We start from the raw sequence: 57,671 nt of genomic DNA, 5'->3' as shown, positions 1-57,671 counted from the left end.
TTTATCAGATTAAAAGGTGGCGCTATGGCTAAAAATATCATGACAAAAATCGCAAATGCTTATCAGCGTTCATTCACTGAGTTATACAAACGCGATAACAAATAATACGAATTTAGTATTAACAAATACAAAAAAGGAGCTCATCGGCTCCTTTTTTATTTTCCAGCTTTTACAATATTTTCAATGCTAACTGGGCCAAATTATACGCATCAACATACCCTGAATGTTGACGACCTTCCCATTCGATATTCAATTCTTCCATTGCTCTACGTTGTCCCATTCGTTCATTTTTCTTACGAGAACGAATTCGATAAATAGTAGCAAGATTCAAAAACTCATTAAATGGAACTTCAATTCCTTTAGCTTTACATTCCGCTTCAAGGATTTGCTCGTCATGTCCCCATGCAGCATAAATTTTATTTGTCCCACCAAAGTTTTTAACCATTGACTTCAATACATCAGCTAATGGACGACCTTGTTTTTCAATTTTACGTGGAGAGATGCCTGTGAGATCGACACAAAATAGAGAGATTTCATCTTTCTCTGGTTTTACATAATATTGTGCACGCTTAACCACTTCACCTTTTGTAAGATCAATCTCAGCTAAACCAACCTCAATGATCTCCCCTGTTCTACCTTTGCCATTTTCATTCCAACAGCACATTTCTAAATCAAAACAGACGATACGATTAAAGTTCATGAAGATCCTTGGTACACAATAAAAGGCGAAGTGCTATTCTACCTAAACTCAGCGCTAAGCGCGACACTATGAGATTTGATTGCTGAAAATTCAGCCTCGAATGGTAACTTGGTTACGCCCCATCGCTTTACTTTGATATAACGCTTGGTCGGCAGCCTTCAATAAACCTTCAAGACTCTCACCTTTCCAAAGTACAGCACCAAGACTGATAGTTTGAGCGATATCGAAATCATTAAGTACCGTTGGAGATGTGGCAACAAGATCATGAATTTGTTCTGAAATTAACGTTAGTTCATCGATACTATTCAGCTTCATCACAATAGAAAACTCATCACCTCCAAGGCGTGATACGTAGGCATTATTTCCCAATGTTTCAGACATTAAGTGACCAATATGTCGCAAAACTGCATCCCCTTCAGGATGACCATATGTGTCATTGATTTGTTTAAATTTATCAATATCAAAACACAACAAAGCAAAGGATTTTTTTGTTTCAATATAGCGACTAATCACATCACGTATAGCACGACGATTTAATAAGCCAGTAAGATCATCATGCATTGCCATATAACGTAATTCTTTGGTTCTAATTTCGAGCAGATTTTCAATCCGTTGTTTATCTCGAGTGACAACAGAAGTTAGTGCCGCAATCAGCATTGAAATCGTTAAAATACCAAAAAATAACCAGATCAACGTGAGTCTTTGATAATCGCTTAATTTATTATCTACTTTATATTCAATTTTCCAAAGGCGATTTTCGATTTTTACACTAGTTGTATAATCGACTCCTTTAAAATTATTCCATGTACTGCTTTGGTACATGATAGGATCATCACCTGCATCAAATCCCGTATCAATAATACGTACAACCAATCCCGCACCTAATGAGGTAGAATTAACCAAGCGATCAAAGTAACCAGTGATCCTAACCACTCCAACCATTACCCCTTTTAACGATGTTTTATCTGAAGTAAATACGGGATGATAAACTAGCATGCCTGTTTTTTGAGCACTCTGATCAAGACTATCTTGCAGTAAGCGAATTTTATCTGAGACACTCGGACGACCCGTTGTTAAAAACTCTTCAACGACGAGATTAAAACGCTCTCTTGATGAATAAAATCCAATTAAAGGTGTGTTTTTCTCATCTCTTGGGTAAATATCGGTTGCGATATAAATGGGCTCATGATTTTTCATCACATAGCCATAGGTTTTAGGTTGATCTTTTGGGACGGTATATAATTGAGCTAAGGGATAATTTTTATGTATTTGTTTAAAATGCTCATTAATATCTTTTTCTTCCACTTTCTCCATCCATTGAAGTGAAATAAGACTATTAGAACGATGCAATAATGAATCCGCAAACAAAGGAAACTGAGACCAATCCTTTTTACTGCCTACTTGATAGAAATTTGCCCCTGCACCTATAAAATCAATATCTTTCTCTATTAACATCGAAAGCAGCGCTGACTGTCTATCTGCTTCTTTATAGAAGTTCTTTTGATTATTATCCAAATCAGATAGATAAACGAACCTCATACTTAATAGACCTAGAGATAGAGCTAACAAAAAACTGGTCATTACATAAAAGTAATTACTCTTAAACACTCTGCTCTCCAACGGTTGATAACCCTTTAATTCTAATAAAATTTTGAAATTTTCGAAACCAAAAGCCTATATTTAATTTTTATTACTCAGATTTGATTCATTCTGTTCAAAATTACATCATTCAGCATATATTAGTCGCTTTGATTGCCCTTCTTTTTATCTCTTATCCCTTGAATATGCTACTATTAGCCACAATTTAGTTAGAAACGTTTGGTGCTAAGCACCCTAGAATATAGAGAATGAATTATGAATTTTGACTTGAATGCTATTCCTTCTACCTTTGATTTAGGACACATTGTCCTGTTCGGTACATCTGCTCTATTTGCATTATTGTACATAACGAAGAAAGGTAAAGCAGTAGAGATCGAAAAAACGGTTGAAGTCGAAAAAATCGTCGAAATTGAGAAACCTGTAGAAAAAATCGTCGAAATCGAAAAAGTCGTTGAAGTTGAAAAGATCATTGAGAAAATCATCGAAGTTGAGCCAAAAGTAAAAGCATCAACGCCTGAATCTGCTTTACAACTATTGGCTTTATTACAAAAAGAAGCACGTTTTATCGACTTTATGCAAGAAGACCTAAAAGGCTTCGCAGATGCAGAAGTTGGTGCTGCAGCTCGTGTTATTCATGAAGGTGGCCAAAAAGTATTATCTGACTACTTTACTCTTACTCCAGTTCGTACTGAGGAAGAAGAGTCTCGTTTATCTATTCCTGCTGGTTTTAACCCATCGGAAATTCGTCTAACAGGTAATGTAGTTGGTGAAGCTCCATTTAATGGGACATTAATTCACCGTGGTTGGAAAGTTGCGGAAGTGAAGCTACCAAAGCTGGCTGAAGGTTATGACGCAACAATCGTTGCTCCAGCAGAGGTTGAACTGTAATGGAACAAGCTAAATACAGCATTGGTATCGATTTAGGTACAACTCACTGTGTTCTTTCTTATGTGGATTTACATGATGAAGACGCAAGCGTTCAAGTAATGCCAATCCCACAACTAACCGCCCCAGGTCAAGTTGAAGAAAAATCGCAGCTGCCTTCTTTCATGTATCAAGCACATGAAGCTGAACTATTAGAAGGTGATACAAGTCTTCCTTGGACAACCAAGCCAAACGCAATTGTTGGTAGCATAGCTCGTAACCTTGGAAGCAAAACGCCAATTCGTTTAATTGCGAGTGCGAAAAGTTGGTTATGTCACGGTGGCGTAAACCGTCGTGAAGCCTTCTTACCACTAAACAGCCCTGAAGAAGTGATCAAAGCGTCACCTCTTGAAGTAACAAAGCGTTATTTAGAGCATTTACAAAACGCTTGGGATCACCAAAACCCAGAGCACCCTCTAAATGAACAAGACATTACAATTACAGTACCTGCATCATTTGACCCTGCTGCGCGTGATTTAACAGCAGAAGCTGCAAATAATCTTGGTTTCCGTAACTTAACGCTTTTAGAAGAACCACAAGCAGCGGTATACAGCTGGATCAAAAATAACGATGATTCATGGCGTGACCAAGTATCGGTTGGCGATGTGATTTTAGTTGTCGATATCGGTGGTGGTACAACGGATTTATCATTAGTTGCTGTTACTGAAGAAGAAGGTAATTTAAGCCTAAACCGTGTTGCGGTAGGTGATCATATCCTCCTTGGTGGTGACAACATGGATTTAGCCCTAGCTTATCGCTTAAAAATGAAGCTAGCGCAAGAAGGTAAGCAGCTGCAACCTTGGCAAATTCAAGTGATGACTCACGCTTGTCGTGATGCTAAAGAAGCCCTTCTTAATGATGCTGAATTACGCGCAGTGCCAATTGTGGTTCCTAGCCGTGGTTCTAAATTGTTAGGTGGCACGCTACAAACTGAATTAACTCAAGAAGAAGTTCAACAAACATTAGTTGAAGGCTTCTTCCCAGTGGTTCCTGTAACTGAGCACCCTGTTCAATCTGCTCGTGGTGCATTGACACAAATGGGTCTACCTTACGCACAAGATGCAGCGGTAACTCGTCACCTTGCTAGCTTCTTGACTCGTCAACAAGCAGCAACTGATGAAGTATTTGGTCAACAAAACGAATCTGATTTTATTAAACCAACAGCCATACTTTTAAATGGTGGTGTTCTAAAATCAAACCTACTTGCAGAACGTCTACTTGGTATTATTAATCAGTGGTTAATCGATGGCGAAGCGGAAGATGCAAAACTTCTTGAAGGTCTGGATCTTGATTTAGCTGTTGCGGCTGGTGCTTCTTACTACGGCTCTGTTCGTACCGGTAAAGGTGTTCGTATCCGCGGTGGCATTGCATCAAGCTACTATGTTGGTATCGAAAGCTCTATGCCTGCAATTCCTGGAATGGAACCACCAATGGAAGCTTTATGTGTTGCGCCATTTGGTATGGAAGAAGGCTCGCACGCCGATGTACCTAGTCAACAATTTGGTTTAGTGATTGGCCAACCTGTACAATTTAAGTTCTATGGTTCAACGACTCGTCGTGACGACCAAGCTGGTACACACTTGGATTTCTGGATGCCAGAAGAGCTAGAAGAGTTACCTGCAATTCAAGTGACGTTACCTGTAACTGAAGGCCGCACAGCAGGTGAAGTGGTGCCTGTTCGTTTAGCGTCTAAAGTGACAGAACTTGGTACTCTTTATCTTGAAGCCATTGCTGCTGATAGCGGTGAGAAATGGCACGTTGAGTTTGATGTTCGTGAAGCGTAATTTGGATATTATTCTTCGCTAGTTGCGCATCTTAAGAGTTCAGTCACCGTTATGGAGGCTGAACTCTTTTACTATATATCCTTTGTATTTTTTGCTGTTGCCTTCTTATACCAATGTAACTAATTAGATGATCATTATTGAAATTGGTATTACTAACAGCCACAAGACTAACATCACGTTGGGGTTTTTATGAGTTCTTCTAATCGCTATTTAATTGGTATCGATCTTGGTACTACTCACACCGTTGTTGCTTATACTGATATTTCTCTTGGTATTGAAACTAGCCCAATCGAAATCTTTAATATCGATCAATTGGTTGGACCGGGTGAAGTGGCTCGTAAACCCCTACTTCCATCATTTCGTTACCACGCATCAAAAAGTCAGATCACTGAAAATGATCTAACCCTACCATGGAATGTAAAGGCGATTGAGGGTGAGATAAAAAACGCCATCATTGGTGAATGGGCCCGTGAATTAGGCTCAAAAGTAGAAGGCCGCCAAGTTGTGAGTGCTAAAAGTTGGTTATCTCATACCAAAGTTGATCGCACCTCTGATATTCTTCCTTGGGCAGGCGCTGATGATGTCGAAAAAGTGTCACCTATTGTTGCTAGTGCAAGCTATTTAAATCATGTACGCCAATCGTGGAATTATCATCACCCAGACGCTCCAATGGAGCTTCAAGAAGTCGTTGTTACTGTACCAGCCTCTTTTGATGAAAGTGCTCGCTCATTTACTATCGAAGCAGCAAAACTGGCAGGTCTTGATAAGATCATTCTATTGGAAGAACCACAAGCCGTTTGTTATGACTGGTACCACCATCATCAAGATACTGCAAAAGACATTTTAAAGAACATCCCGTTAATGGTGGTGTGCGATGTAGGCGGCGGTACTACCGATTTAAGTTTAATCCAAGCACGTTTTAATAAAGACGAATTAGCTCTTGATCGTATCGGTGTGGGTGATCACCTAATGCTAGGCGGCGACAACATCGATTTAGCCTTAGCGCATTTAGCTGAACAGCGTTTAGATAGCGGTAAGAAAATGACGGCAGCCGCGTTAACCAAACTTATCCAACAAACTCGCAAAACCAAAGAACGTTTGCTATCTGCTAACGCCCCTGAATCTGGTCACATTACTCTTCTGGGGTCAGGCTCTAAACTATTAGGTGGCAGCCGCAAAGTTGAGTTAACCAAAGAAGAAGTACATCAGATCGCACTGGATGGATTCTTACCACTGACCGACTTTAGTGACCGTCCAAATCAGCGTCAAACTGCTGTTGTTGAATTTGGCTTACCTTACGCATCAGATCCTGCGATCAGTAAACACCTAGCTCAATTCTTAGATAACCATAAAGAAGTCTCTGCAAAAGCATTAGGTTGGGATGATGCTGACTTAACCAAACATCATGATCGTGCTATCCCTGTTGGTCTACTACTTAACGGCGGCGTATTTAATAGCCCACTTTTAACTGAACGCTCTCTTGAGTTATTGAACAACTGGAAAGGTGACACTGTCACCCAACTATCTAACCCTCACCCTGATTTAGCTGTTGCTTATGGTGCCGTTGCTTACGGTAAAGCACGTCATGGTGCACAGTTAAAGATTGGCGGTGGTTCGGCTCGTTCATTCTATTTGCAATTAGAAGAGAAAAATAAACAGCCTCAAGGTTTATGTTTATTGGCAAAAGGCAGTGAAGAAGGCGAAGAAATTCGTATGACAAGTCGTCGTTTCTCACTAACTTTAGGCGAACCTGTTCGATTTAATTTGCTTTCAACAACAAAAGATCAACTTGCGACCTCAGGAATGATCACTGAGTTAGCCGACCCTAGCTTTGTTAGCTTACCTCCTTACGTAGTAACACTTGAATCAAGTAAATCAAAAGATGAACTGCACGCAAACCAGAAAGACCGCGTTGAAGTAACTCTCGCTTGTCAATTTACAGAAGTCGGAACCATTAAAATTGAATGCGTTTCTGTTGAAGACGATTCGCTGCGTTGGTTAGTTGAATTTGAAGTACGTAACCAAGCGTCTAATAAAAGCGCTAACCTTGCGGATCAAATTAGCCTTCCCCCTCGCCTACCTAATGCTATAGCAAGCATTAAAGAGGCTTATGGCGGCAGCAAACAAAACCCAAATGCCATTAAAGCCTTTAATAAAAATATTGAAAAGCTAATCGGTAAACGTGAATCATGGGATCTTATTACGTCTCGTGAACTTGCTGCTGCATTACTGGATAGTAAAAAACGTCGCCGCCGCTCTGACAAGCACGAACAAAACTGGTTAAAAATGACGGGATTCGCTTTACGCCCCGGTTTTGGTTACCCAGCTGATGAATGGAAGATATCTCAGGCATGGGAAACCTATCAACAAGGCATTCAATTTGAATCGAAACAATCTTGGAATGATTGGTGGACATTCTGGCGTCGAATTTCTGGAGGTCTAAACCAAGAGCAACAAGAAACGATTTTAGCTGATATGGCAAAATACCTACATCCAGGTTCTTTGCGCAACCCAAAAACATTAGAAGAAGCCAGTAACAAAAGTTATGAGGCAATGGTTCGCCTAGCTGCAGCACTAGAACACCTCGATGTAGAAGATAAAATGTTAATTGCTTCTTGGGTACTAGGCCATGCAAAAAATGGTAACCAACCGCAGGTGCATTGGTGGGCTTTAGGTCGAATTTGTTCACGTTCACCATTTTATGGTAGCCAACATAATTTAGTGCCTCCAAGTCAAATCTCTCAATGGCTACCAACATTATTAGAACAAGACTGGAAAGAACAACCAATGGCTGGTTTTGCTGCTGTCATGATGGCTCGCTTAACTGGAGATAGAACCCTAGATGTATCGGATGATTATCGAGAAAAGATCATTGATAAATTGAAAAAGGAACGCTGCCCACAAAGTTGGATTGAACTAGTATCAAGTCAACAAGCATTAACAGAAGCGGATTCTAAACGCTTATTTGGTGATGCATTACCTGCAGGCTTACGTCTAATTAATTAGATGAATTCTCATTAATGCTTTAATTTGTTATATGAGAAATGAATATCTTTGGTGAAAAATTGCACACCACTGTCAAAGGTGTGCAAACATCATCTTATTCTTCTTCTAATTGCATTTGATTCAAGTATACTGAATTCATCACATTTTGAAGGTAACTTTTATGATTGAAAGCGCCATATTGGCGATCATAGTGTTACTTTATTTTGTTGGTTGGTCCCGTTTCGGTACTCGAGAATTACGCAATGCAGCTAAGAGGTTAAGTGATATCGCCTCTGTTCCACAAGAGCTGATTATTGAATGGATTATGTATAATAAACAGATATTGGATATCAATGAGTTTCAACGTTTTATCATCCATTTAAATAAAGCCGACACCGAAAACTTAAAACATGAATTGGATAGCTTTTCTCATTATCTTGAAATTCATGCGCCCGAACATACTATTTCAATTAATCGGGTATAATATACAAAAAAGCTCATTGCCTTCACAATGAGCTTTTCTTTTAAATAAAATGGCGAATCTAGCCTAACTTCTTGTTCCTAACTTCACTTTGCCCTTAGAATTAAACCATAAGACTTGTGATTTTTTCTTACCAATTAATAATGGTAAGTCATCATAAAATAAGAAGTTCTTCCACGTTTTCTTAAACGTTCCCCATGAGGTTTCAATTAAGTTATATTTCTCATAACAAAAATAGATAGTTACTTCATCTGACCAATCAATAAACTCTAGCACTTCTTCAGGTAATGATTCATTATCGCTGTCCCAGCGGTGTTGCCAATCAATTTCATTTGTCCACGAGCTTTTCTTCATTGGCCACTCTTTTGAGCCAAAATGATCTGCCGTAGGGCTATTACTACTAATAAAGTCATTCCAAACTTGAGCTGATTTTGCTTGAGTGAATGGTTTAATTAAAGGCAGCAAGGCATCATCAACAGGCATTGATTGATGAGTAAAAATCCACTTGCGATTGTATTCATCTAAAGGTAAATAGCTCATAAACTCTTTCTATAGTAAGGCATGTGCCTCTATTCTATCGTCTTTTTTTATTAAGCCCAAATAAGAATATCTAACAATAGCTTGATTTTTATCATCCTCCCCCTCATAACAGTAGTATTGAATAGTCAAAATTATTCAAAACCATAAATATAACGAAAGATTACACATGCCTTCTTGCTTCCATTTATGTGTAATCGCCATTACAAGGATTATTAAATGATTACGCATGTTGGCATTTTAGATCAAGACCCCGTACGTCTAATCACCCCACTTTTAGATTTATCGGTGAAAGGCGAACACATAGTGTTCATTGGCGATGAAACTCAAAAAGAGATGTTCCATCGACTGGAGTCAATTCTAAAATATAAAGGGATCAGTTCTGATTTTTTTGAAATCCCTAATATTGTTGATACCCACGCAATCAAGCAATCATTGCAAGCACTTGCTGCTGAAATGAAACTTCACTTTAGTGACATCAAATTAAATGCAAGTTGTGGTCTTCGTCACCGTCTTCTTTCTGCCTATGAAGTGTTCCGTTCATATCATTGGCCAATCTTTGTTGTAGAGCCATACAGTGACAAATTATGTTGGTTATACCCAGATGGTCGCAAACAAAAACACGTTGCTGATAATATTCGCTTGAGTGATTATCTTGCTATTTTTGGGGCTCGCTGTGAGTTTTCAGAAACTGAATTACCAGAAAGTATCGATAAGCGCTTAAGAGAACTATGCCAACGCTGGGCAAGCAACGCATTAGAGTTAGGCCCGGGCTTAGCAACATTAAACTATTTAGCCACCACTTGTCGCAAAGAACAACGTTTAGATGTTGAAGTAACAGAGAAACAACAGAGCTATAAAGAACTTAATATGCTACTAACTGATCTTGTTGAAACAGGGTTAGCTACGTATGAAAATGGCATACTCACTTTTGATTGCGAAGAAGCTCGTCGTTTAGCCAATGGTGAATGGCTTGAAATATTGGTTCACAACACGGTTGTCGATATTCAGCAATATTTACCAACTCTGCAAGACCACTCGTTAAATGTTCAAGTGCATCGGGAAATTGGTGAAAAAGACGTTCGTAATGAACTTGATGTGGTTAGTATCGTAAATAACAAACTGCATATCATTGAATGTAAAACCAAAGGCATGCGTGATGATGGTGATGATACGCTATACAAATTAGAATCATTACGTGATTTACTTGGTGGACTGCAAGCTCGTGCAATGCTTGTTAGCTTCCGTCCTCTACGTAATAACGACATTATGCGCGCACAAGACTTAGGCTTGGCGATTATCGGCCCTGATGAATTAGGCGATCTTAAAAAACACCTTCTTAACTGGTTCTTAGCGGCCGGTGGTCATTAATATTTTCGATTAAGATCCTCTCTGATACTAAAAAGGCCCTGTTGTGGGCCTTTTTACTGCTTTTCAATTCATATAAAAATGCCGGTGATTCACTATGAACCACCGGCACTCTATATTTCTTTGTGCTCTTCCTATTATAGAAGATTTCGAGCAGCTTCAATTACCACTTTAATTGAACGCGCTTCTGTTTCTTTTAGCGTTGCGTGATCTGGGATTTCTTTTTGAGTACGGTTGATAATTACACCCGCAACACAACCTGCACGTAAACCAGAGCTTGCACACATAGTTAATAACGTCGCTGATTCCATTTCAAAGTTCAATACGCCCATGTCTTGCCATTCTTGCATTGAGCCTTGGAAGCGCTTAACAACACGACCAGAGAACGTGTCGTAACGCTCTTGACCCGGGTAGAAGGTATCACTTGATGCTGTTACACCTGTGTGTACATTTGCACCTTGGTCAACTACCGCTTTACGCATTGCAGTTGCAACGTCAAAGTCAGCAACTGCAGGGAATTCCATTGGAGCAAAGTGAAGACTCGCACCATCTAAACGAACTGAACCTGTAGTAACAATCATATCACCTACATTCACATGAGGTTGAATTGCACCAGTTGTACCTACACGTAGGAAAGTACGAACACCTAGTTGAGCAAGTTCTTCAACCGCAATCGATGTTGATGGACCACCAATACCTGTAGAACATACCACAATCTTCTTGCCATCTAGCTCAGCTAGGTACACTGTGTATTCACGGTGGCTTGCTAAAAACTTAGGGTTTTCCATTTGTTCTGCGATTTTCTGAACGCGTGCTGGATCACCTGGGATGATCGCCATTTCTGCACCTTGAAGATCTTCTTTTGTTACGCCTAAATGGAATACTGCTGCTGTCATGGTTAGCTCCTTGCGGTTTTGTAGGGCCGCGTTAATTAAATTAGTTATATTTGATTTGATGAAGTTACTTTACCCAATTAAATGACGGCTTTATGTGACAAAGACCTCAAATGACATGCTTTCATATTACATTCTTGCAAAGAAAATCGATTGGCATCACATAAAAATAGAAAAGCGCTCATAATACGAGCGCTTTAATTTGAGTTACTTCACTAAATTCATTTGTATATTATTACTCTTTCTCTTTAAAGCGTAATAAACGAAGTGCATTTAAAGTAACGAGAGCTGTTGCGCCGCTATCTGCTAATACCGCAACCCATAAACCGGTAATACCAAACAAGCTAGTCACTAAGAAGACAGCTTTTAAACCAAGCGCTAAGGTAATGTTCTGACGAATATTGCTTAGTGTTGCTTTTGATAGTGCCACCATTGGTGCAAGCTCTTCTAAGCGGTTATGCGTTAACGCAGCATCTGCTGTTTCAAGAGCAACATCGGTTCCCCCTCCCATCGCTATACCAATAGATGCGGTTTTCATTGCTGGTGCATCGTTAATGCCATCACCTACCATTGCCGTTTTCGCATTAGCGGTTAATTGCTCAACATACTTCACTTTATCTGAAGGTAATAAACCTGCTTTATAGTCAATATTTAACTCCGCAGCGATGGCTTTTGCTGCTCGCTCATTATCACCAGTAAGCATGATTGGTTTAATTCCTAATTTAACCAACTTTTCCACAGCCATTTTAGCATCAGGGCGGAGTTCATCACGCCATGCTAATAATCCAGAGATCTGCTCATTAATCAGAACCAGAACAACTGTTTTACCTTGCTGCTCTAAGAAGGCGATTTGGCTTTCAATTTCAGGAATAACTTCACCATCAAATTGTTGAGGTGCATACAATTCAATATGTTGATCGTTAACCGTTCCTTTAATACCTTTACCAACAACCGTCTCACGATTATCTGCTTCAATAACCGTTAGCCCCTGCTCTTGCGCTCTAACTACAACAGCTCTTGCTAGCGGATGCGATGAGCCCATCTCTACCGCAGCTGATTGAAGTAAAATACTTTCTTCCGTTTCGGTTTCAGTTAATACTCGGATATCGGTTAAAACTGGTTTTCCTTGTGTTAATGTGCCTGTTTTATCAAATGCGATATTTTGGATATGACCTAACTCTTCTAGAGCTGCGCCACCTTTAATTAATGCACCACGTTTTGCCGCCGTTGCTAAACCAGAAGTAATCGCTGCAGGCGTAGAAATCACTAACGCACAGGGACAGGCAATCAATAGCATAGCTAAACCACGATAAATCCATGTATCCCATGACTGACCAAACATCAGTGGTGGAATAATGATAACCAATAACGACAGCACCATCATTGCCGGAGTATACCAACGGCTAAATTTATCAAGGAAACGCTCTAGTGGTGCTTTACGTGATTCTGCTTCTTCTATTAGGTGAAGGATACGGTCAATGGCATTTTCACCTTGAGCTGAAGTAATCTGAATTTCAATAACGCGATCATTAACAATAGAACCAGCCATCAATGGGTCATTTGCCTTTTTATCAACAGGTACTGATTCACCTGTTAAGGCACTTTCATCAAACGAAGCAAACTCTGAAAGTAAAATTGCATCCGCAGCTAATCGGTCACCAGGACTCACCTGCACACGATCACCCACATTTAATTCTGATGCTGGTACTTCTTCTTTGGTTCCATCACTATTAATTCGTAATGCCGTATCTGGCACTAAATCCATTAATGCTTTAACACCACTTCTTGCTTTCGCTGATGCGTAGCCTTCTAATTGTTCACCTAACATAAACAATAAAATGACCATTGCTGCTTCAACGGTTTCACCTAGATATACTGCCCCAATAGCAGCAACCGTCATTAAGGTTTCAATTGAAAATGGTGAACCATTTTTTGCCAAGCGAATGGCTTTACGGCCAATAGGAATCAACCCAAACAGACCGGCAACAGTAAATGCAATAGTACCAAGCTCTTTGTTTACTATATTAATGCCTGTAGCAATCACTAAAAAAGCAACCAATAGCAATAACAATGCGTTCTTTTTCCAAAATGGTTGAGCCACATTTTCTGATACATTTTTTGTATTCATATCCGTTAGTGGAAAGCCTGTTGTTCTAGCAACACTTTCAACCACATCAAATACTGATTCATCTTTTGTTCTTACTGTAAGTTTTTCTGTTGCAAAAACAACATTCGCATCAACTACATCTGGAATGGCAAGAATGGCTTTTTTTAGTTTTGCCGCGCAACTTGGGCAATCCATCTCAGAAATTAACCAGCTACGAGATAACGTACCTTTCTCGGATACTTGAGGAATGACAACTAAGGGGTCTGATTCTCCAGGATCTGAGCCGCAACATGAATCAGAACTCGTTGGTTTATCAACGCCGCTGCAACAATCCGTAGTAGCACTTTCTGCTTTGATAGTTGATATTTTTGGCGTTGCACAACATGAGCTTGATGGGTTGTGCTTATGATCATGGCTGTGTGTCGATTTATGAGTAGTACACATGAGATATTCCTTTGTTAAATGTTAGGTTTGAATTCACTCTCACCATTAACTATAAACCTTAGAGTTAACTCCAAGGTCAAGGATATTTTTTCTATCAGAAACAAAAAAGACACCGAAGTGTCTTTTTGTAAGAAGAGATGAAACTAAAGATTAAACGGGGTGTTTAAAACAGTGACCTATTGATTCACTAATAGCCTGAAGAACATTGCGACGAGTAATAATTCCAACTAACTTACCACCTTCAACCACAGGGTAAATCTTTGGTTTGTTTTCTGTCATCGTCTGAGCCAAATCAACAATCGCATCATCAGGTGTAACGGTTAACACTTCGGTCTTCATTACATCTGCAACAACATGTGTATCTTGACAGTGATAACTCACACCTAATAATGACTTAATTAAATCTTGCTCAGAAATAAACCCAATAACCTCACGTTGCTCGTTAACAACTGGACCACCAATATGTTGTGAAGTAATAAATTGATCTAACGCCGCTGCTAATGACATATCCGCTGTCAAATATAGAGGTCGTACACTCATGTATTGTTTTACTTTTTTATTTTCCATTATAGCCCCCTAACGTGCTATCGCTTACTTCGATAACTTAAGTGTGGACTATTTTTGGAAAATTGCTAAATCGCTCTTTCCTATCTCTGTGATGGATAAAACCTATTGAGCAAAAAAGAAGTAGAAAATTATGCACTACCTAACAAAACATCGATCAATATTTTCTTGTTTTGTTCAACAGAAGACATTACGTTTTCATACCCAGCAGTGTTATTTGTACGCTCCATTCTATGAATAATAGCTAGACACTGTTTGATATTTTCAGGGTTTCTCATTAAGTTCTTACCCTTCAACGTTAAAGTAAGAAGCATATAGTTCAAATCTGATGAATACGGATACGTTTGTCCTATTTTGATCAATTGAAGTCTATTCTCATCTGCGGATTTTTGTGCTCTGAGCCACTGATACACTTTATTTAATTTTTGGAAATGTACCATTGATTGTTGCAGTAATTGTGGTGAGTTCTTTTTTAGATTCGCTTGATCAAACACTTTATATAAAGCGACACACAGCTTCACTTCACCAGCCATAGCTAAAACGCCAAATGTAGCCACACGAAATTCATCTGATGCGACTTTACGCTCGGATAAAAAACGATGATAACAAGTTGCTGCAATTGCTTTTGCTTTATAACGCTTACCTTGTTTAAACAATTGTCGCGCTATAAAAATATTAATATAACCTTGCAATTCATCACGCTTATCCATGGATACTCGTTTTTTCAACGTTATAACTAATTGACCAAAAAATCGTCGATATTTTTCTTTATTAAACTGATGATTCGATTTATATACTGTATCGGCAATATCCAATATCATTTTGTTTAATGTTACTGGTGTAATACCAATATGATAAAAACGTTTCATTATCATGTTATGAATAAGAGTATGCTCATTATTCTCGATGATAAAAGTTAAATAAGAATAGAAAGCACTGTCACTTTTTGGGTTATTTTCAAACGCTTTTGATAGAGATGCTTGCTGCTTACTTTTTTGTTTTGCTTCTTCATATATTTCAGCCAACATTAAATTAGCTTTAAATAAGTATTTTTTAGAACGCAATAACAATTCTAAAACGGGTATCGCTTTTGGTTTTTCAACCATTTGGCAATACGCCATTAAATTTTGTGGCATGATTTCGCTTTTATCATGACGTTGATATACCTTTTTGAACGTCATAAAGTCTTTCGCTTTATAAAGTTCTTCTAAGGTCATGTTCAACAGCATTCTATTTTTGTACATACCTGTAAACGTCTGCGCTCTTTTTATAAAAGCCGCTTGTGATCCTTTAACTTCTGCGATTAACTTTTCTATTAATAACGTTAAGTTAAATGATTTCTTTATTAGTTCATCAATATAACCGTAATTGATAGGACTATTAACAATAAAATCAGGGAACAATTCTCTCGCATTTAAATCATCGACTTGAGAATCTTCATTCTCAATATCAACGATAAAAATAGGACGCTTACCAAACTTAGCTTTCGCTCGAGCATTATCAACAATTTCAGCAATAACTTCATGCGATGAGTAATGATACTCAATGAAATAATAATCATAGACAGGTAGATCTGATGCTTTCATGCCAAGATTAAAATTATCCGCACTTTTAAAACCCGCTTTTTGAAAAAATTGACGAATTTGAGTGCTGCGTTCACGTTTTTCAGTAAACACCAAAACATTCATTTGCGGAATACGTCTAATTAATTCGGCACTGCTCATTTATATTACAACTCTAATGAAAACAACAAACACAATATACCAACCTGTAAAAATCAACTTATATTAGTTTTAACAAACACAACACAGTTCGTTTGCATTTAACTCATTACAGGAATTTCGCGCTACTTTACCACAAAATAGCGCGAAATTAGATCATTATATGTTAGTCAGTAGCGCTTGTAATGGATGCTTTAATTGCTGCCCTTCAAATCGCTTAACCTGACTACGGCATGAATAACCTGTAATCAAGCAACGTTCCTTATCCAAACTAGCTAGATTTCCTTTCCAACTTAATTCATAGATTGCTTTGGATGAAGCCAATTTGTCAGCCTCGTGTCCATAAGTTCCTGCCATGCCACAACAGCCAACAGGAACCGTATTTAATCGTAAACCAAAATGACCAAAAATTGCCCCCCACTCCTTTTCAGCGTTCGGCAATTTTGTTTTTTCAGTACAATGGGCAAATAATTGCCAAGCTCTGGTATCAAATACCGTAGCCTTCTCAAACGAGGATAAGCGAGGGTGCAACCACTCATGTACAGTTAATACCGTAAAATCACCGCGTTTATCGGCCAATATCTCATTATATTCATCTCGATAACAAAGAACTAAAGCAGGATCCACGCCAACCATTGGAATATTAAGCTTAGCAACTTGATTTAAAAACTCACTGCTTGTTTTTGCGGTAGAAGAAAACTGTTTTAAAAAGCCTTTTATATGTTGTGCTTTACCATTCGGTTTAAATGGCAAAAGTACCGGTTTTAATCCTAGTCGTTGTATTAATTCAATAAAATCACTAACCACTTCTGCATCGTAATAACTGGTGAATGGGTCTTGAACAATTAATACATACTTCTGGCGTTCTTTATCAGTTAGCTCACTTAACCTCTTAAGATTAAACTCAGTCATATCATTTCTTTTACAACGCTCTTTTAATGTAGGAACAGATAAAAGAGGCATGTCGACATAGCCTAGTGTTTTCTTTGTGATATTTTGTGTTATTGATTGCTTTAAAACACCATTAATTAGTTTTGGCGCTTTAGCCATTAACGGCAACATGGTTTCAATATTTGCAACCATATAATCTTTCATTGGACGCTGATAACGACTGTAATAGATATTTAAAAATCGCGACCTAAAACTCGGTACATCCACTTTTATTGGACATTGACTCGCACACGCTTTACAAGCTAAACAGCCCATCATCGCTTCATGAACTTCATGAGAATAATCGTATTCTCTTTCTTTATTTAAAGTGTTTTTAATTCTATCAATAATCTGTTTAATCGATGGACGTTTAGTTAATAGCTCTTTTTCTAATTCAATCGGGTCCACACCTTGCTCAGAAAGTTGGCGTAACCATTCTCGAACTAACCCAGCTCGACCTTTTGGTGAGTGACGTCGATCAGCCGTTACTTTCATTGATGGGCACATTGGCGAACTGGTTTCATAGTTAAAACAGAGACCATTCCCATTGCATTCCATTGCTTGATTAAAACTGTCTCTTACTTCTACAGGTATTTGGCGATCATAAAATCCACGCTTAGTTCCACTCACTTTAACTAGCTCATCAGAACTTTCAAGAGGCGTACAAATTTTTCCTGGATTCATCTTATTGTATGGGTCAAACGCCGTTTTTACTCGACGCAATTCCGTGAATAGTTCTTCACCAAAGAACTCTGGACCATATTCAGATCGGAAACCCTTACCGTGCTCTCCCCACATTAAACCGCCATATTTAGAGACTAAAGCCACAACTTGATCTGAAATAGTATGCATCAATGCTTCTTGTTCAGGGTCACACATATCCAATGCTGGACGCACATGCAGAACCCCTGCATCTACATGACCAAACATGCCATAATTTAATTTGTGTGAGTCGAGCAGTTCTCTAAATTCTTGGATAAAGTCGGCTAAATTTTCAGGTGGCACACAAGTATCTTCTGCGAAAGCGACTGGTTTTGCCGCTCCCTTTGTCGCCCCAAGCAGTCCTACCGCTTTTTTGCGCATCGTATATATTTTTCCGATACTTGCTACATCACTTGTTACTTGATAACCAATGATTCCTGCCGTTCCCGAATGCTGCAATGCTTCTAACTTTTCAATTAAAGTATTAACTTGCTGCTGTACCTCATCAAGATTGGCTCCAGCAAATTCCACCATATTTAGACCAAGCATTTCTTTATCTGGAACATCGGTGATCAGATCGCTCACCGTATGCCAAACAATATCCTGCTTTGCAAAATTAAGAACACGTGAATCAATGGTTTCTACAGAAAGCGCATTCGCATCTACCATAAATGGTGCATTTCTTAATGCCGCATCAAAGCTGTCATATTTAACATTAATTAACGTTCGAGCTTTAGGTATAGGGGTAATATTCACCTTCGCTTCTGTTAAAAAAGCAAGCGAGCCCTCTGCTCCACATAAAACACGAGTAATATCGAATTCATCATTAGTGGTATCTAAGGCATTTTTTAAATCATACCCAGTCAAGAATCGATTTAATGGCGGAAATTTATCTTCTATTTTCTGGCGATTATCTCTACATACTTTAGCCGTAATATCTAAAACCTTACGTATTTTCTCCGGCTGTTTATCATCATCAAGTTCCGTATTTAAGCATTCTCCGTTTGCTAAAATAGCAGTAACAGCCAGAATATGATCTGATGTTTTTCCGTATTTAAGCGAGCCTTGACCAGAAGCATCGGTATTGATCATTCCACCAATAGTTGCTCGGTTACTGGTTGATAAATCAGGAGAGAAGAAAAAGCCATGAGGTCGAAGTGCATCATTTAATTGATCTTTAATTAAACCTGTTTGGACTCTCGCCCACCCTTCCTCAATATTAATCTCTAATACCTGGTTCATATGACGAGAAAGATCAACAACAATTCCTTGCGTTAAAGATTGTCCATTTGTCCCCGTACCTCCACCACGTGGAGAAAACTGAATAGTTCGATACTCTTCTTTACTTGCCAAGGTCGTTAGACACTCGACATCTTTTGTTGTCTTTGGAAGTAAAACGGCTTGCGGCAATTGTTGGTAAACACTGTTATCTGTTGCAACAGCTAAACGACTCGAATATGTCGTTTCTATATCACCACTAAAATCAGTACGGCTTAATTGCTCTAAATAATCTACAACTTTTGGATCAATCGTAGATTGAAATTGTAACGCTGGTAACATTGCTCCATGCTCCTTAACTCGCTGATCCCTCAGCTCTATAATGTTGTTCTATACACACTTTACAACATCTCGATTGGATAAAACATCCGGTATATGCTATATCCGATAAATATTTGCCGCTTTAAAGGCACATATTTTGCTTTGATAATTATTATCTGTGACATTTTTAATAGAGAACGCTATGAAACCAGCAATAAGAAAATCAAAAATAATTACGACGGACGATATCCTATTAACCTTATGTCGCTCAATGTCAGGAGTGTTAAGTAAAGCTACTCAAAGCTCTGTGACCTATTCTGCTATGGTACAAAAGATCACTAAAACAAGTTTAAAACCAGATTTTGGCTGTTTTGTTTTATTTGATGGTGGTTTTTCTGGCCTTGTTGTAACTAACTTCACTAAAGACGCTGCATTAGAACTATATACAAAATACATGCGTAATATGGGCATGCCAGCTGAAGAATTAGCGATTTTACATACTTCTGATGAAGTGGGTGACGTACTAGGTGAGCTAATGAATCAAATCGTTGGTGATTTCACAGGTCAAATCCGTAAAACACTGCAAACAACGATTTCACAAAACCAACCTAAAATGTTGTCTTTAAACAAACAAGTAATCTTGTCTGTTGATACCAATCTAGATCGTCCTCAAGCTCGTCGAGTGACCTTCACTACTGAAAATAATCACATTTTCTATCTTGAATTAGCGATGGATAAGACTGAATTTATTCAATTAGAAGAGTTTGAACAAGAAGATGAATTCGATGCTGACGATCTATTAGATCAACATCGTTCAAGTAAAAAAGAAGAGAAGAAGCAGGAATCTAATCAGGATTTTGATGACTCTTTATTTGATGAGCTAGGCATTTGATAAATTAGGTATTTAATACCAACCTACATAAATATTTCATCCTTCCAAATAGAAAACAGCCAATAATTGATATTGGCTGTTTTTTTACTTACAAAACTAAACTACACCTAGTAATACTGAAACATCTTTTGAATTTCTTTGTAGTTTTCCGTCTCAGTTAGCGACAACATCAATAAAATTCGAGCTTTTTGAGGGTTCAATGTACCTGACGCAACAAAACCGTATTTCGCATCATCTATTTCAGCATCAAGCGTTGTTGAACCTGAACCTGTGCGAGCACTACGTACAACCACCACCCCTTCTTTGCTTGCTTTAGCTAACTCATCAAACACCGTATGATAAATATTACCGTTACCAACACCTGCACTCACGATACCATCAAACTTCGCATCAACCATTGCAGTCACAGGCAACGCTGTAGCATTGGCATAATTGTATACAATACCGACTTTAGGTAACGTCTTTAGCTTAGATACATCAAATTCAGCTTCAGTTGTATGCTTACGTTCAGGGCTACGTTGATATTGGACATCGCCATTATGAATATAACCTAGCGGACCAAAGTTCGGTGATTGAAAGGTATTTACAGACGTTGTATTGGTTTTAGTTACGTCACGAGCATCAAATACAGTATCGTTCATTGCGACTAATACACCACGCCCAGCAGAATCTTTATCCGTTGCTGCTACAACCGCATTGTATAAATTAACTGGACCATCAGCACTCATTGCCGTTGATGGACGCATTGCGCCAACCAAAATTACAGGCTTATCACTTTTAACAGTAAGGTCTAGGAAATAAGCGGTTTCTTCCATCGTATCTGTGCCATGAGTAATCACAACACCATCAACATCATCTTGAGCTAATAACTCATTTACACGCTTTGATAATGTTAGCCATACCTCATCATTCATATCTTGAGAACCGATACTTACGACTTGTTCACCACTAATATCCGCAATTTCTGTCATTTGAGGTACAGCATGAATCAAAGAATCGACTCCAACTTTACCAGATGTATAGCTAGAACCCGTTGCGGATTGACCTGCGCCAGCAATAGTACCGCCAGTCGCTAAGATTTTAATATTTGGTAAATCATCAGCAAGACTGATTGAGCTAAAGCAAAGACCAGAAAGCAACATACCTACTGCAATGGCATTCTTTTTCATGTTAGTACTCCATTATAAAAACAATTAATTACGAGAAAATAAAATTGCACATTTTGATTTAATTCATCATATTTGCTTTTAATTAATGTACCGTGATAACAATCACAACTATCATATCCACACAGAGCAATATTAGATTTAATTTTTGAAAATCAAAAATTTACAAACACAATAAACCACAAATCACACATTCGGAAACATGGTAATTACATAGTGATCTGCATCATTAAAATACACATTAACGCCTGAACTTTCCTACTTATCATTTCACTCTATTTCTTTCAAAACCTAGCAGAGAAAGGTAGAATATCGCCCCCGAAAAAAAGAAAGGTAAAGTCATGTCATCAACAAAGCAAAAGGCCCTTAAAAAGATAGCTAAATGTCTTGAGCTCGGTAATTCAGCAAATGTGAATGAAGCCGCTCAAGCCATAAAAATGGCTCATCGCCTTATGCTTAAGTATGGCCTTGAAAAAGATGACATCGAATTTATCAAGATGGGTAAGACACAAAGTATCCATCTGCTTCCTGCTAATGTAGGCAGCAATATATTAAAAATCATCCGTGGTATTAATACCCGTTTTGGTGTCGAAGCCGTATTACTTAATCATAAAGGCTTAAAGAAAGTTGAATTCATCGGCTCGGCAGATCGTGCTATTTTTGCAGCTTTCGCATTTGACATCGTTTATCGTGAAATGAATGAACAAACGGGACAATTTAAAAACAGCTTTGCAGGAACGGGCACAGGACAGTTAGAAGTCACTAAACGTGTAAATTCATTTTTAGCAGGCTGGATTGAAGGTGCATTAGAAAAATTACCTGTGATCGCCCCTGATGAAGACTCAGCAAACAAAATTAATGACTACATTGATAAAGAATTCAAAAATATAGACCGCGAAACGTTTAAACAGCAATTAAAAGAGGCGATGGCTAATATTACTGCTGATTACGAAAAAGGTTTAAAGAAAGGTCGAACTATTTCAGTTAACCGCCCTGTCGCAGGTGCGCAAGCTCCAAAACTTCTGAAGTAATACTTTGGTAGCAAATTTGTTAAAAAGTTGATGTTGCTTTGATTTAAATCAAACGAATGCTCTAGATTGCACGATACCTTTAAGTTGTTAAGCAAATGTTGCAAGGAGCAATTATGACATTACTAAGAAACCCAAAATGCTATACGGATGTGTGTATTGATGGAAAGTGGTACCACTATGATCACTGTGGTACCCAAGTTTATATGCTAAAAGGCGGAGCTGAAGCGTTTTTTGAATTAGATTCAGAGCCCGTAACTGAAAATGAATTAATTGAACAAATTAAGCAGTTTGGCTAATTTTCAAATTAATCGCATCGTGGCAACAACGAATTGTCTGTAATAGAAAAGGAGTCTGACTTTTGTTACAGGCAACTTGATTGATCGATAACAACATACTTCCAGAACTTAAATTCAATGCATCAGATTCAAGCTGAGACGCAGGAATAATCCCTACCTCGATCTCATGTTTTTCCGAATCATATTCAAAGCTATTCAATAATTGAGTTAGTACGTCCGTTTGTTCGTCATGACTTAATAATGTCGTCATTTCCTCTGGAATATATCGGTACTGAACCGCCACCCTTCTTCCATCAATATGGATAAGAGAAACTTGTTGTTTGACGTAAGAAAATGGAGACAACTTTAAAACGGTCAGCATTTCTTTTGTTGCTAACAATCGATGAGAAGAAAGCGCCTCAATTCGGCAGTTTCTTTTCTGCTCCTTACACGCCTCCGCAATATCAATACATTGCATAGGATTAAACATTAGCTTAGCCGTTGATACAAACCAGCCTCTACGCTCTTCTTTGTATATTCTACCTGATAAGGCTAAATGATTCAGGGCTTCACGTAGTGTAATGCGTGTTGTAGAAAATGTTTCAGCTAGCGTTCTTTCTGAAGGCAACTTTTGTCCAGCCTCAAACATGCCAGTATCAATTTGCTCTTCTATTGCATCTTTAATCGTTAAATACTGCATTAATAAACCTATAATGTAGGAACATATACATCATTTGCTAAATAATGCTGAATATTTGAATCACTGAATAATTGGCCTTTTTTCACTAAAATGGTCACTCGGATGTTTTCAGCGTTTGCTTTATCCAAATAATCCGCCATCTCTTTTTCAGAGCGAATATAAATACGTTCCGCATCACGACGGCAAAGCTCAATGAATTCAGCAGGACAACTTTCAAAAGCAATAACCCATTCTGCTTGCTGCATTAATCGCAGTGCTTTTAGAGTCAGCATTTCAGTATCCGAATTATACTCAATCCAATTCCGTTCAGACTTAATTTGAACATCAGTCGTTAATGCTTGTTGAAATAATTCTTCTAATTCATTTCGAGTATTTATCTTCTCGATTTCGGGCAATCGCAAAAAGGTTTCCCAAAATTTTCTTCTCTCATCAACAGTTTTAAAATGCTGTTTAATAAGATTTCGCTTATCAGCACCAAAGTCCGCTAACATGGAAACTTTTGTTGATAACTGAGTTTCAAGCTGTTCTCTAATAATTCGGATCAATACCGGAGATGCTCCACCACTTGAAATAGCGACCTGAACACGACCTCGATTGACCATTGATGGCGTTATAAAATCACAATATTCCGTATCATCAACAACATTCACCGGAACGCCAACGTCATGCGCATCAGCATGTACTTGGTGATTTAAATCTGAATTGTCTGTTGTTGCCCATACTTGTACATAATCATTACTTAATAAGTTTTTATGATAAAAACCCTTTATATATTCAAGCTTCCCTTCTTCTACGTACTTCATTAAATAAGCTTTAATTGATGGTGCGACAACGGTAATACTTGCCTCAGCTTGCAGCAACATATCTATCTTACGACAGGCTACTTCACCACCACCAACAACCAATACTGGTCGCTTTTTAATATCCATAAACATGGGAAAATATCTCATTACAATCCGCTTCCTTAATATCTCTTTGAATATACAGCTTTAATATACCTTGATTTTAAAAAATAAGGTATGCATTCAGTAAACCATGATTGTTTAGTTAACACATTCAAAATCCATAGCAATTAACAATTTTACAACAAATACACTCATTAGACCTGATCACTATGACCATATAAAATCAAAAAAGCAGTGTTTATCACCAATAAACATAAAAATAAACCGATAGATCAACTGGTTTTTACATTATCTTGAATTTCACAAATTGTTAACCTTTAGTTATCTTTAAATACAGTTGCTTAAAAAATAAAGCAATCGTTCTATCTAACGGCTAACTCAACACAATAGATTGAGATAAGCCAGCTAAATTACGCACAACAAGGAAGAACACAGATGAAATTTAAAACAAATACACTGTTTGCTGCTATTGCTACTTCTGCGGCACTTTTATCGGCTCCAGCACTCGCTGCAAGTGGAACATTAGAAAAAGTTCAAAAAAATGGATATTTACAATGTGGTGTGAGTACTGGTTTACCTGGTTTTTCAAACCCTAACTCAAAAGGTGAATGGGAAGGTATCGACGTTGAATTCTGTCAAGCCGTCGCTGCTGCCGTACTAGGTGATAAATCTAAAGTAAAATACGTACCTTTAACAGCCAAAGAGCGATTTACAGCTCTACAGTCAGGCGAGATTGATGTGCTTTCTCGTAACACTACATGGACTTTACACCGAGACACTTCTTTAGGCCTAAATTTTGTCGGTGTAAATTACTATGATGGTCAAGGCTTCATGGTGAAGAAAGAACTTGGATTAACGAGTGCAAAAGAGCTTGATGGCGCATCGGTTTGTGTTCAATCAGGTACAACTACCGAGTTAAACCTTGCTGACTACTTCCGTAATAATAATATGGAATACAAGCCTGTGGTTTTTGATACTGCAGCACAAACATCTAAAGGTTTTGATGCTGGACGTTGTGATGTCCTTACTACAGACCAATCCGGTCTCTATGCCCTACGCCTTAATTTAAAAGACCCTAAAACCGCTCAAGTTTTACCAGAAATAATCTCAAAAGAACCCTTAGGTCCGGTAGTTCGCCAAGGGGATGATCAATGGTTCAACATTAATAAATGGGTTTTAAATGCCATGATCAATGCTGAAGAATACGGTATCAGCTCTAAAAACGCTGACCAAATGCTGAAATCAAAAGATCCTAACATTAAACGTATTCTTGGTGTTGATGGACCAAAAGGCAAAGGATTGGGAATTCGTGACGATTGGGGATACCAAGTAGTGAAACAAGTGGGCAACTATGGTGAAAGTTTTGAACGTACCGTAGGTGAAGGTTCTCCATTACAAATCTCTCGTGGCGTCAATGCACTTTGGAATGCCGGTGGCTTTATGTATGCGGCACCCATTCGTTAATCAACTCATAGTCTAATTATAAATATAAAAACACAATTTATGGGGTGAGTCTTCACCCCTTTTAATAAATGGATTTAAGGTTGTAGTTGTATGTCATCTAAAAATAAAAACATCTTATATAATCCAACATTTCGTGCGATTTTATTTCAAGTGATAGCCGTTGCTGCACTTGTCTTTTTCTTTTACACCATAGTTAACAATGCATTATCCAATTTAGAATCTCGTGGTATCGCAACTGGCCTTGGCTTTTTAGATCAAGAAGCCGGCTTTGGTATCGGTCTTTCTTTAGTGGAGTACGATGAAACATACAGTTATGGTCGCACTTTTGTTGTCGGATTATTAAACACCGCTCTTGTGTCTGTTCTCGGTATTTTATTTGCTACCGTTTTGGGCTTTACTATTGGTATCGCACGACTCTCAAGTAACTGGCTAGTTAGTCGATGTGCCGCAGTTTATATTGAGACTTTCCGAAATATCCCTCTTTTATTACAAATTTTCTTTTGGTATTTCGCCGTCTTACAAGCGCTTCCCTCTCCTAGACAAAGTTTGAGTTTAGGTGAAAGTGTCTTTTTAAACGTTCGTGGTTTATTTTTTCCAAGCCCTATTTTCGAAGAAGGTTCGAACTTAATTGGTATCGCTGTTATTACTGCGATTGTATTTATTTTATTCTTATCAAAATGGGCAAAAAACAAACAACGCCTAACAGGGCAACAAACACCGGTATTACGTTACTCTCTTCTTGCTCTGTTTGGTTTACCCACTTTAGCCTATTTTATTTCTGGAATGCCAATATCTATTGAATATCCAGAATTAAAAGGATTCAACTTCCGTGGTGGTATTAGCATCATTCCTGAATTAGCGGCATTGGTCGTTGCTCTTAGTGTATATACCGCCTCTTTTATTGCTGAAATTGTTCGTTCGGGTATCAATGCCGTGAGCCATGGTCAAACAGAAGCAGCGATAGCACTTGGTTTACCAAGAAAACGTACCCTTAAATTGGTCGTTATCCCGCAAGCGATGCGAATCATCATTCCACCTCTAACGAGCCAATATTTAAATTTAACTAAAAACTCCTCCCTTGCAATGGCAATTGGTTATCCTGATCTGGTTTCTGTTTTTGCAGGAACAACATTAAACCAAACAGGACAAGCCATTGAGATCATCACAATGACCATGGCGGTGTATCTAACACTAAGCCTATTAACCTCATTTTTGATGAATATTTACAACAGCAAAGTGGCATTGGTTGAGAGGTAATTATGAGTACACATCAATTTCAGCCAGATTTACCACCACCAGCTAATACCGTTGGTGCAGTAACTTGGCTTAAAAAACATTTATTTAATGGCCCAATTAACTCCATTCTAACTCTTATTATCGCTTACCTTGCAATCATCGGGTTATGGAATGTGATTTCTTGGGGCTTAATTAATGCTGATTGGATTGGCACAACCCGTGATGCCTGTTCTAGTGAAGGCGCTTGTTGGGTGATGATAAGCGTTCGCTGGGACCAATTCATGTATGGTTTTTATCCTAATGATGAATTGTGGCGTCCACAGCTATTTTATGGGTTATTAGCAATTTTCGTTGCACTACTAGCTTATGAACACACACCAAAGAAATTTGCGATTTGGTTAGTTTTTGTAAATATTTTTCCTATCTTTGCAGCCTTTCTTCTTTATGGCGGTGTTTTTGGCTTACCGGTTGTAGACACTCACTTATGGGGCGGATTACTAATAACTCTCGTAATTGCCATTGTAGGTATTGTCGTTTCTCTTCCTATTGGTGTTGCACTGGCACTTGGTCGACGTTCAGAAATGCCTATCATTCGAAGTATGTGTACGGTGTATATCGAAATCTGGCGTGGTGTACCACTCATTACCGTGCTTTTCATGGCTTCTGTGATGCTTCCGCTATTTTTATCAGAGGGAATGGAACTAGATAAACTCTTTAGAGCATTAATTGGTGTTGTTCTATTTAGTGCCGCTTACATGGCAGAAGTTGTCAGAGGTGGGTTACAAGCGATTCCAAAAGGCCAATACGAGGCTGCAGACGCACTTGGTTTAGGATACTGGAAAAAGATGCGTTTAATCATTTTGCCGCAAGCATTGAAAATTACGATCCCTTCCATTGTGAATACCTTTATCGGTCTATTTAAGGATACCAGTCTGGTTCTTATTATCGGTATGTTTGATGTGCTAGGTATTGGCCAAGCCGCAAACACCGACCCTGAATGGCTTGGGTTTTCAACAGAAAGTTATGTCTTCGTCGCTTTGGTTTTCTGGGTGTTCTGTTTCTCTATGTCGAGATACTCCATCTACTTAGAAAATAAACTTCATACAGGTCACAAGCGATAATTAACAGAATTCAAGGAAGTAGCAATTATGGAAAATCAACAAGATTATATGATCCAACTAGAAGACATGAACAAATGGTATGGTCAATTTCATGTTTTAAAAAACATTAACTTAAAGGTTAAAAAAGGCGAAAAGATCGTTATTTGTGGACCTTCTGGTTCTGGAAAATCAACAATGATCCGCTGTATTAACCGATTAGAAGAGCACCAAAGAGGACACATCTTTGTTTCTGGTACAGAATTAACAGAAGATCTTAAGAACATTGAAGCGGTAAGAAAAGAAGTTGGAATGTGTTTTCAACACTTTAATCTCTTCCCTCATCTAACGGTGCTAGAAAACTGTACTCTCGCACCTATTTGGGTGAAGAAAATGCCAAAAGCAGAGGCTGAAGCTCTAGCAATGCAATATCTTGAGCGTGTAAAGATACCAGATCAAGCAGATAAATACCCCGGGCAACTCTCTGGTGGACAACAACAGCGTGTTGCTATCGCCCGATCATTATGTATGAATCCACAAGTGATGCTATTTGATGAACCAACATCAGCACTTGACCCTGAAATGGTTCGAGAAGTATTAGATGTAATGGTTGAGCTAGCAAGTGAAGGCATGACAATGCTGTGTGTTACACACGAGATGGGCTTTGCTAAAGAAGTGGCAGATAGAGTGATATTTATGGATGCCGGTGAGATCATAGAAGAGAATAATCCTGTCGATTTCTTTGAAAACCCACAATCAGATCGAACTCAATTGTTCTTAAGTCAGATCTTGCATCATTAACTTTTAAATACTAAATCCTCAAGTTAAAGCAGTGATCGTTTGATTACTGCTTTTTGTTACAGATGCTTACAAACTACATCTGCTAAGTTAATGTACTGATGTAAAATGGTTTCCAGCTCAATTAATTCAAACCGAAAGTCAATTCTATCTTGATTTTTGGAACTATAAGCGCCATAACTGTCTATATAATTATGTCAGTACATTCCAAGGGGAATACGATGAATAATCAAATGTTCAGCCAAACTCATACACAAGAGTCGGCTCTACAAACTAACAAAGTATTACGTAATACTTATTTCTTATTATCAATGACACTACTTTGGTCTGCGGTAGTTGCTGGTGTTTCAATGGCAATGAACCTACCTCGCCCGGGTATTATCATCATGCTTGTTGGCTTCTACGGCCTACTTTTCTTAACGGAAAAGAACCGTAACAACAACATGGGTCTTGTATTTACGTTCTTATTTACAGGCTTCTTAGGCTACACCATTGGTCCAATCCTTAACATGTACATTGGTGCAGGTATGGGTGATGTGATCTTAACTGCACTTGGTGGTACTGCGCTTTCTTTCATGGCAGCATCTGCTTATGCACTAACAACTAAGCGTGACCTATCGTTCCTTAACGGTGTGTTACTGGCTGGTTTTGTTGTTCTATTAATTGGTATGGTAGCGAACATCTTCCTACAAATGCCATTATTACACCTAGCTATGAGCGGTATGTTTATCCTGTTCTCAACGGGTGCAATCTTGCTAACAACACAATCAATCATTCGTGGTGGTGAAACAAACTACATCTCAGCAACGATTACGTTGTATGTTTCTATCTACAATATCTTCATCAGCCTACTAAGCATTCTTGGTATCATGCGTGATGATTAATCGATAATATCGAATAAAAAAAATGCCAGTCAATCGACTGGCATTTTTGTATCTAAGGTTTCTATTATTGTACCAATCACAGAAACTGGGTATTAATTCACATACATAGCACATTCATCATCAATATCTTCTGGTGGGAAATAATTTTCTCTCACGTAGAATTTATTTAGTAACTTAATCACTGAATGTTTCTTTACTGGTTTTTCTTCCATCAAACCATGCAGCTTTCTCGCTACATTTTGAATGCTTAATAAGTTCTCTAAAGGCAGTATTGCTTCTAGCTCATTCTTTAAATCATGTGCATCTTCATTATGGTTCGCTACCGCTAAATAAGCCCAAATATAAGCAACTGCATTATGCGATGAAGATACCTTTTGGTTATATTGAGCCGCTCTATATTGTGATTCAGGCGCTTTAAGCTCACCACCACGTTCTGCCCAGTAAATTGCCTTATAAACGTTTTTCTGCGTCCCTATTCCATGGTAATAACAAGAGCTTACTGTTGTCATTGCCTTAGGATCGTCTTGATAAGCCGCTTTTAACATCCAATAAAACCCTTCAGGATGTCCATCTTGTTGCTTTTGATACCATTGCGCCAAAAACAGCTGAGACTCTAAATGATTTTGCAGTGCCAACTTTGTAATTGTTTTCGTCCCAAGCTCTATATTTTTCTCACACCCAGAGCCTGTGAGGTACAACTTACCTAGAGTTAAAGATGCACTGATATCACCTTGGCTATCACCCAGTCTAGCCGCCCAATAATCAGACTTTTCTGTTGCTTCAGGGTCATCATAATTATCATCATATAAGCGCACTAGAGCATAAAAGGCTTGTTGGCTATTTTGTTCTGCCGCTTTCAAGTACCACTTAATCGCTCCATTTTGATCGACCAATTCAAGATCAGCACCTAAAGCTAGCTGAGCTGTAATATTTCCGTTTTTCGCTCGTTGAATTTTGTCCTTTTTATCCGCTTCGTCATCAAACGGAGCAACGGGAGATTTATGACTACTTTGTTGATTTTGTCGAATCGTTAACTTTTTTTTCTTTTCTGTAGTTTGGAAGTGTAAAACCATCAAAACGAGGCACACAACACTACCGAAAAATAAGAACCAATACATATCTATATCATCGAAAAAGGAATACGTTTTTTTGAGGCCTTATTCTAATGATTTTTGTTCTGAATGAGAACGAATACCTGTCGACAAAATGGTAATTAAGGCCACTTTTTACAAAAAAATGCGACAAATTTAAATAAACAAAACATATTCGTTTTTTATTCAATATTCCTAGCTTTGTGACTGGTTTTTTTCAATAAGTTAGCTAAGGTATAATTAAAATTATTATTTATTTGGTTAGTATGAAAGAACTCTATCGTTACGTTTTATTTACTTTTTTGTTGATATTCTCTCAGCTCAGTTTTGCCAATTGGGATCTCATTGATAATCAACCAATAGAGATTAGCGCTCAAGCGACAAATATTGAGGCGGATATTCGTGCACTTCCTGAACAGCATTTTTTTTCCAATAACGATTATGCTCAAGTAAAACGTCTGCTTTCCACTACTATTCTGCAGCAAAAAAAGCATGCTGCGAGTCTTAAAGAGGCATTAACGGCTTATCGAAATGACAGCAGTAATGAAAACTGGATAGCTGTAGAAAACGTTCACCAATCTCTTACTTCACTAAACCTAAGTAAAGAACAATTGCTTAAACTAACGGACACCACAACACGAGAGCAATTAACTGGTTTTGGCCCTTATGGTGTAACTCAATTTTACTCTGAATTGTCGATTACCCAACTTAATATTGAATATTATCTCCATTACCAAATTCGTAGCTTTAAAAGCTTATTAAAAGATTTAACTATTTCACCAGTTCCTATTATTAGTGTCATTTTTAAAGTCCTTTTTGTGTTCTTTATTTTTAGTTGGTGGATGAAAAACAGCACTCGACTTATTAATGATTTCAAAACATCAAAACTAGAAAATACTACAAGTAAACCGAATTTCTTTATCAGAACGATTTGGTATTTAACTCGTGCACATAAAGCAATTGCTTGGTTATTATTAATCACGGTAACGTTACGAATTGTATCTACATTACCGAGCTTACAGCATTTAATATTCTTAGAAATATTCACTTGGTGGATTTTAGGTGGTTCTATTGCCGTCAGCCTTATTCTTGAATTTATTTATCGTAATAGTAAGCACAATAAAAAAGAGATTATCGCTTTGCGACTCTCAACCATCCGTCACTATGTTTGGGGGATAATTGTTGCTGGCGTTATTTTGCAAATATCATCACGTACATTAGGACAAGGAACGATCTATGCGTGGATAAATTCTCTGGTTTATTTATTTTTTATACTTCTTACTATTCATACATTAAGAAAATGGAAACCAACGGTTTTCGAAAGAATCGAGCGTGTCGAACCTGTTCCGATATCGATCCAATGGGCAATACGAAATAAAAATACCTTTTTAATCTCAATTGCTGCTACCGCTTGTGGTGCTGCTTGGTTATCTTGGCGTGCGCTTCAACATTCGATCATTGCTTTATTATCGCAATATGCCGCTTTTAGCCACGCTTTAGCCTACCTATTTAGAATTGAAGTTGCCAAACAAACCGAAGTAGCACGTGAGCAATCCAATCTTGTTCGTGTTAAAGGTACGGCAGCTTTTGATTACATTGCTCCTGGTTCTGAAGATTCAGAGCTTATTGAAGACTATGCTAAAGATGAAATGTCCGCTCTTTCACGTTACTTATTAACCGAAAGTCCTGCGGTATGCGTGCTATCTGGTGAACGTGGTGTAGGTACAACTACCCTTCTTAATCGTATTTTAAATAAAGTAAAAAACGCGACACCGATTTATATTAATTGCCCATACGATGGCTATTCTGCTTTGCTTCCTGAGCTGGCAAAACAATTAGGGCTAGATGAAGAATCAAGTGAGCGTGATATTCTTCAATACCTACGTAACAGCGATACTTGTTATCTGCTTGCATTTGATAGTGCGCAACGGTTAGTAAAACCCAAAGTGAATGGCTTAGCCGATTTAATGAAGCTGACTAATTTATTGCGCCGAGCTCGTAAAAGTCACCGAGTGGTACTGGCTATTGAAAAATCGTGCTGGCGCTTTATTGATCGCGCTCGTGGTGAACGATTACTATTTGATTTAGTCACTTTTATGCCTAAATGGGATGAAAAGCAAATTGGCCAATTATTAGAATCGCGAATTACGTTATCTGAAAACCAACCAACGATTTCATTTGATGGTTTAGTACTACCAAGACAGTGGGATGAAGAGAACTTAACCGAAGAAGAACGAGCGAGAAATGGATTCTATCGTATTCTTTGGGATTACTCTGATGGTAACCCTACGGTAGCTCTTCGCTTCTTTAGACTATCACTTCACCGTGATAAAGACACTGATGCAATTTTGGTTCGTTTATTTAGAGCGCCACACTCTGATGATTTAGAAACCATGCCAAAACCTATGTTGGCGGTGCTTAGATCAATTGTACAGTTGGAGGTCGCCTCTCCTGCCGATGTATGTGATTGTAGCCGCTTAAGTATGGCTGAAGTTATCAGTACACTTCGTTATTTCCAAAGTCGTGGCTACATTGAATGGAGTGATGATAAAGCAAGGATCTCCGATCACTGGTTCCGTCACATTACTAATGTTCTTCATCGTCAACATTTATTGGTGAAATAATATGCTTCGTATTTTTATATTTTTTATAACGCTCGGATTTGGTTCGCTTGCATTTGCCGAAGAAGCACAATCCATCGACAACTTACAGCAGTTCGCCAGTCTAATTCGTTGGAGCGGTGTTGCTTTCTCATTTGTTATTGTCTTTGTTGCTTGGTTACTGTTGCGCTTTACCCAATCCATTGTAGATGGAATAAGTAGTCAATTTGCTCAACGTCGAATGTTGATGCAAAAACTGCAATCTTTCTTTCAATTCTTCATTTATATGTCAACGGGTATGGCTGTTTTCATGCTTAGCTTCCGCGTTGATGAACGAGTATTAGCACTGATTGGTGGTACGATTGCTGTCTCTGTTGGTTTTGCACTGAAAGACTTAACGGCATCATTCATCGCTGGGTTAACGGTAATGATTGATCGCCCTTTCCAAGTAGGTGATCGTGTAACATTTGAAGGAAATTATGGGGATATTATCGCTATCGGTTTACGTTCTGTTCGAATGCAAACTCTAAACGATGACATTATTACTATCCCTAACAACAAATTCTTAAATGAAGTTGCCGTAAGTGGTAACTATGGTGCGTTAGATATGCAAGTTGTCATTCCATTTTATATTGGTATGGACCAAGACATTAATACCGCAAGAGATATTATTCAAGAAGCAGCCTCTTCTAGTCGTTATATCCACTTACCTAAGCCTGTGGTTGTGTTAGTGAAACAAACCATTACAGATAATTATTTAGCCATTCAATTAACTTGTAAGGCTTATGTGGTAGACATTAATTTTGAAAAGCTGTTCGAAACGGATATCACCTTGCGTGTTATGCAAGAATTCAGAAAATCAGACATATTCCCACCAGCCATTGCCGTTCAAAACAAATAGTTCTTCAATCAAAGGTAGCATGATTATTCGTGCTACCTATCTCTTTTCTCTTCTTCGACATTCACTTATCGCTCGCCGTACTGTGCTTTTATTGCTAACATACAAACAATAATATTTTGTTAACTCGTTGGTTATGTAATGAAAATACTTTTAAAATCGTTAGTTATATCTGCTTCATTATGCTCACCTTTTGTTCTAGCTAACAGTGAAGCTCATAGTGACTATCTAAAAGGCACAGCTTACTTAAATCAAGATAACTATAAAGAAGCAATTACTTGGTTAACCAGTGCTGCTAATAATGGTTCTATTGAAGCCCAAAACAAAATTGGAACTATTTATGCAAAAGGGATTGGTACTGAAGCAAACACACAGCTTGCTACCCAGTATTTTTTGAAAGCCGCAGCAAACCAAAGCTCTATGGCTTACTATAACCTTGGAAAAATCTACGAATCTGAAGAAAAGTATTCCACATCTATTGATTGGTATAACAAAGCAATTGAAGAAAACAACAGTAATGCAATGAATAACCTTGCAGACTTATATCTTCATGGAAAAGGACTTGTTCAAAATACTCACCAAGCAGAGTTACTGTATATTCAAGCAGCTGAATTAGGTAATGCTACAGCGATGCGTAATCTTGGTTTCTTATACACGAACAATAAAGAAGTTAAACAAGACATGAGCAAAGCGTATTTTTGGTTTAACCTTGCTGCTGAAAAAAACTTCCCAGACGCAGACAAGTACCGTGACTATACCGGGAAAAAGCTAAGTAAAAATAAACGCATTAAAGTTCAAAATGAAGCACTTGAATGGTTAGAACAACATAACAGCTAATTTATAACCATAAGATAAGCAGACAAACAAGGCCACATCAGTGATTCACTGATGTGGCCTTTTGAATTATCGTTTAACGAACTTATTTTCGATTACCTTAGGCAACCATGCGGCATAAACAAATAGGCCAAAAATAACGGTAAAATTACCAATAGTTCTAATTACCAACACATTCAGACTACTCGCTTCAACTTGCGTTAGTAAATAACTCACGCCATATCTCGCAAGCATTACACTCAATACAATGGTTATCAATGTAACTAATTTTACTTTTACATCCGTAATAACTTTAGGTTTAGAACACATAATCGCAGCGACGACACCCCAGCATATTGCTGCAGCATATAGGTAATTAACATACGCCATAACAAACGCGATACCACTAATAACCACACTTAGCAGTAGCCAAAAATGTAACCCCCCAATCACTTTGTATAATAAATCACCATGTTTTTTCTGCATATTTGAGAAATGATAGAAAACCATTCCACCCAAACACAAACCAACAATGGCATCAGAGACAAAATGAACACCGAGCCAAACTCGAGCAATTGATTGTCCTATTATTAGAATAATGAAAATGCATGCGTACCGTTTTAATATTTTTTCTGAGAGTGGTAATCTTTTTAAAATTAAATAAAAAGTACCGTAAATCACAACAGATAACATACTGTGCATACTTGGCATACCAAAACCAACGGCTTCAGTTAATTGCAATTGCGGTATATACACAAAAGGACGAGGTAAACCTAAACCTTGCTTTGCCAACCCTGTCAAAACTATCGATAAAATAATGCCAAACAATAAGGTTAAAGCCGAATTTCGACCAAAATAAACCAACGCTATAATAACGAAAAAGTAGAAGAAGCCTTCCTTGCCAGTTTCGTTAATTAAGGTGAATATCGTTTTAACACTCAGCGTGACCACTTGCGGTAATTGATCTATTTTCGCGCGAAGTGACGAGAGTAAATCTAATTCAAACTGATGAACTTTAGGAGCTTGATCTACAAGATTGGTTACCCACAATATTTTATTTTCTGCGCTCGCTGTATCTAAAGACCATTGTTGTAATAACGGTAATTGTCCCGGATAACGATATTTATTTTCTGGGATCTTATAGACTTCACTTAAATAGACAGCTTCAGTTTCTATACCGTAATGAGGAGCAAACCACGAAGGTATACGAAATAAGCCATTAATGGTTTCTAGATCAAACGCAACAATATCGGATTCACTTACACAACGAAATATTGCTGCTGTTTCATCCTCGATAAGCAGTTCTTTAGCCGTAACAACTAATCCCGTTTCTTCCCATACTTCTCTTTCTGCTGCCTCTTGAGGTGTTTCACCTCGATCTTTATCAATGGTTCCACCTGGCAGTGATAATTTTCCCGTGATTAACTCTTCAACTAAAACGACATGACTGCCATCACCAATAACGCATACGGCACCTTTTGGTTGAACAATATTAGCTAATGCGCTGTGCATTGAAAATAGCGATAAAATGAATACAAATATGTTAAATAGTGGCATTTTCATTCTTATATTACCTATTCAATGGCTTACGTAAATAATGAATATGATCATGCAATCCTTGTTTATTATAGAATTCCAATGCCCCTTTATTAAAATCCCACACTTCTACAAAAATTTCTTTTACGCCATAATCTTTTAATTCTTGTTCTATTCGCATCATTAATTGCTCAGCAACACCTTCGCGTCGATATTCTTTTTCAATATATAATTCATCTATGGTTGCCATCATTACTGGTTTACTCACCGTTGAAATTAATTCGCAAAAATGACCAGTAATAAACCCAATAATAACGTCATTCATTTCCGCCACATATACCATGCATTCAGGGTCGTCTAAGTATCGAGCGATACTTTTCTCTTCTTCAATTTCAGAAGCCGTTTTGAATAAATCTGGACATTGTTGGTGATGTTCATCGTGCAATTTATACATCAGTGAATTTAAACAATAGAGATCAATCTCTTTTGCTCGACGGATAACTGGAGCCATGTAAATACCAAATAAGAAATGAGGCGTAATTAGAGCATGTTTACTAAACAAAAAAAAGGCTCGGAATAATCAGAGCCTTGAATCATTGAGGTGCATAGCAATTTTATGAGTTATTTTAGAAACTATGGCTCAATTGAATAGCTGCCAACACCGCATTAGCATGTGTGGTTGCTGTAACCGCTGGTGCAGGAAGTGACTCTTCAATGAACTCATGAACTTCAACATCCTCACCAATTAGATAAGTAAAGCCAAAATCAATGGCTGTATTTGAGCTCCAATTATAAGTAAACCCAGCAGAAAACCACTGACGATCTGAATCAGGAATAGAAATAGATGTTAACTCATCAACAGGAGTTTGGTCGTACATATAACCCGTACGCAAAATCCATTTGTTATTTAGGTAATGAGTAGCGCCGATAGAATAATGGTAAGAATCTTTCCAGTGATACTCTTTAATCGTATCGTATTCAGTTTCGATTGTATCAAATGCAGACCAACCGACCCACTGAATACTATAATGAATCGCCGTTTTATCTGTAATCATATGAAAGCCTGAAAACTCGGCAATATCTGGTAACGGAAGGTATATTTTATCGCTATTTTTACCTGTTAAAGCAGAAGGTGCATAATATACATCACCTTCTGCTTCTATTTCAGGGCTGTATTTATAGCTAAATCCAAAACGATTTTTCTGATCAAATTCATACACCATACCGATATTAGCACCTAAACCAACACCAGTTGCATGAACATCAAGCGCATTTTCTTTTAATACAAGATTACCTACAGGAGCTCCACCAACTGAAGCCCCTACATTAACGTCAATATCTCGGTATAAGTCCCCTACACCATATATAACATCTATTCCACCACCTACACTCAGATGTTCATTAAGACGATAGGCTATGCTCATTCCTAGATTCATACTTTGAACACTGGTTTTCCCACCGAAAATTGGAGCTTCATAATTAGATTTAAACTCAGTTCCTGTACCAAAGTTAGAATATGCAGAAACACCTACAGCCATTTTTTCATTAATCGGATGTATATAATAAAAATTCGGGACAACTGCTGTTGCCGCAATACCATCAACATCATTCATTGAAACTGCTTCATATGAAGTGGACGCTGTAATGTTACCAAAGATAGGTTTATTCACATCAACTTCAGGACGATAATACGTACCATTTTTCACTGTTACATCTGGTTGAACTATGGTCATACCGACAGAGATTGCATCTTTATCAAACATCGTCATCGCCGCCGCATTACGGCTTAATACCGAAGCGTTATCTGCAATTACCGCCTCACCTGCAAATGCTCGACCTAAACCTGTAGCTGAGTGCTCATTTACTTGAAATCCTCCAGCCATAGATGTTGCACTAATAAATAAAGTACTCGTTGCAAGCAGCGTACGCGAAAATGTTGTATTCATAATTGTGTTATATCCACTTTGGACAAATCAAACCGAACTTTATTTAAAAGGAAATGTCTGAAATTTGCTGTGTTATTTTTTTAGGGAAAAAGTGTAACAGCATGTGTATCGTCAGAAATCTGACCAGTGTTTTTTTGACGATTATTTAAAGGAGCTCTGACAATGGTTAATAAATTTGAGAATTTATGTAATCAAGAAAAGAGATATAAATCACTGACTTTGTTATCAAATAGAGCGAATACTCTATTACATCACCTTTTTATTACTTTAGCTTGACTTGCCTAGGCCTCAGGAAGTTACACTACTCCCACTCATTTACTCTATGATTTCATTATGACTTTTTCATTTTCGCCTAAAAACAGAATTTACGAACTCATTGCGCTAGGTTTCTTTTCATTAATGATGATTTGCGTTTTATTATTAACACCAAAACCTGACTTATTTGAACCGTTATCAACAAATGTAAATGCACTACTCAATTTTTTAAGTAACTCTGCCGGAAATCCATTTTTTCTTGTTACTACTTTTGTTCTTTGTCTTATTCCTGTAATTAAACGCCTACCAAGAAAAAAATTGGCATCGCTATATGTGCAATTTGCTTTGTTGCTGGTGTTAAGTTTTGCTCTTAAAACTGGATTAAAATCAGCAACAGAAGTGCCCCGTCCATACAGCTATGCATTAGCAGAAGTAGGATTAGTCGATAATGCAGCCAGTTTTTATCAATTAGAGCCAGCACTTAAAGATGAATTGATTGAACGTATCGCTTCAAAAGTGAGCTCTGCCAGAATCGAACAATGGCACGGTGAAACTAACTATGCGTTTCCATCTGGTCATACGATCTTTGTTGCTATCTGTATTTTGTTTTGGGGTGGTTTTTTACTGAGAAATAATCATTACATCACAGCTGGTATATTACTTACCTGGGGGGTTGGTGTAGGGTTCAGTCGTATTTGGCTTGGAATGCATTGGCCAACGGATTTAATGGCTTCAACTGTTTTAGCTTCATTACTCATATTTTGCGTACCAAATATTAATTTTGAAAATAATCACCAAGTAAGTAATACCGTAAATTAAGCATTTAAATTACATAAGATACTCCATACTTTCTCGCCTGCAGGATGTAATCTTGCTTGATAACGATACGCATAATATTCAATAGGAAGTCGTAGTAATTGATCACCAATTATTGCGACTTTTTTCTGTGCTAACTCTTCTTGAATACTGTAAGCGGGCAACCACGCGATGCCTTGTTTATTCAGGACTAATATCTTCAACATATCAGTCATTGATGACGAAAAAATAGGCGTTAGCGCCACTTTCTCTCTTATAATTTCTACCTGTCTCCCCATATAGGATGTCGAACTATAAGTTAACCATGGTACAGAATGTCCAGATTCAAAATCATAAACAGAGTTACCCTCATCATCACACGCACTTACAGGTAACAGCTCCGTTTTTGCTATAAGTTGCGATTGATAAGGTGGTAAACGTAAAATCTCATCATCAAAAGCCAATAATATGTCGCACGCCCCCTCTCTTAACTCTTTTGTCGCTTCATCTACATCAATGGCTTCAACACTTAAAATCGGTTTATAATCCCCCTCATTAAACCCTTGTTGTATCTTAGGTATTAAGCTTGTAGCCAAAGAGTGTGCCGCTGCGATTTGAACTACATTTCCACCTAATTGAGATAAATCTGATATTTGGCTTATGCCAGCTTCAATCTGATTAACCAAGGTTCTTGCGGTTATTCGGAATAATTTACCACTTGGTGTTAACTCTATCGGCTTACTCTTTCTATCAACTAATTCAGCACCTACGGTATCTTCTAATAGACGAATTCTTCGACTGAATGCAGGCTGAGTGACATTTCTCAATTCCGCGGCTTGTGAGAAATTTTTCACTTTTGCTAGCACTAAAAAATCTTCTAACCATTTACTTTCTACATTCATTTCAACCTCATCCAAGCATTCTATTTGAGATAGTTATCACTATTCCGAAACTGCATTATCACTCCTATTAAAAAAATTTAATGTCGATAAACCCTAAATATTCGCTTTAATTTTCGAGTTATCTGCCTTTTATGTTTAAAAAAAACATCAAAAAAGTAGTTACCGAGATCAAGTTCAACTCTTTTATCATTTAGCTATGCCGATTTGGCATGATGAAACAATTCTTAGCATTTAACAAAACACATACCGACTGACATGATTTATTTAGCTTATCCATCGCAAGATGAATTAAAAAAAAATCAATTACTTAAAATTTAAATAGGATGTTTTATGTCGGTAATAATTGAAATCTCAGTAGTGTTAATTTGCATCTACTGGGGATTAAAAATGGGTGGCCTTGGCGTTGGTTTGGCTGGTGGGTTTGGTCTTGCGGTGTTAACGCTTGGATTAGGTCTTGAACCTAGCGCGCCTGCTATTGATGTTATTCTTATTATTATGTCTGTTGTGACTGCTGCTTCAACCATGCAAGCTGCGGGCGGTATGGAATGGCTAGTTCATCATGCAGGTAACTTAATGCGCCGCCACCCAAAATACATAAATGTATTAGCTCCAATCATTACTTGGTGCATGACGATAATGGCAGGAACAGGGTATACGGTTTTTTCAACTCTTCCAGTTATTTCTGAAGTAGCAAAAGAGATTGGTGAAAGACCATCAAGACCTTTATCTGCCGCAGTTGTAGCTTCACAAGTTGCAATTTCTGGATCTCCTATCTCTGCGGCTATGGCGGCTATGATTTCAATCATGGAACCAGCAGGAGTCAGCTTCTTACAAATTATGGCTATCTGCTTACCAGCTTCTTTCATTGCAGCGATGGTTGCGGCGTTTGTTGCCTCTCGACAAGGCTGTGAATTAAAAGACGATGTGGTGTATCAACAAATCCCAAAAGAAGATAAACAACAAGTTACTTCCATAGCAAAAGAAATTGATCCTAAAGCTAAATATTCTGTTTTTCTTTTTGCATTAGCTACGTGTGCCATTGTTCTTTATGCCGCTATTCCATCGCTACGACCTGCTTTTCCAAGTGGCGATATCATGACGACACGAGACATCATTATTGTCAGTATGTTTGCCGCAGCATGTCTAATGGTGCCTATGTGTAACATTCACCCAGATCGTATTATTAAAACCACGACGTTCCGTTCAGGAATGAGTTCTGTAGCGGTTATTTTAGGTATTGTGACCATGGGCTCAACCGTTGTTAATGCTCACCTTCCTGAGATTAAAGAATTTGCAGGATCTCTACTTAATTCTTACCCAATGTTGCTATCACTTGTTCTTTTTGGAACCTGCACATTATTAATGTCACAAGGTGCAACTACCCCATTAATCGTTCCTTTAGCGCTGAGTTTAAACGTTCCACACTGGGCGATCTTAGCGTCATTCGTTGCAGTAACAGGCGTGTTTGTTCTACCGACATACCCTACCTCTCTTGCGGCTATAGAGTTTGATTCAACAGGCTCAACTCGAATGGGAAAAAACATCTTTGATCATCCATTTATGTTACCGGGTCTAACGGGTGTCATTGTTGCCATTGGCTTTGGTTTCTTACTCGCTCCAGCAGTGCTTTAACACTTACTACAACACGTATTTCATTTAAAGGAGTAAATATTATGAACAAGAAATTAGGTATTTTAGGCGGTATGGGACCTTTAGCAACGGTTGAGTTTATGTTGAAGATCATTAGCCAAACCCCTGCACATAATGACCAAGAACACATTCCTATGGTAGTAAGTAGCGTTCCACAAATCCCTGACAGAACGGCTTTTATTATGGGACATGGGCAAGATCCTTATCCTGAATTAAAGCACAGCTTTGAACAACTTGAGCAATCTGGCGCTGAATGTATTGTTATCCCTTGCAATACCGCTCATTACTGGTATCCACAACTGAGTGCGACTAGCCATGTACATACCATCAGTATCATAGATAGTGTTGTTCAAGAAGCGCAGGCTCGCCGATATAAGACCGTTGGTTTATTAGCAACGACGGCGACAATGAAAGCCAGAATGTATCAACAAAAGCTTAACCAATATAATATTGATGTTATTGAAGCTGATGACACTCAACAACGTGATGTCATGCAGGGTATTTATGAGGTAAAAGCAGGTAATGTAGAAAAAGGAAAAGCGTTAATGCTACCGGTATTTAAATCAATGCTCGTTCAAGGCGCAGAGGCGGTTATCTTAGGCTGTACTGAAATACCTGTTGCTCTGGCCGAGCAAAACCTCAAACAACCACAACAATGTTTAGACTCACTAGAAATCTTAGCCAAGTGTTGCGTTGATTGGTCTTATGAAGAACAAACCGCTTTAGCAAGTTAACGATTTCTTCTTACTGAATTCACCGCCATGATGCAAAAAACGACAAGTAACAATAATGGTAATAACCAAAGTACGTATGTTTTAGCATTTAATGGCGGTTCATATAATACAAAATCACCAAATCGATGCGTCATAAAAGCAATCACTTCTTCTTCACTCTTTCCTGCTTTAATCTGTTGATACACAGTTAATCGTAAATCTTTAGCTATTGGTGAATTAGATTCTATTAAGTTTTGATTTTGACATTGTGGACATCGCAAGCGTTTAGCCAGTTCAATCGCCTGCTTTTGTTGCTCTTGAGAATCAAACTCAAACAATTCAACACTTTCAATCGTCTCTTTATCTGCGGAAACAAATAGACCATTGCTACTATTTGATGAGGCATTGGCTGAAAACACACCCAATAAGCAGAGCAAATACAACAATGATTTAAAAGAATGCTTCATTATTTTTCCTCAAAAAAACCAGCAAATTCACGTTGCCACTTTTCTTCATTCAACGCACCAGTAAATCGATGTAATATTTCACCTTGTTGATTAATTAAAAACGTCGTAGGCGTACCATAAACACCCAAGTCCATCGCTAAAATTCCTTGAGGATCATAAATAACCGACTGATACGGGTTGCCAGTTTGCTCTAATACATGTTTAGCTGCACTTCTATCATCACGATAATCTAAACCTATGATAGGTATTCCTTGGTCTTTTAATTGATGTAAGAATTGATGCTCTGTTTTGCATATCCCACACCACGCTGCCCATACATTAAGTAAGGTGAGTGGTTCATTATAAAAATGAGCTTCTGTTACATGCGTAGAAGCTTCAGTTAGATCTGATAATTTAAAAGCAGGAACCATTTCCCCCACCATTGCCGTAGAGCCTGAGGATTCCTTGGTCTCTAGACCACTTAATAAAACAAAAAAAACCGCAATACACAAAATGATAGCAGTGAGAACTTTAACTATTTGCTTCATGCTGTTTTCTCTTTCTTTTCATCATTGCAACTAAACCACCAATGCACATTAATATCGAACCAAACCAAATCCATCTCACGTACGCTTTATATTGAAGTCGCAACGCAAAACTTCCATCCTTTAGCTTCTCACCCAGTGTAACGTATATATCACCGTGCCAAAACCAGTGCATTGCCGGCTCACTCATATTCATCACTCGTACTTGATAATGTCGACGTTGAGGGTGAATATTCGCTATCTCTTTCCCATTTTCATAAATACGTAAATTCGCTTGCTCTGCAGTATAATTAGAACCAACTAATAGCTCAGTCTCTTTATAATAAATGTCATAATTCGCTAGCTTCGCACTCATTCCAGATTCCATTTTTGCACTGGTTTCAAATGAATGATAACTGTTCATCGCAGCACCAATCATAACCATCGCCACCCCGATATGTGCGATCGCCATACTTAAACTTTTACCCGTGGACAGCTTTCCCCCCCACACACACCCAATAATAACCGCGATAGAGAGAACCCATACGACAAGTGGAATAACATAAATGCGATGGTATTGAAGTTTATAAATTAGTATTCCGCTAATTACAGCGATACTTACTAAGATAATTGTATTTTTTACCGTGGCAACTTCTGTTTTCTTACGCCACCTAACAAAAATAGACAACGCCATCATACCGAGTGCAATAAGCGCCATAGGAACAAAAAGTAAATTAAAATAAGGAGCCCCTACTGATATATTTCCTAATCCTAAAATCTGGAAAATCATAGGATAAAACGTGCCAAGTAATACGGTAATTGTCGCAATAGTAAATAAGCCACAAAGGACTAGGAACATAAAGTCACGGCTGATAAATTGACGAATAGGCTCACTCTGAATCTGTTTACTCTTTAATGAATAAAGACCAAATGAAAATAGCATAGTAATAAACAAAATCAGCAATAATATGATGCCTCTTGTTGGATCTACTGCAAACGCATGAACGGATGTTAATACACCAGAACGAACCACAAAAGTACCCAAAATACTTAAGCAAAATGTAACTAATGCTAAAATAAATGATGTTTTTAACAACAGTTTTTTCTTATGGCTAGCAATTAATGTGTGCAGTAATGCTGTCGAGGTTAACCAAGGCAACAAAGAAGCGTTTTCTACTGGGTCCCAAAACCACCATCCACCCCAACCTAATTCATAATAGGCCCACCATGAGCCAAGACTTATCCCGCCAGTCAATAATGACCATGCTAGCAATGTCCAGTTTCTCGCATAGTCTACCCATTCAGATGGGACTTTTTTCATCATTAATGCAGCGAGTGCAAATGAAAAGGTAGCGGCAAAACCAACATAACCGAGATATAACAATGGGGGATGAAATATCAATCCAATATCTTGCAACATTGGATTCAAATCTCGTCCTTCTAAAGGAGTATTGGCATAAATAATAAAAGGATTAGATGCAAATAAAGTAAATGCTGAAAAGATAACAATTAATCCATTTAATATTAAAAGAACTCGTACTAAATAAGATTGTTCAATGCTATTTCTTTTTAATGTAATTAAACCTGCCCATAAGGTGAGTGTTAATACCCAAAATAGCAATGAACCTTCATGCCCACCCCAAATCGCAGCAATTTTAAAAAATACAGGTAATTCAGAATTAGAATGTTCAGCAATATATCGAATAGAGAAATCATCAATATAAAACCCATAACCTAAAGCGGATATTGATAAAATACAGAAAAGAGTTGTTAATAATGAAAGTGGGAAAATAGATACGGCCCAATTGTCTTCATTTCTAAAAATACCGTAACTAGCTGTCACACAAGCAACAGCAGACAACACCATAGTGGTTATTAACCAAAATTGTCCAATTTCAGCAATCATATTGCTCCATACATTTTTCACATAAAAGCCATGCTTATGCTCATAATTATTGGCATAAGCATGGCATTACCACATTATACGACCGTCATTTGTCCTGCATACAACACAAACGTACGAAGCATTAATACACCAATTAAACTTAATGATGTCACAACAAAAATGAACCCTTTACCGTGAGCCAATTCCTTTGGAGCAAACGCATTCAAAGTTAAAGGGGCGATCATACCTAAACCAATAACGCCAACCCAGAACCATGTTCCCCAAAAACCACCACCAATAGCAGCCCAAGCAGCAGCTTCGCCCTGCCCTCCACTAAAGATTAAACCAGTAAAGAAGGTAACAAGTACGAATAGCTCAAACAGTACAACAGGTCGTTCAAAGTTATGGATCCACTTCACCGAATGGCTATGACTTGGTTCTTTAAAACCTAAAATACCAAACAGTAAACACGCCGCTGCACCAGACGATAAACTTGAGAACAAGAATAGAATCGGCAATACCGGGTTATTTAACATTGGATACGTTTGTAATGCAGACAATAAGAAACCAGTATAAGCCGCAAGCATAATAGCAAGCACTGCCAAAAAGATTTCTAATGCATTTTCAAACTGTTCAATCTTAAGCAAGATTGTATCAATAAAACCAAACTTTCCTTTTAGAAAGCTCATGATATCCTTTCTAAACATTACGCCAAGCCAAGCAAATAGCACAGCCATATACACTTGGAATAGAATAACCCCCATCGACATCACAGATGTTGGGTTAAAGAAAATCATAATTTTCCAAAAAGAGAGTGGTTTGGTTAAGTGGAAAATCAAAATGGTTAAACCTGCAATAATGCCAAATGGCGCTAAAATTGCGGTTGCTTTAATAATGCCGTTATCTGCAGGGTTACCTTCAATCACTTTACGTTTTAAGTAAATAGATATCATAACCGCACCAGCAGACATACCAGCGAAGAAAAGATAGATCGCAATGATCCAATCCCATACTAAAGAGTCGAAATTAAACGCTGCTTCCCATGCACTCATCTTAAATCTCCCCTTTTAAATATGGGATCTTATACAATTTAGGTTTGGTACCTAGATCCACTTTGTCACGGTATACCGGATTCGTATTTAATACGGCATTTATCTCGCTATTTTTGTCATTGAGGTCACCAAAAGTCAGTGCTTTCGTCGGACAAGATTCAACACAAGCTGGTTGCTTACCTTCTGCTAAGTTTGTTTCACGGCAAAAATCACACTTATCTGCCGATTTAGTCACAGGATTAAAGAAACGGACTTGGTACGGACAAGCTGCCAAACAGTAACCACAACCAACACATTTTTCGTCATGAACATCAACAATTCCTGTTGTTTCATCTTTATATGCAGCGCCTGTAGGGCACACCATCACACAAGGAGCATTTTCACAATGTTGACACGACTTACGAGTAAAGCGATATTCAACATCAGGAAACTCACCTTTAGGTTCGCTACGGATGATTTCTAAGCGTGTTACCCCTTCAGGAACACGGTTTACTTCTCGACATGCTTCAGTACAAGCTGTGCAGCCGATACACGCATTTTCATCATGAACCATACCATAACGCTTTGAGCCATCTTCCATGGAATACGCTAAGGTTTTTTTACTGTTTATTAATGATGTTGTCGCTACACCTGTTGTGAAAATAACCGCACCAGAACCAGCTAAAAAATTTCGTCTAGAACAACTCATACTATTCTCCTAGCTTATTTTCTTTCTGATTAAAATCAGCATGGCAGTCAACGCACATTTTGATCTTCGTTGAATGATCAAAAGAAAGCACGGCTTCCTTCTCTCCATGAACGATATGACAAGATGAGCAGGTTAAGTTTTTAGCGTGAACGTCGTGTGTCCAACTATCTTCACGTAATCTATCTGGCGTATGACAATCAGTACATTGGCTATTAGCTTGTAAAATTTCATCGAACGAGAGGGTCACTTTTTCCGTGCCGACTTTTGATTGTGCTGCCGAGTATTTGATGACTTGCGGAGCGCCTTCTCGGTGATCAGGCCCAATTGATTTATGACACTCAACACAATTCACATCACGTTTAAGAATCGCAAATGAATCTTCCCCGTGTGATCCTTTAAGTGTCTCTTTTTCGTCTTTATGACATTGTGTGCACGCATAATCGCGATCTCGAATTAATGTCACTTCATGTCGATTGGATGAGTTAGCCTCTACTAGGGGCGATTCATCTGCAGCAACATTCAGAGACAAACCATAGAGACAAAATGCGAAGGTAAGCTTCAACATTGTGGCTATGGCTAATTTGACTTTGCCCATTTTATATCCTTCCCTTTCCATTCTATTTATCAAATTCATAAATAGTCGGATGAGTAATTGTTGTTAAAGAGCTCGTGCTCTTCTTTGGTATCAATTCTCATTGGATAGTTAGCCACAACGCTTAACAAAGACATTTTATAACTAAATGTGTCAAAATAATACATTTCATGAGCTAGTTGTTACAATTATCTACTCCTTTTGTGATACAGACCCAGATACCTATATCTCCCTGTTATTTAAAGAAAATAAGAATCATTCTTAATAAAGACAATCACAAATAACACTTAAGAGGTATACCTCTTTAATGGTGATATTGATCACTTATGTAACTTGATGTAAATCAACTCTTATATTGATGTAAAAATTAATAACCTCTAATTAGTATACAATTTACCTGTTTCCAATTCTGATTGATGGTCGCTTTCACAACGCTTGGCTAATTAATTAAAAGAATATTGGAGATACAATAGTGAAAAAGCAATGGACCCGTCGTTCAGCCGCTGCAATAGCAATGGTGACTACTTTATTATTAAGTAGCCACAGCTTCGCGGCCTCTGAAAACAGTGAACGAGTTGACCCTCGTAATGAAGCCTACGCAAAAGATCATGCCGATCAATATGATTCATGGCGATCTACCTCTGATAGTGTGCAAATCGAAGATGCATTAGCTGAAGATCCAAATATGGTTATCTTATGGGCTGGCTACGGTTTTGCAAAAGACTACAACAAAGCTCGTGGACACTTTTATGCTGTCGATGATGTAAGACAAACCCTACGTACCGGTGGCCCAACCGATGAAAATTCAGGCCCAATGCCAATGGCATGTTGGAGCTGTAAAAGCCCAGATGTTGGTCGAGTTATCGAAGAACAAGGCGAAGATGGTTATTTCTCAGGAAAATGGGCTCGCTTAGGCAGTGAAATCCAGAATCCGATTGGCTGTGCAGATTGTCATGATACTCGTAGCGATGAGTTTAAAAATGGTGGCCCTGCACTTGCCTTAACTAAACCTCACGTTGAACGTGCAATGGATGCCATTGGCAAACCTTTTGGTGACCAATCTCGCCTTGACCAACAAGCAGCGGTATGTGGTCAATGTCACGTAGAATACTACTTCACAGGTAAAACTAAAGCCGTGAAATTCCCTTGGGATAAAGGCACGACCGTTGACGAAATGGAAGAATACTATGATGAGATCGGTTTTAAAGACTGGACTCACAAAGTATCTAAAGCACCTATGTTAAAAGCACAACACCCAGGTTATGAAACATGGCGTGATGGCATTCATGGCAAAAACAAAGTGACGTGTGTTGACTGTCATATGCCTAAAGTAACCAAAGAAGATGGCACTGTGTACACGGACCATAAAGTAGGCAATCCGTTTGATCGCTTCGAAGATACCTGTGCAAATTGTCACACGCAATCTAAAGAAATGCTACAAGGCGTTGTTGCTACTCGTAAAGCTCAAGTACTTAAAATGAAGCTCACTGCGGAACGTCAAATCGTTGCTGCTCACTTTGAAGCTGGTGCAGCATGGGATGCAGGTGCAACTGAAAAAGAAATGGCACCAATCCTACAAGACATTCGTCATGCACAATGGCGCTGGGACTATGCGATTGCTTCACATGGTGTTCATATGCACGCGCCTGAAGTTGCTTTAGAAGTGCTAGGCACCGCTGTCGATAAAGCAGCAGATGCACGAACTAAACTTGTACGCTTACTTGCGAAGAAAGGCATTACAGAGCCAGTTGCTATTCCTGATATTTCAACGAAAGCTGCAGCACAAAAAGCATTAGGAATGGATATGGAAGCGATGAAAGCTGAGAAGAAACACTTCTTAGAAACCGTTGTTCCAGAGTGGGAAGAACAAGCAAAAGAACGTGAAGCTCGAGATTACGATCCAATGTAATTACTACTAGCCTAAACAAGTAGTAGTCATAAATAAAAAGCCGACAGTTAAGTCGGCTTTTTTATATTTCTTATTTATTAGTACAGCTTATATTGTTTAATTACGGCGTACATGCATCAACTGCTTGGCTTCATTAATTGAGTTAATAATTGTAACTCGATCTACATCAACTCGCTCAGAGTCTAAAATTTTCTGCCACGTATTAATGGCCTTCTGATAACGGAAAGTAACAAAATGATCAGAAGCAATTAATGTTAAAGCAGCTTGATTATATTCATCAAGAGCTAACGCCTTCTTAAGTAACTCTTCTACTTCATCATTCATAATCTGAGAATGTAAATAATACTGAGTCGTCGCTTTCGCTGCGTATTGATTGGCTGTTGGCTCTTCTGTTAAACGAATTGCGTATCCAAAACAGATATTCGCATTGTTTAATTCACCATTAAGTAGATAACCCTGCCCAATTTCAAACCACAATTTAGCGTCATTTGGGTTCTGTTTCAGTTGATCCTCTAAATAGCGCATCTTATCTTCATAAGAGAGAGGACCTAGCGGCTCTGTAATTAACTCATTTTGTACTGCGAATTTTTCTGGTCTTAATCCTGAAGAAAAGACCACAATCACACTGACTACAACAACAAATATCATCCATACAGGATTTAAAGAAGCGGCATTTCCACGGCTATAAAACCACCATAATACTGCCCCAATAAGAACAAAACTTAGTAACATCGTTATAATCATACTGAGTATCCAAATAAAAAATCGGCCAGATCGTAATTGAAATCATCATTTTTCGCAATGATCGCCATCATAGATGTCCTTTCTCCAAACATAAAAAAAGCTTCTTGATCACAGAAGCTTTAAATTATTTCGCAATAAATAACACTGGCATTAATTTGGCGGCATTAATTTAATACCAAGACCAATTCGAGTTTGATCATGATTATAATCAATTAAGGTTTCCCCATACCCTTTCCATGCTTGAACATATAAACCAACAAATTGATTAACATTTAATGTGTAGCCAAGCTCTGCACCACCTTTATCCGTTTCAAAATTATAATGGAAACGAGTACTAAGTGTACCAATATCATTGCCAACAGACGCCCAAACATCGTAATTTCCTAAATAATCCGTTATATCCGCATTATTTTCTTCATCAGCAATGACATACCAAGCTCTAACGCCGTATTGTACAGGGCCATCAATTCGTTCTAATGCGCCATAAATGCGATCCCAACTACGAGATAAACTTGCTGTTTGACCATTAGATTCATGCATATAACCAAGTTCAGCATTGTTAAAAATCAACATATTTGACTGATGCATCAAGAAAAATTGTGGTTTATAGTTAGTTTCTCTAAAAGGGGATGAAATATCGCTATTACCTAACTGCCATAATGACTTTTGTGTATAAGCAAACATGATCGAAGAACTTTGACTAACTGGAAACAAAGGCACTGCAAATGAAAATTTAAACTTCACTTCGACATCATGAAGACCATCAGCATCTTCAAAACCACCATCAATGTAAGTTTGTTTATTCAAATCACTAATATAAGAACCTAAAATATAGCTATCTTCATAGGCGTGTATACGATTTAACTCTTTTGCGAACGATAAAGAGGGTATTACCAATGCAATTAATAGCATCCATTTTTTCATAGTCGACCTTTTGTCATTAACTTGCCTTTCTTAACCTTAATGCAAAAACCATACCTAATAATAAAGCGTTTTATCTATACATTCATAATGTTAATACTATTTGATATCGACTGTTCGACTTGCTTTCTTATATTGTAATTTCCATCCTGCCCAGCTTGGTAGTTCCCAACGCTTAACATCACCTTTACGTTGTCCTTTATGATAATGCAGTAAAATGCGCTTACTTAGCGGAAAATATTCAACAGACAATACAATATCTGGTAGCACAACTTTTTGAGGATAGGTATCTAGAAAATCTTGAAGCTCCCACTCAGGGATACCATGAAAGACAAAATCCGTTTCATCAAATAACTCCATCTCATCAACAGAGATTACTCCAAGGCTTTCTAATTGCTCTTTAAACCAAATCTCAAATGAAATTGGAGAACATGTTTTATTGTTTAACTGACAATAAAGTTTCCAAGCGGCAATTTCTTTCTCTCTTGTCTCTTTTAATTGAGGCATAAGCAAACCGCTACAGACTTGGTTGACGATCACTGCGATATTATCGGTATTCTCAGGAGCGGCAAATTCCGTTTTCAATTTTCGATTTGCATAAAAGTATTCGTGCATTATTTTAAATTCACCATCCTGATTTACGACCTCGCCCGTTCTACATTCAGCTAATCCAGAATTTAAAACTAACGATAAATCAATCGGTGCCAGTGCAGTTGCAATAGTTAATGTCTGCTTCGAGCCTCTTCCAGGTAAAGAAAACTGATCAAAAACCAGTGCAGCTTCATACGATGATGGAAAACAGCTATGACGTCCTAACAAGACCTCTTGTTTACCATTACCCAATGCTTCTTTTCTTTTTTCTCTTCTTACAAAGACGAGTTCAGGTAACTTTTCTACCAATTGTTGTAACACTTCATCACGTTTAATACGGCTACTAACCTCTAAATCAGGTAGACCGAGTTCATGTCTAATTTGCTTTGATAGCTGGCGAGCTTCAAACTGCAGTTCTTTATCAACGATCACTCCATCACAAGAGTAATCACGAATAATAGAAACTAATGTAATTAGATCACAACCTTTAGGGTTCCAACGATTAAAATCTTCTAATGCATCTTGATTTCTAGACATTGAATAAAGCTTGTTTGATACGGATAAAGCAGAAACTAAATCTACAATGGTTTCTTTCTCCGCACGACCAACCATCACCGAAAGCATATGTGAAAATAACGTATCAATCGGTAAAGGAAAAAGTCGGCGACCATAATCGGTTATCTCACCTTGCCCATTAAGCGCTTTCATCGCTTGAAGTTTCAATTCAGCATTACTCAGAGATTTCGTCGGTAACATTTCCAAAAACGGTAAATTACGCAGAATAGAACCACAGCTTGCTGCCGCCAACATAGGTTCTACTAACTCTTCTCGTTGTAATTCTGGTGGGGTTGTTTTTTCTAATGGCGCAAATTCACCATACATATGAATAGCCGTACCCGCTTGTGTTCTCCCTGCACGACCAGAGCGTTGGGAAACACTTGCTTTAGAAATCGCTTGTAATGATAACGTTGTCCGACCATTTCGTTGATGAGTTCTTCGCTCTAATCCAGAATCAATAACAACTGTAATATTGGGAATAGTCAGAGACGTTTCAGCCACGTTCGTTGAAAATACAAATCGTTGCTGATCTGAAGTACTCAATACTTGTTGTCGAATATCATCACTCACTCCTGCATACAAAGGAAGAATAAGAACATCTTGAAATTTTGTTTGTACTGCTTGAATACAGTGCTGAATTTCTTTTTTACCTGGCAAGAAAATTAATATATCACCATGCTCATTTTGAGCACTTAAATCCATTAATATATTTAATATACGTACCTCTAAATCTTTATTTGAAGGCATGCCTTGAGAATGTGTAGATATATAACGATGAGTTACTGGATACTGACGACCTTTTGATTGTAATACATCAGCATCAATATATTGAGCTAATGAAGTACTATCCATAGTAGCGGATGTTAGAATAAGGCGGTGTTGTTGATGTAACTTTAATAATGATAGTAATAGATCACTATCCCAGCGACGTTCATGAAACTCATCAATAATGATGAAGCGAAAATTAACTAATCTATCTTCCATGAACCATTTTAATGCAATACCTGGAGTTACAAATACCACTTTACTTTTATCTGTGTATTGAGCATCTAGCTTAATGGCATACCCAATATCATCTCCCACAACCTGTTCTCTTTGATCAGATAAATAGTCAGCTAAAGCAGTACAAGCTATACGGCGCGGTTCAACAACTAATACTCTCCCATGTTCAGCCCCCCATAGAGGTAAGTGAGTGGATTTTCCAGAACCGGTTTCAGATTCAACCACTAAATTTTTATGGTTAACTAAAGATGAAAACTCATCGTATAAGGCATTAATTGGTAATAAAGACATATAAACCGATAGATAATAGAATATTTCACTACTTTAGCGGATTTGATTGATAAAAACATGACTCTATTCGCACTTTATTTTCAATCACGCTTTGATATTTGCTTAAAGTAGGCATAGGATCTGTGGTTCATTCTCGATTTGAAGAAGCCTAACGATGATTAACAATAAACGTCCCCTATATATCCCTTATGCAGGTCCTGCACTTCTAAGTACTCCTCTACTCAATAAAGGTAGCGCATTCAGTACTACAGAGCGTAAATATTTTAACTTAGAAGGTTTGCTTCCTGAGGCTATTGAGAGTATTGAAGAACAAACAGGCCGTGCTTATAAGCAATATCAGAGCTTTGAAAATGATATGGATAAGCACATTTACCTGCGCAATATTCAAGATACAAACGAAACACTTTTCTACCGTTTAGTACAAAACCACATTAGTGAAATGATGCCTATCATTTATACGCCAACGGTAGGCGCTGCTTGTGAGAACTTCTCAAACATTTACCGTCGTGGTCGTGGTTTGTTTATCTCTTATGAAAACAAAAACCGCATCGATGATTTATTAAATAACGCGGCTAACCAAAACGTAAAAGTAATCGTAGTTACTGATGGTGAACGTATTCTTGGTCTTGGTGATCAGGGGATTGGCGGCATGGGGATCCCTATCGGGAAGCTTGCATTATATACAGCATGTGGTGGTATCAGTCCTGCTCATACATTACCTATCGTTCTTGATGTAGGCACAAATAACCCGCAACGCCTTGCTGATCCTATGTACATGGGCTGGCGTCATCCTCGTATTACTGGTGATGAGTACGCGGATTTTGTTGAAGACTTCATTCAAGCAGTTCAACGCCGTTGGCCTGAAGCGCTTGTTCAGTTTGAAGATTTTGCACAAAAAAATGCAATGCCTCTTCTTGAGCGCTACAAAAATCGCATTTGTTGTTTTAATGATGATATTCAAGGTACTGCAGCGGTTACTGTTGGTTCATTACTTGCTGCTTGTAAAGCTGCAGGCAGCTCTCTATCAGAACAACGTGTAACATTCCTAGGAGCTGGCTCGGCTGGCTGTGGCATTGCTGAAGCAATCATTGCACAAATGGTCTCTGAAGGCATTTCAGATGCTCAAGCACGCTCGCAAGTATATATGGTTGACCGTTGGGGTCTACTGCAAGAAGGAATGCCTAATCTATTAGATTTCCAACAACGTCTTGTACAAAAAGCTGAAAATACAAAAGATTGGGTTTCTGAGGAACCTAACTTCTCACTTGTCGATGTTATGCGTAATGCAAAACCAACCGTATTAATCGGCGTATCTGGTGCTCCTGGCTTATTTAGTAAAGAAGTGATCCAAGAGATGCATAAACATTGTGAACGTCCGATTGTTTTCCCTCTATCAAATCCGACAAGCCGTGTTGAAGCAACTCCAAACGATATTATCCGTTGGACTAATGGTCAAGCGCTAGTCGCAACGGGAAGCCCGTTTGATCCTGTATCACACAATGGTCAGACTTATCCAATTGCTCAATGTAACAATAGCTTTATTTTCCCAGGTATTGGTTTAGGCGTACTTGCAATTAAAGCAACTCGCGTTACCGATGAAATGCTGATGGAATCAAGCCGTGCTCTTGCTGAATGTTCACCACTTGCAATTAACGGTACTGGCGCATTACTTCCACCACTGGAAGAAATTCACAGCGTATCGAAACGAATCGCATTTGCTGTAGCTAAAAAAGCTATTGAACAAGGCCACGCACTTGAAATTACAGATGAAGCCCTTCATCAAAAAATTGAAAGCTACTTCTGGAAACCAGTTTACCGCCGTTATAAACGAACAGCATTCTAATAAGTAACTGATTTCACTATAAACCAGAGTAATTATTACTCTGGTTTTTTTTCAACTTTTACTGAGCTTAGCCGATATATTTATTATGAATAAATAATCGTGTATACCTTATGAACCAAATACTTTCTTTTTTTAATACCTTAGGCAGTTACCTTACTCCCTATTTATCTGATATCTCAGTAGCTATGATTGCTTGTGCACTCGTGATGCTTGGCGGCGATATTAACCGTGCCCTAAGGGCTTTTTTAGCAGGAAAACATTTTTTAATTCGTACTTGTGCTTTTATTGGCATTAACGCTTTTGGCTATGGATTATTGATTGTAAAAGCTTCTCCATTTCTCACATCTGCTTTGCGTTCTATACAACCTGCTTTTATGCTTGCTATTGTTTTTTCGACCTTTATTATTATCGGTATATGGGCACAAAAAAATCGTCAAGTATGATCATGATTCATTAAAGTTGAGGGATAATGGTAGTTTTAAAAATAGAGACATTTAAGAAATGGATAAAAATAGTATTGGTAGTGGCTATCATTGCTACATCGGCTATTTTGGCTCCAGATATCTATATGTCACTATCGACTCAATCGCAACTTTATAAGCAAGTTAAGGCTCTACCAGAGCAAGAAACGGCTCTGGTTCTTGGTACAAGTAAGTACATTCGTCGTACACTAAACCCTTATTATCAATACCGTATAGACGCGGCAATCGAATTATTTAAACAGAATAAAGTATCTCATTTTTTACTCAGTGGCGATAATGCCCATCGTTCATATAATGAACCGTGGACAATGAAGCGTGATCTATTAAAAGCAGGAATACCTGAAGATAGAATAACATTAGACTATGCAGGGTTTCGTACTCTAGATTCAGTTCAGCGAGCAAAAGAAATTTTTGATGCAAACAGCTTGACGATAGTTTCACAACAATTTCACTGCCAACGAGCTGTTTTCATTGCGAATCATTTTGATATGGACACGGTTTGTTTAGTGGTTCCATCCCCTTCAGGATGGGCGAATACAAAAATTAGGTTTAGAGAAGTATTAGCAAGAACCAAAGCCGTATTAGATTTGTATATTTTTAATGTACAACCTAAATTCCTTGGACCTAAAGAGCCAATTGACCACAGATCCCTTCCTAAAGAATAATTATCCAGAACCCATTAGATATAAAAAACCCTAGCCTCATTAGCTAGGGTTTTTATTTAATTCATATAATGTATATTTGAAATTGGCTTAACAATATTAGAACTGGCTTTTACATTATTTCGCCCTGCATTTTTTGCTTTAAATAAAGCATCATCAGCACGTGCAATAACTTCAGTAATCCGCTCATCTTTCATTTCAGCAACACCAAGACTGCAGGTTAAGCGTTCATTGTGACACCATAAATGATGCTCTACAGTACGACGTATATGTTCCGCTTTTTCTTCTGCCTGTTGAAGATCATTATTTGGAGAAAATACGATAAACTCTTCCCCTCCCCAACGAACCAAAAAATCAGTACTTTTAATTGCTCCAGTAATAACTAAAACAAACTCTCGTAAAATATCATCACCTGTTTGATGCCCTAAGTCATCATTCACTTTTTTAAAGAAATCAATATCTATATAAATTACAGAAAAAGTCTGTTTACCCCAACGAACTTGTTGTGACATACGCTCTAACCAATCACGAACCGCGTTACGGTTACGAGCACCAG

The 57,671-nt window shown here is 38.0% G+C and carries 49 protein-coding genes (1 of these 49 only partly in view); 23 read left to right on the top strand and 26 right to left on the bottom strand.

Features of this window, described 5'->3' with window-relative positions:
* Positions 1–169: 169 nt before the first annotated feature.
* Both HC728_RS09355 and HC728_RS09350 read right to left on the bottom strand, forming a co-directional pair.
* Entirely contained in the window at positions 170–700 is a 531-nt protein-coding gene (locus tag HC728_RS09355; protein WP_005419687.1) for a 3'-5' exonuclease, read from the bottom strand.
* A gap of 90 nt (positions 701–790) precedes the next feature.
* The gene (locus HC728_RS09350) at positions 791–2,308 is read right to left on the bottom strand and encodes a sensor domain-containing diguanylate cyclase (protein WP_065598048.1); all 1,518 of its coding nucleotides are present in this window, start codon (positions 2,306–2,308) and stop codon (positions 791–793) included.
* Between the two features lie 246 nt (positions 2,309–2,554).
* On the opposite strand from HC728_RS09350, the gene HC728_RS09345 reads away from it, so the two are divergent.
* From HC728_RS09345 to HC728_RS09330, 4 genes are all read left to right on the top strand, one after another.
* Positions 2,555–3,187 (top strand): DUF2760 domain-containing protein, encoded by a 633-nt coding sequence (locus HC728_RS09345; RefSeq protein WP_063663309.1) that lies wholly within the window; start codon positions 2,555–2,557, stop codon positions 3,185–3,187.
* Entirely contained in the window at positions 3,187–5,007 is a 1,821-nt protein-coding gene (locus HC728_RS09340; protein ID WP_017019852.1) for an Hsp70 family protein, read from the top strand. The genes HC728_RS09345 and HC728_RS09340 overlap by 1 nt, the downstream gene beginning before the upstream one ends.
* Before the next feature lie 189 nt (positions 5,008–5,196).
* Positions 5,197–8,013, top strand: a complete 2,817-nt coding sequence (locus tag HC728_RS09335) for an Hsp70 family protein (RefSeq protein WP_065598049.1) — start codon at positions 5,197–5,199, stop codon at positions 8,011–8,013.
* Between the two features lie 160 nt (positions 8,014–8,173).
* A complete protein-coding gene (locus HC728_RS09330) occupies positions 8,174–8,476 on the top strand; it encodes a hypothetical protein (RefSeq protein ID WP_017019850.1) in 303 nt (100 codons plus the stop codon).
* 63 nt (positions 8,477–8,539) lie between these two features.
* On the opposite strand, the gene HC728_RS09325 is transcribed toward HC728_RS09330, so the two are convergent.
* The gene (locus HC728_RS09325) at positions 8,540–9,013 is read right to left on the bottom strand and encodes a DUF2947 domain-containing protein (RefSeq protein WP_005419704.1); all 474 of its coding nucleotides are present in this window, start codon (positions 9,011–9,013) and stop codon (positions 8,540–8,542) included.
* A gap of 216 nt (positions 9,014–9,229) precedes the next feature.
* On the opposite strand from HC728_RS09325, the gene HC728_RS09320 reads away from it, so the two are divergent.
* Positions 9,230–10,381 (top strand): DUF1887 family protein, encoded by a 1,152-nt coding sequence (locus HC728_RS09320; protein ID WP_017019849.1) that lies wholly within the window; start codon positions 9,230–9,232, stop codon positions 10,379–10,381.
* Between the two features lie 134 nt (positions 10,382–10,515).
* Here HC728_RS09320 and udp read toward each other — a convergent pair whose 3' ends face one another.
* The 5 genes from udp to HC728_RS09295 all read right to left on the bottom strand — a co-directional run bounded on the left by udp (position 10,516) and on the right by HC728_RS09295 (position 19,299).
* Entirely contained in the window at positions 10,516–11,274 is a 759-nt protein-coding gene (udp, locus tag HC728_RS09315; protein WP_005419708.1) for a uridine phosphorylase, read from the bottom strand.
* Positions 11,275–11,506: 232 nt separating this feature from the next.
* On the bottom strand, positions 11,507–13,822 hold the full coding sequence (locus HC728_RS09310) for a zinc/cadmium/mercury/lead-transporting ATPase (protein ID WP_190395343.1): 2,316 nt from the start codon (positions 13,820–13,822) through the stop codon (positions 11,507–11,509).
* Between the two features lie 150 nt (positions 13,823–13,972).
* Positions 13,973–14,389: a CBS domain-containing protein gene (locus HC728_RS09305; RefSeq protein ID WP_005419725.1), complete on the bottom strand. Its 417-nt coding sequence runs from the start codon at positions 14,387–14,389 to the stop codon at positions 13,973–13,975.
* A 128-nt stretch (positions 14,390–14,517) separates the two neighbouring features.
* Positions 14,518–16,110, bottom strand: a complete 1,593-nt coding sequence (locus tag HC728_RS09300; RefSeq protein ID WP_012533327.1) for a hypothetical protein — start codon at positions 16,108–16,110, stop codon at positions 14,518–14,520.
* Positions 16,111–16,266: 156 nt separating this feature from the next.
* Entirely contained in the window at positions 16,267–19,299 is a 3,033-nt protein-coding gene (locus HC728_RS09295) for an FAD-binding and (Fe-S)-binding domain-containing protein (RefSeq protein ID WP_190395342.1), read from the bottom strand.
* A 181-nt stretch (positions 19,300–19,480) separates the two neighbouring features.
* On the opposite strand from HC728_RS09295, the gene HC728_RS09290 reads away from it, so the two are divergent.
* Entirely contained in the window at positions 19,481–20,170 is a 690-nt protein-coding gene (locus HC728_RS09290; RefSeq protein WP_012533529.1) for a DUF3334 family protein, read from the top strand.
* Between the two features lie 107 nt (positions 20,171–20,277).
* Here HC728_RS09290 and ansB read toward each other — a convergent pair whose 3' ends face one another.
* On the bottom strand, positions 20,278–21,339 hold the full coding sequence (gene ansB, locus HC728_RS09285; protein ID WP_005419732.1) for an L-asparaginase 2: 1,062 nt from the start codon (positions 21,337–21,339) through the stop codon (positions 20,278–20,280).
* 338 nt (positions 21,340–21,677) lie between these two features.
* Here ansB and HC728_RS09280 point away from each other — a divergent pair, with 338 nt between their 5' ends.
* Both HC728_RS09280 and HC728_RS09275 read left to right on the top strand, forming a co-directional pair.
* Positions 21,678–22,367 carry a DUF2786 domain-containing protein gene (locus HC728_RS09280; protein ID WP_005419733.1) on the top strand — a complete coding sequence of 230 codons (690 nt, stop codon included), beginning with the start codon at positions 21,678–21,680 and terminating at the stop codon, positions 22,365–22,367.
* A gap of 113 nt (positions 22,368–22,480) precedes the next feature.
* Positions 22,481–22,663, top strand: coding sequence for a hypothetical protein (locus HC728_RS09275; protein WP_005419734.1), 183 nt, complete (start codon positions 22,481–22,483; stop codon positions 22,661–22,663).
* Here the strand turns inward: HC728_RS09275 and HC728_RS09270 are convergent.
* Positions 22,647–23,342 carry a GntR family transcriptional regulator gene (locus HC728_RS09270; protein WP_005419735.1) on the bottom strand — a complete coding sequence of 232 codons (696 nt, stop codon included), beginning with the start codon at positions 23,340–23,342 and terminating at the stop codon, positions 22,647–22,649. The two genes, HC728_RS09275 and HC728_RS09270, sit on opposite strands and share 17 nt — an antisense overlap.
* Positions 23,343–23,350: 8 nt before the next feature.
* Entirely contained in the window at positions 23,351–24,292 is a 942-nt protein-coding gene (locus HC728_RS09265; RefSeq protein ID WP_026029244.1) for a bifunctional precorrin-2 dehydrogenase/sirohydrochlorin ferrochelatase, read from the bottom strand.
* A gap of 390 nt (positions 24,293–24,682) precedes the next feature.
* Between HC728_RS09265 and HC728_RS09260 the strand changes: the two genes are divergently transcribed.
* From HC728_RS09260 to HC728_RS09240, 5 genes are all read left to right on the top strand, one after another.
* A complete protein-coding gene (locus tag HC728_RS09260) occupies positions 24,683–25,711 on the top strand; it encodes an amino acid ABC transporter substrate-binding protein (protein ID WP_017018548.1) in 1,029 nt (342 codons plus the stop codon).
* Between the two features lie 90 nt (positions 25,712–25,801).
* A complete protein-coding gene (locus tag HC728_RS09255; RefSeq protein ID WP_017018547.1) occupies positions 25,802–26,968 on the top strand; it encodes an amino acid ABC transporter permease in 1,167 nt (388 codons plus the stop codon).
* Positions 26,969–26,970: 2 nt separating this feature from the next.
* Entirely contained in the window at positions 26,971–28,068 is a 1,098-nt protein-coding gene (locus HC728_RS09250) for an amino acid ABC transporter permease (RefSeq protein ID WP_017018546.1), read from the top strand.
* 27 nt (positions 28,069–28,095) lie between these two features.
* Positions 28,096–28,845 (top strand): amino acid ABC transporter ATP-binding protein, encoded by a 750-nt coding sequence (locus HC728_RS09245; protein ID WP_011262110.1) that lies wholly within the window; start codon positions 28,096–28,098, stop codon positions 28,843–28,845.
* Positions 28,846–29,063: 218 nt separating this feature from the next.
* Positions 29,064–29,726, top strand: a complete 663-nt coding sequence (locus HC728_RS09240; RefSeq protein ID WP_005419742.1) for a Bax inhibitor-1/YccA family protein — start codon at positions 29,064–29,066, stop codon at positions 29,724–29,726.
* 92 nt (positions 29,727–29,818) lie between these two features.
* Here the strand turns inward: HC728_RS09240 and HC728_RS09235 are convergent, their stop codons facing one another.
* A complete protein-coding gene (locus HC728_RS09235) occupies positions 29,819–30,844 on the bottom strand; it encodes a tetratricopeptide repeat protein (protein WP_017018545.1) in 1,026 nt (341 codons plus the stop codon).
* 239 nt (positions 30,845–31,083) lie between these two features.
* Here HC728_RS09235 and HC728_RS09230 point away from each other — a divergent pair, with 239 nt between their 5' ends.
* The 3 genes from HC728_RS09230 (at position 31,084) to HC728_RS09220 (ending at position 35,152) form a co-directional block, all read left to right on the top strand.
* Complete coding sequence (locus HC728_RS09230; protein WP_017018544.1) at positions 31,084–33,441, top strand: ATP-binding protein; 2,358 nt, start codon at positions 31,084–31,086, stop codon at positions 33,439–33,441.
* Position 33,442: 1 nt separating this feature from the next.
* Positions 33,443–34,318, top strand: a complete 876-nt coding sequence (locus tag HC728_RS09225; RefSeq protein ID WP_190395341.1) for a mechanosensitive ion channel family protein — start codon at positions 33,443–33,445, stop codon at positions 34,316–34,318.
* A 138-nt stretch (positions 34,319–34,456) separates the two neighbouring features.
* Positions 34,457–35,152: a tetratricopeptide repeat protein gene (locus HC728_RS09220; RefSeq protein ID WP_012534266.1), complete on the top strand. Its 696-nt coding sequence runs from the start codon at positions 34,457–34,459 to the stop codon at positions 35,150–35,152.
* A gap of 66 nt (positions 35,153–35,218) precedes the next feature.
* Here HC728_RS09220 and HC728_RS09215 read toward each other — a convergent pair whose 3' ends face one another.
* The 3 genes from HC728_RS09215 to HC728_RS09205 all read right to left on the bottom strand — a co-directional run bounded on the left by HC728_RS09215 (position 35,219) and on the right by HC728_RS09205 (position 38,610).
* Positions 35,219–36,691 (bottom strand): phosphatase PAP2 family protein, encoded by a 1,473-nt coding sequence (locus HC728_RS09215; protein ID WP_017018543.1) that lies wholly within the window; start codon positions 36,689–36,691, stop codon positions 35,219–35,221.
* Between the two features lie 7 nt (positions 36,692–36,698).
* Positions 36,699–37,175 (bottom strand): GNAT family N-acetyltransferase, encoded by a 477-nt coding sequence (locus HC728_RS09210; protein ID WP_012533274.1) that lies wholly within the window; start codon positions 37,173–37,175, stop codon positions 36,699–36,701.
* A 115-nt stretch (positions 37,176–37,290) separates the two neighbouring features.
* Positions 37,291–38,610 (bottom strand): outer membrane protein transport protein, encoded by a 1,320-nt coding sequence (locus tag HC728_RS09205; protein ID WP_190395340.1) that lies wholly within the window; start codon positions 38,608–38,610, stop codon positions 37,291–37,293.
* A gap of 399 nt (positions 38,611–39,009) precedes the next feature.
* Here HC728_RS09205 and HC728_RS09200 point away from each other — a divergent pair, with 399 nt between their 5' ends.
* The gene (locus HC728_RS09200; RefSeq protein WP_081300320.1) at positions 39,010–39,684 is read left to right on the top strand and encodes a phosphatase PAP2 family protein; all 675 of its coding nucleotides are present in this window, start codon (positions 39,010–39,012) and stop codon (positions 39,682–39,684) included.
* On the opposite strand, the gene HC728_RS09195 is transcribed toward HC728_RS09200, so the two are convergent.
* On the bottom strand, positions 39,681–40,562 hold the full coding sequence (locus tag HC728_RS09195) for a LysR substrate-binding domain-containing protein (RefSeq protein ID WP_017018540.1): 882 nt from the start codon (positions 40,560–40,562) through the stop codon (positions 39,681–39,683). The genes HC728_RS09200 and HC728_RS09195 overlap by 4 nt on opposite strands.
* A 330-nt stretch (positions 40,563–40,892) precedes the next feature.
* On the opposite strand from HC728_RS09195, the gene HC728_RS09190 reads away from it, so the two are divergent.
* Together HC728_RS09190 and HC728_RS09185 are read left to right on the top strand one after the other, a co-directional pair.
* Positions 40,893–42,194, top strand: coding sequence for an anaerobic C4-dicarboxylate transporter (locus HC728_RS09190; RefSeq protein ID WP_190395339.1), 1,302 nt, complete (start codon positions 40,893–40,895; stop codon positions 42,192–42,194).
* A gap of 41 nt (positions 42,195–42,235) precedes the next feature.
* Complete coding sequence (locus HC728_RS09185; RefSeq protein WP_065622437.1) at positions 42,236–42,946, top strand: aspartate/glutamate racemase family protein; 711 nt, start codon at positions 42,236–42,238, stop codon at positions 42,944–42,946.
* Here HC728_RS09185 and nrfF read toward each other — a convergent pair.
* The 6 genes from nrfF to nrfB form a co-directional block, all read right to left on the bottom strand.
* Positions 42,943–43,392 carry a heme lyase NrfEFG subunit NrfF gene (nrfF, locus tag HC728_RS09180; protein WP_065622438.1) on the bottom strand — a complete coding sequence of 150 codons (450 nt, stop codon included), beginning with the start codon at positions 43,390–43,392 and terminating at the stop codon, positions 42,943–42,945. The genes HC728_RS09185 and nrfF overlap by 4 nt on opposite strands.
* A complete protein-coding gene (locus HC728_RS09175) occupies positions 43,392–43,919 on the bottom strand; it encodes a DsbE family thiol:disulfide interchange protein (RefSeq protein WP_012533487.1) in 528 nt (175 codons plus the stop codon). The genes nrfF and HC728_RS09175 overlap by 1 nt, the downstream gene beginning before the upstream one ends.
* Positions 43,903–45,801 (bottom strand): heme lyase CcmF/NrfE family subunit, encoded by a 1,899-nt coding sequence (locus HC728_RS09170; protein ID WP_190395338.1) that lies wholly within the window; start codon positions 45,799–45,801, stop codon positions 43,903–43,905. Before HC728_RS09170 ends, HC728_RS09175 begins: the two co-directional genes overlap by 17 nt.
* A 74-nt stretch (positions 45,802–45,875) precedes the next feature.
* Positions 45,876–46,832 (bottom strand): cytochrome c nitrite reductase subunit NrfD, encoded by a 957-nt coding sequence (gene nrfD / locus HC728_RS09165; protein ID WP_190395337.1) that lies wholly within the window; start codon positions 46,830–46,832, stop codon positions 45,876–45,878.
* 1 nt (position 46,833) lies between these two features.
* On the bottom strand, positions 46,834–47,520 hold the full coding sequence (nrfC, locus tag HC728_RS09160; RefSeq protein ID WP_190395336.1) for a cytochrome c nitrite reductase Fe-S protein: 687 nt from the start codon (positions 47,518–47,520) through the stop codon (positions 46,834–46,836).
* Between the two features lies 1 nt (position 47,521).
* Positions 47,522–48,115 (bottom strand): cytochrome c nitrite reductase pentaheme subunit, encoded by a 594-nt coding sequence (gene nrfB, locus HC728_RS09155; protein WP_065624390.1) that lies wholly within the window; start codon positions 48,113–48,115, stop codon positions 47,522–47,524.
* A gap of 469 nt (positions 48,116–48,584) precedes the next feature.
* Between nrfB and nrfA the strand changes: the two genes are divergently transcribed.
* On the top strand, positions 48,585–50,021 hold the full coding sequence (gene nrfA, locus HC728_RS09150) for an ammonia-forming nitrite reductase cytochrome c552 subunit (protein WP_190395335.1): 1,437 nt from the start codon (positions 48,585–48,587) through the stop codon (positions 50,019–50,021).
* 96 nt (positions 50,022–50,117) lie between these two features.
* Here the strand turns inward: nrfA and HC728_RS09145 are convergent, their stop codons facing one another.
* The 3 genes from HC728_RS09145 to HC728_RS09135 all read right to left on the bottom strand — a co-directional run bounded on the left by HC728_RS09145 (position 50,118) and on the right by HC728_RS09135 (position 54,128).
* Positions 50,118–50,765: a heme lyase gene (locus tag HC728_RS09145; protein ID WP_054775996.1), complete on the bottom strand. Its 648-nt coding sequence runs from the start codon at positions 50,763–50,765 to the stop codon at positions 50,118–50,120.
* Between the two features lie 150 nt (positions 50,766–50,915).
* A complete protein-coding gene (locus HC728_RS09140; RefSeq protein ID WP_017018530.1) occupies positions 50,916–51,689 on the bottom strand; it encodes a phospholipase A in 774 nt (257 codons plus the stop codon).
* A 96-nt stretch (positions 51,690–51,785) separates the two neighbouring features.
* Positions 51,786–54,128, bottom strand: a complete 2,343-nt coding sequence (locus HC728_RS09135) for a helicase-related protein (RefSeq protein ID WP_190395334.1) — start codon at positions 54,126–54,128, stop codon at positions 51,786–51,788.
* Between the two features lie 154 nt (positions 54,129–54,282).
* Between HC728_RS09135 and HC728_RS09130 the strand changes: the two genes are divergently transcribed.
* The 3 genes from HC728_RS09130 (at position 54,283) to HC728_RS09120 (ending at position 57,118) form a co-directional block, all read left to right on the top strand.
* Complete coding sequence (locus HC728_RS09130; protein ID WP_190395333.1) at positions 54,283–55,971, top strand: NAD-dependent malic enzyme; 1,689 nt, start codon at positions 54,283–54,285, stop codon at positions 55,969–55,971.
* 110 nt (positions 55,972–56,081) lie between these two features.
* Positions 56,082–56,414 (top strand): DUF3392 domain-containing protein, encoded by a 333-nt coding sequence (locus HC728_RS09125; RefSeq protein ID WP_011262134.1) that lies wholly within the window; start codon positions 56,082–56,084, stop codon positions 56,412–56,414.
* A 26-nt stretch (positions 56,415–56,440) separates the two neighbouring features.
* Positions 56,441–57,118, top strand: a complete 678-nt coding sequence (locus HC728_RS09120) for a vancomycin high temperature exclusion protein (protein ID WP_054775998.1) — start codon at positions 56,441–56,443, stop codon at positions 57,116–57,118.
* A gap of 56 nt (positions 57,119–57,174) precedes the next feature.
* Here HC728_RS09120 and HC728_RS09115 read toward each other — a convergent pair whose 3' ends face one another.
* Positions 57,175–57,671, bottom strand: partial view of a GGDEF domain-containing protein gene (locus HC728_RS09115; protein WP_190395332.1) — the final stretch only. The gene runs 835 nt beyond the window's last position; the window shows 497 of its 1,332 coding nt (coding positions 836–1,332); the start codon falls outside the window, past its right edge; the stop codon is at positions 57,175–57,177.

Origin of the sequence: Aliivibrio sp. S10_S31 (assembly GCF_014694495.1) — a bacterium.
GTDB lineage: Bacteria > Pseudomonadota > Gammaproteobacteria > Enterobacterales > Vibrionaceae > Aliivibrio > Aliivibrio fischeri.
This window is presented reverse-complemented; position numbering and strand designations above follow the sequence as displayed.

Excerpts from the sequence above, each read along its gene's own strand:
- HC728_RS09120 (WP_054775998.1), top strand. The coding sequence starts at position 56,441 with ATGGTAGTTTTAAAAATAGAGACATTTAAGAAATGGATAAAAATAGTA.
- HC728_RS09135 (WP_190395334.1), bottom strand. The coding sequence starts at position 54,128 with ATGTCTTTATTACCAATTAATGCCTTATACGATGAGTTTTCATCTTTA.
- HC728_RS09195 (WP_017018540.1), bottom strand. The coding sequence starts at position 40,562 with ATGAATGTAGAAAGTAAATGGTTAGAAGATTTTTTAGTGCTAGCAAAA.
- HC728_RS09175 (WP_012533487.1), bottom strand. The coding sequence starts at position 43,919 with ATGAAGCAAATAGTTAAAGTTCTCACTGCTATCATTTTGTGTATTGCG.
- nrfF (WP_065622438.1), bottom strand. The coding sequence starts at position 43,392 with ATGAAGCATTCTTTTAAATCATTGTTGTATTTGCTCTGCTTATTGGGT.
- HC728_RS09210 (WP_012533274.1), bottom strand. The coding sequence starts at position 37,175 with ATGGCTCCAGTTATCCGTCGAGCAAAAGAGATTGATCTCTATTGTTTA.
- HC728_RS09205 (WP_190395340.1), bottom strand. The coding sequence starts at position 38,610 with ATGAATACAACATTTTCGCGTACGCTGCTTGCAACGAGTACTTTATTT.
- ansB (WP_005419732.1), bottom strand. The coding sequence starts at position 21,339 with ATGAAAAAGAATGCCATTGCAGTAGGTATGTTGCTTTCTGGTCTTTGC.
- HC728_RS09130 (WP_190395333.1), top strand. The coding sequence starts at position 54,283 with ATGATTAACAATAAACGTCCCCTATATATCCCTTATGCAGGTCCTGCA.
- HC728_RS09320 (WP_017019849.1), top strand. The coding sequence starts at position 9,230 with ATGATTACGCATGTTGGCATTTTAGATCAAGACCCCGTACGTCTAATC.
- nrfD (WP_190395337.1), bottom strand. The coding sequence starts at position 46,832 with ATGAGTGCATGGGAAGCAGCGTTTAATTTCGACTCTTTAGTATGGGAT.
- HC728_RS09345 (WP_063663309.1), top strand. The coding sequence starts at position 2,555 with ATGAATTTTGACTTGAATGCTATTCCTTCTACCTTTGATTTAGGACAC.
- HC728_RS09305 (WP_005419725.1), bottom strand. The coding sequence starts at position 14,389 with ATGGAAAATAAAAAAGTAAAACAATACATGAGTGTACGACCTCTATAT.
- nrfB (WP_065624390.1), bottom strand. The coding sequence starts at position 48,115 with ATGGGCAAAGTCAAATTAGCCATAGCCACAATGTTGAAGCTTACCTTC.
- HC728_RS09250 (WP_017018546.1), top strand. The coding sequence starts at position 26,971 with ATGAGTACACATCAATTTCAGCCAGATTTACCACCACCAGCTAATACC.
- HC728_RS09145 (WP_054775996.1), bottom strand. The coding sequence starts at position 50,765 with ATGATTATAACGATGTTACTAAGTTTTGTTCTTATTGGGGCAGTATTA.
- HC728_RS09255 (WP_017018547.1), top strand. The coding sequence starts at position 25,802 with ATGTCATCTAAAAATAAAAACATCTTATATAATCCAACATTTCGTGCG.
- HC728_RS09185 (WP_065622437.1), top strand. The coding sequence starts at position 42,236 with ATGAACAAGAAATTAGGTATTTTAGGCGGTATGGGACCTTTAGCAACG.
- HC728_RS09275 (WP_005419734.1), top strand. The coding sequence starts at position 22,481 with ATGACATTACTAAGAAACCCAAAATGCTATACGGATGTGTGTATTGAT.
- HC728_RS09170 (WP_190395338.1), bottom strand. The coding sequence starts at position 45,801 with ATGATTGCTGAAATTGGACAATTTTGGTTAATAACCACTATGGTGTTG.
- udp (WP_005419708.1), bottom strand. The coding sequence starts at position 11,274 with ATGACAGCAGCAGTATTCCATTTAGGCGTAACAAAAGAAGATCTTCAA.
- HC728_RS09355 (WP_005419687.1), bottom strand. The coding sequence starts at position 700 with ATGAACTTTAATCGTATCGTCTGTTTTGATTTAGAAATGTGCTGTTGG.
- HC728_RS09220 (WP_012534266.1), top strand. The coding sequence starts at position 34,457 with ATGAAAATACTTTTAAAATCGTTAGTTATATCTGCTTCATTATGCTCA.
- nrfC (WP_190395336.1), bottom strand. The coding sequence starts at position 47,520 with ATGAGTTGTTCTAGACGAAATTTTTTAGCTGGTTCTGGTGCGGTTATT.
- HC728_RS09200 (WP_081300320.1), top strand. The coding sequence starts at position 39,010 with ATGATGATTTGCGTTTTATTATTAACACCAAAACCTGACTTATTTGAA.
- HC728_RS09245 (WP_011262110.1), top strand. The coding sequence starts at position 28,096 with ATGGAAAATCAACAAGATTATATGATCCAACTAGAAGACATGAACAAA.
- HC728_RS09325 (WP_005419704.1), bottom strand. The coding sequence starts at position 9,013 with ATGAGCTATTTACCTTTAGATGAATACAATCGCAAGTGGATTTTTACT.
- HC728_RS09310 (WP_190395343.1), bottom strand. The coding sequence starts at position 13,822 with ATGTGTACTACTCATAAATCGACACACAGCCATGATCATAAGCACAAC.
- HC728_RS09125 (WP_011262134.1), top strand. The coding sequence starts at position 56,082 with ATGAACCAAATACTTTCTTTTTTTAATACCTTAGGCAGTTACCTTACT.
- HC728_RS09295 (WP_190395342.1), bottom strand. The coding sequence starts at position 19,299 with ATGTTACCAGCGTTACAATTTCAATCTACGATTGATCCAAAAGTTGTA.
- HC728_RS09215 (WP_017018543.1), bottom strand. The coding sequence starts at position 36,691 with ATGAAAATGCCACTATTTAACATATTTGTATTCATTTTATCGCTATTT.
- HC728_RS09230 (WP_017018544.1), top strand. The coding sequence starts at position 31,084 with ATGAAAGAACTCTATCGTTACGTTTTATTTACTTTTTTGTTGATATTC.
- HC728_RS09235 (WP_017018545.1), bottom strand. The coding sequence starts at position 30,844 with ATGTATTGGTTCTTATTTTTCGGTAGTGTTGTGTGCCTCGTTTTGATG.
- HC728_RS09290 (WP_012533529.1), top strand. The coding sequence starts at position 19,481 with ATGAAACCAGCAATAAGAAAATCAAAAATAATTACGACGGACGATATC.
- HC728_RS09330 (WP_017019850.1), top strand. The coding sequence starts at position 8,174 with ATGATTGAAAGCGCCATATTGGCGATCATAGTGTTACTTTATTTTGTT.
- HC728_RS09270 (WP_005419735.1), bottom strand. The coding sequence starts at position 23,342 with ATGCAGTATTTAACGATTAAAGATGCAATAGAAGAGCAAATTGATACT.
- HC728_RS09260 (WP_017018548.1), top strand. The coding sequence starts at position 24,683 with ATGAAATTTAAAACAAATACACTGTTTGCTGCTATTGCTACTTCTGCG.
- HC728_RS09190 (WP_190395339.1), top strand. The coding sequence starts at position 40,893 with ATGTCGGTAATAATTGAAATCTCAGTAGTGTTAATTTGCATCTACTGG.
- HC728_RS09335 (WP_065598049.1), top strand. The coding sequence starts at position 5,197 with ATGAGTTCTTCTAATCGCTATTTAATTGGTATCGATCTTGGTACTACT.
- HC728_RS09300 (WP_012533327.1), bottom strand. The coding sequence starts at position 16,110 with ATGAGCAGTGCCGAATTAATTAGACGTATTCCGCAAATGAATGTTTTG.
- HC728_RS09140 (WP_017018530.1), bottom strand. The coding sequence starts at position 51,689 with ATGAAAAAATGGATGCTATTAATTGCATTGGTAATACCCTCTTTATCG.
- HC728_RS09340 (WP_017019852.1), top strand. The coding sequence starts at position 3,187 with ATGGAACAAGCTAAATACAGCATTGGTATCGATTTAGGTACAACTCAC.
- HC728_RS09280 (WP_005419733.1), top strand. The coding sequence starts at position 21,678 with ATGTCATCAACAAAGCAAAAGGCCCTTAAAAAGATAGCTAAATGTCTT.
- HC728_RS09225 (WP_190395341.1), top strand. The coding sequence starts at position 33,443 with ATGCTTCGTATTTTTATATTTTTTATAACGCTCGGATTTGGTTCGCTT.
- HC728_RS09240 (WP_005419742.1), top strand. The coding sequence starts at position 29,064 with ATGAATAATCAAATGTTCAGCCAAACTCATACACAAGAGTCGGCTCTA.
- HC728_RS09265 (WP_026029244.1), bottom strand. The coding sequence starts at position 24,292 with ATGAGATATTTTCCCATGTTTATGGATATTAAAAAGCGACCAGTATTG.